The organism is Oceanisphaera litoralis (assembly GCF_016907015.1).
In the GTDB taxonomy this organism is placed as follows: domain Bacteria; phylum Pseudomonadota; class Gammaproteobacteria; order Enterobacterales; family Aeromonadaceae; genus Oceanimonas; species Oceanimonas litoralis.
In genome coordinates this window covers 39,028-96,698 of the sequence record NZ_JAFBBE010000003.1, presented here as the reverse complement: position 1 = coordinate 96,698, position 57,671 = coordinate 39,028, and the positions used below count along the sequence as shown (strand labels likewise).

The 57,671-nt window shown below is 56.2% G+C and carries 50 protein-coding genes, 3 tRNA genes and 1 pseudogene (2 of these 54 only partly in view); 35 read left to right on the top strand and 19 right to left on the bottom strand.

Features of this window, described 5'->3' with window-relative positions:
• A protein-coding gene (locus HNR62_RS02595; protein WP_239552540.1) for a class I SAM-dependent methyltransferase crosses the window boundary here: on the bottom strand, positions 1-465 show its 5' portion. 516 nt of this gene lie to the left of the window's left edge; the window shows 465 of its 981 coding nt (coding positions 1-465); the start codon lies at positions 463-465; its stop codon lies off the left edge, out of view.
• 135 nt (positions 466-600) lie between these two features.
• Between HNR62_RS02595 and HNR62_RS02590 the strand changes: the two genes are divergently transcribed.
• Both HNR62_RS02590 and HNR62_RS02585 read left to right on the top strand, forming a co-directional pair.
• Entirely contained in the window at positions 601-1,110 is a 510-nt protein-coding gene (locus tag HNR62_RS02590; RefSeq protein ID WP_204794613.1) for a phosphatase PAP2 family protein, read from the top strand.
• 18 nt (positions 1,111-1,128) lie between these two features.
• A complete protein-coding gene (locus HNR62_RS02585) occupies positions 1,129-2,205 on the top strand; it encodes an MJ1255/VC2487 family glycosyltransferase (protein WP_204794534.1) in 1,077 nt (358 codons plus the stop codon).
• A 190-nt stretch (positions 2,206-2,395) separates the two neighbouring features.
• Here HNR62_RS02585 and HNR62_RS02580 read toward each other — a convergent pair whose 3' ends face one another.
• On the bottom strand, positions 2,396-3,226 hold the full coding sequence (locus tag HNR62_RS02580) for a PhnD/SsuA/transferrin family substrate-binding protein (RefSeq protein WP_204794533.1): 831 nt from the start codon (positions 3,224-3,226) through the stop codon (positions 2,396-2,398).
• Positions 3,227-3,325: 99 nt separating this feature from the next.
• Positions 3,326-4,603, bottom strand: a complete 1,278-nt coding sequence (locus HNR62_RS02575) for a DEAD/DEAH box helicase (RefSeq protein ID WP_204794532.1) — start codon at positions 4,601-4,603, stop codon at positions 3,326-3,328.
• A gap of 473 nt (positions 4,604-5,076) precedes the next feature.
• On the opposite strand from HNR62_RS02575, the gene HNR62_RS02570 reads away from it, so the two are divergent.
• Positions 5,077-6,567, top strand: a complete 1,491-nt coding sequence (locus tag HNR62_RS02570; protein ID WP_204794531.1) for a diguanylate cyclase domain-containing protein — start codon at positions 5,077-5,079, stop codon at positions 6,565-6,567.
• 159 nt (positions 6,568-6,726) lie between these two features.
• Here the strand turns inward: HNR62_RS02570 and iscB are convergent, their stop codons facing one another.
• Positions 6,727-8,073 carry an RNA-guided endonuclease IscB gene (iscB, locus tag HNR62_RS02565; protein ID WP_275587993.1) on the bottom strand — a complete coding sequence of 449 codons (1,347 nt, stop codon included), beginning with the start codon at positions 8,071-8,073 and terminating at the stop codon, positions 6,727-6,729.
• A gap of 481 nt (positions 8,074-8,554) precedes the next feature.
• On the opposite strand from iscB, the gene HNR62_RS02560 reads away from it, so the two are divergent.
• Positions 8,555-8,758 carry a cold-shock protein gene (locus HNR62_RS02560; protein ID WP_071474100.1) on the top strand — a complete coding sequence of 68 codons (204 nt, stop codon included), beginning with the start codon at positions 8,555-8,557 and terminating at the stop codon, positions 8,756-8,758.
• A 223-nt stretch (positions 8,759-8,981) separates the two neighbouring features.
• Here the strand turns inward: HNR62_RS02560 and HNR62_RS02555 are convergent, their stop codons facing one another.
• Positions 8,982-10,109 carry a hypothetical protein gene (locus HNR62_RS02555; protein ID WP_204794529.1) on the bottom strand — a complete coding sequence of 376 codons (1,128 nt, stop codon included), beginning with the start codon at positions 10,107-10,109 and terminating at the stop codon, positions 8,982-8,984.
• Entirely contained in the window at positions 10,099-11,013 is a 915-nt protein-coding gene (locus tag HNR62_RS02550; protein ID WP_204794528.1) for a LysR family transcriptional regulator, read from the bottom strand. Before HNR62_RS02550 ends, HNR62_RS02555 begins: the two co-directional genes overlap by 11 nt.
• Positions 11,014-11,176: 163 nt before the next feature.
• Here HNR62_RS02550 and HNR62_RS02545 point away from each other — a divergent pair, with 163 nt between their 5' ends.
• The 8 genes from HNR62_RS02545 (at position 11,177) to HNR62_RS02510 (ending at position 25,943) form a co-directional block, all read left to right on the top strand.
• A complete protein-coding gene (locus HNR62_RS02545) occupies positions 11,177-12,187 on the top strand; it encodes a zinc-dependent alcohol dehydrogenase family protein (protein WP_204794527.1) in 1,011 nt (336 codons plus the stop codon).
• A gap of 669 nt (positions 12,188-12,856) precedes the next feature.
• Positions 12,857-16,399, top strand: coding sequence for a helicase-related protein (locus HNR62_RS02540; RefSeq protein ID WP_204794526.1), 3,543 nt, complete (start codon positions 12,857-12,859; stop codon positions 16,397-16,399).
• Positions 16,400-16,449: 50 nt separating this feature from the next.
• Positions 16,450-19,344, top strand: a complete 2,895-nt coding sequence (locus HNR62_RS02535; protein ID WP_204794525.1) for a DUF1156 domain-containing protein — start codon at positions 16,450-16,452, stop codon at positions 19,342-19,344.
• A 9-nt stretch (positions 19,345-19,353) separates the two neighbouring features.
• A complete protein-coding gene (locus HNR62_RS02530) occupies positions 19,354-22,221 on the top strand; it encodes an ATP-binding protein (protein WP_204794524.1) in 2,868 nt (955 codons plus the stop codon).
• Positions 22,222-22,902: a hypothetical protein gene (locus HNR62_RS02525; protein ID WP_204794523.1), complete on the top strand. Its 681-nt coding sequence runs from the start codon at positions 22,222-22,224 to the stop codon at positions 22,900-22,902.
• Between the two features lie 150 nt (positions 22,903-23,052).
• The gene (locus HNR62_RS02520) at positions 23,053-23,907 is read left to right on the top strand and encodes a hypothetical protein (protein ID WP_204794522.1); all 855 of its coding nucleotides are present in this window, start codon (positions 23,053-23,055) and stop codon (positions 23,905-23,907) included.
• A gap of 381 nt (positions 23,908-24,288) precedes the next feature.
• Complete coding sequence (locus HNR62_RS02515) at positions 24,289-25,416, top strand: ISAs1 family transposase (RefSeq protein ID WP_204794521.1); 1,128 nt, start codon at positions 24,289-24,291, stop codon at positions 25,414-25,416.
• A 275-nt stretch (positions 25,417-25,691) separates the two neighbouring features.
• A complete protein-coding gene (locus tag HNR62_RS02510) occupies positions 25,692-25,943 on the top strand; it encodes a hypothetical protein (RefSeq protein WP_204794520.1) in 252 nt (83 codons plus the stop codon).
• A gap of 549 nt (positions 25,944-26,492) precedes the next feature.
• On the opposite strand, the gene HNR62_RS02505 is transcribed toward HNR62_RS02510, so the two are convergent.
• Positions 26,493-27,785 carry a tyrosine-type recombinase/integrase gene (locus HNR62_RS02505; RefSeq protein WP_204794519.1) on the bottom strand — a complete coding sequence of 431 codons (1,293 nt, stop codon included), beginning with the start codon at positions 27,783-27,785 and terminating at the stop codon, positions 26,493-26,495.
• Positions 27,786-27,936: 151 nt separating this feature from the next.
• The gene (locus tag HNR62_RS02500) at positions 27,937-28,407 is read right to left on the bottom strand and encodes a hypothetical protein (RefSeq protein ID WP_204794518.1); all 471 of its coding nucleotides are present in this window, start codon (positions 28,405-28,407) and stop codon (positions 27,937-27,939) included.
• Between the two features lie 310 nt (positions 28,408-28,717).
• On the opposite strand from HNR62_RS02500, the gene ccoN reads away from it, so the two are divergent.
• The 11 genes from ccoN (at position 28,718) to ttcA (ending at position 38,751) form a co-directional block, all read left to right on the top strand.
• Positions 28,718-30,142 carry a cytochrome-c oxidase, cbb3-type subunit I gene (gene ccoN, locus HNR62_RS02495; RefSeq protein ID WP_204794517.1) on the top strand — a complete coding sequence of 475 codons (1,425 nt, stop codon included), beginning with the start codon at positions 28,718-28,720 and terminating at the stop codon, positions 30,140-30,142.
• A gap of 12 nt (positions 30,143-30,154) precedes the next feature.
• Positions 30,155-30,772 (top strand): cytochrome-c oxidase, cbb3-type subunit II, encoded by a 618-nt coding sequence (gene ccoO, locus HNR62_RS02490; RefSeq protein ID WP_204794516.1) that lies wholly within the window; start codon positions 30,155-30,157, stop codon positions 30,770-30,772.
• Between the two features lie 12 nt (positions 30,773-30,784).
• Positions 30,785-31,000 (top strand): cbb3-type cytochrome oxidase subunit 3, encoded by a 216-nt coding sequence (locus tag HNR62_RS02485; protein WP_204794515.1) that lies wholly within the window; start codon positions 30,785-30,787, stop codon positions 30,998-31,000.
• Positions 30,997-31,971, top strand: coding sequence for a cytochrome-c oxidase, cbb3-type subunit III (ccoP, locus tag HNR62_RS02480; protein WP_204794514.1), 975 nt, complete (start codon positions 30,997-30,999; stop codon positions 31,969-31,971). The genes HNR62_RS02485 and ccoP overlap by 4 nt, the downstream gene beginning before the upstream one ends.
• An 87-nt stretch (positions 31,972-32,058) precedes the next feature.
• Positions 32,059-32,544 carry a FixH family protein gene (locus HNR62_RS02475; protein ID WP_204794513.1) on the top strand — a complete coding sequence of 162 codons (486 nt, stop codon included), beginning with the start codon at positions 32,059-32,061 and terminating at the stop codon, positions 32,542-32,544.
• Between the two features lie 2 nt (positions 32,545-32,546).
• Positions 32,547-34,916, top strand: coding sequence for a heavy metal translocating P-type ATPase metal-binding domain-containing protein (locus HNR62_RS02470; RefSeq protein WP_204794512.1), 2,370 nt, complete (start codon positions 32,547-32,549; stop codon positions 34,914-34,916).
• Positions 34,913-35,230, top strand: coding sequence for a cbb3-type cytochrome oxidase assembly protein CcoS (gene ccoS / locus HNR62_RS16425; RefSeq protein ID WP_204794511.1), 318 nt, complete (start codon positions 34,913-34,915; stop codon positions 35,228-35,230). Before HNR62_RS02470 ends, ccoS begins: the two co-directional genes overlap by 4 nt.
• On the top strand, positions 35,214-35,894 hold the full coding sequence (locus HNR62_RS02460) for a sulfite exporter TauE/SafE family protein (protein ID WP_338044066.1): 681 nt from the start codon (positions 35,214-35,216) through the stop codon (positions 35,892-35,894). The genes ccoS and HNR62_RS02460 overlap by 17 nt, the downstream gene beginning before the upstream one ends.
• 65 nt (positions 35,895-35,959) lie before the next feature.
• Positions 35,960-36,706 carry an FNR family transcription factor gene (locus HNR62_RS02455; protein ID WP_204794510.1) on the top strand — a complete coding sequence of 249 codons (747 nt, stop codon included), beginning with the start codon at positions 35,960-35,962 and terminating at the stop codon, positions 36,704-36,706.
• Between the two features lie 33 nt (positions 36,707-36,739).
• The gene (uspE, locus tag HNR62_RS02450; RefSeq protein WP_204794509.1) at positions 36,740-37,651 is read left to right on the top strand and encodes a universal stress protein UspE; all 912 of its coding nucleotides are present in this window, start codon (positions 36,740-36,742) and stop codon (positions 37,649-37,651) included.
• Positions 37,652-37,722: 71 nt separating this feature from the next.
• Positions 37,723-38,751, top strand: coding sequence for a tRNA 2-thiocytidine(32) synthetase TtcA (ttcA, locus tag HNR62_RS02445; protein ID WP_204794508.1), 1,029 nt, complete (start codon positions 37,723-37,725; stop codon positions 38,749-38,751).
• A 258-nt stretch (positions 38,752-39,009) separates the two neighbouring features.
• On the opposite strand, the gene HNR62_RS02440 is transcribed toward ttcA, so the two are convergent.
• Together HNR62_RS02440 and HNR62_RS02435 are read right to left on the bottom strand one after the other, a co-directional pair.
• Positions 39,010-39,609 (bottom strand): DUF2987 domain-containing protein, encoded by a 600-nt coding sequence (locus HNR62_RS02440; protein ID WP_204794507.1) that lies wholly within the window; start codon positions 39,607-39,609, stop codon positions 39,010-39,012.
• The gene (locus HNR62_RS02435) at positions 39,606-40,403 is read right to left on the bottom strand and encodes a DUF2189 domain-containing protein (protein ID WP_204794506.1); all 798 of its coding nucleotides are present in this window, start codon (positions 40,401-40,403) and stop codon (positions 39,606-39,608) included. Before HNR62_RS02435 ends, HNR62_RS02440 begins: the two co-directional genes overlap by 4 nt.
• Positions 40,404-40,525: 122 nt before the next feature.
• On the opposite strand from HNR62_RS02435, the pseudogene HNR62_RS02430 reads away from it, so the two are divergent.
• The 4 genes and pseudogenes from HNR62_RS02430 to HNR62_RS02415 all read left to right on the top strand — a co-directional run.
• A pseudogene (locus HNR62_RS02430) lies at positions 40,526-41,140 on the top strand (TOBE domain-containing protein); the annotation flags it as partial.
• Between the two features lie 55 nt (positions 41,141-41,195).
• Positions 41,196-42,062, top strand: a complete 867-nt coding sequence (potB, locus tag HNR62_RS02425) for a spermidine/putrescine ABC transporter permease PotB (RefSeq protein WP_204794505.1) — start codon at positions 41,196-41,198, stop codon at positions 42,060-42,062.
• A complete protein-coding gene (gene potC / locus HNR62_RS02420; RefSeq protein WP_204794504.1) occupies positions 42,055-42,822 on the top strand; it encodes a spermidine/putrescine ABC transporter permease PotC in 768 nt (255 codons plus the stop codon). The genes potB and potC overlap by 8 nt, the downstream gene beginning before the upstream one ends.
• A 1-nt stretch (position 42,823) precedes the next feature.
• Complete coding sequence (locus HNR62_RS02415) at positions 42,824-43,879, top strand: extracellular solute-binding protein (protein WP_204794503.1); 1,056 nt, start codon at positions 42,824-42,826, stop codon at positions 43,877-43,879.
• Between the two features lie 133 nt (positions 43,880-44,012).
• On the opposite strand, the gene cobB is transcribed toward HNR62_RS02415, so the two are convergent.
• The 8 genes from cobB to thrS form a co-directional block, all read right to left on the bottom strand.
• Complete coding sequence (gene cobB / locus HNR62_RS02410; RefSeq protein ID WP_204794502.1) at positions 44,013-44,729, bottom strand: Sir2 family NAD+-dependent deacetylase; 717 nt, start codon at positions 44,727-44,729, stop codon at positions 44,013-44,015.
• A gap of 163 nt (positions 44,730-44,892) precedes the next feature.
• A complete protein-coding gene (locus tag HNR62_RS02405) occupies positions 44,893-45,198 on the bottom strand; it encodes an integration host factor subunit alpha (protein ID WP_204794501.1) in 306 nt (101 codons plus the stop codon).
• 1 nt (position 45,199) lies between these two features.
• Entirely contained in the window at positions 45,200-47,587 is a 2,388-nt protein-coding gene (gene pheT / locus HNR62_RS02400) for a phenylalanine--tRNA ligase subunit beta (protein ID WP_204794500.1), read from the bottom strand.
• Between the two features lie 15 nt (positions 47,588-47,602).
• Complete coding sequence (pheS, locus tag HNR62_RS02395; RefSeq protein WP_204794499.1) at positions 47,603-48,586, bottom strand: phenylalanine--tRNA ligase subunit alpha; 984 nt, start codon at positions 48,584-48,586, stop codon at positions 47,603-47,605.
• Between the two features lie 155 nt (positions 48,587-48,741).
• Entirely contained in the window at positions 48,742-49,098 is a 357-nt protein-coding gene (rplT, locus tag HNR62_RS02390; RefSeq protein WP_204794498.1) for a 50S ribosomal protein L20, read from the bottom strand.
• A gap of 14 nt (positions 49,099-49,112) precedes the next feature.
• Positions 49,113-49,307, bottom strand: a complete 195-nt coding sequence (gene rpmI / locus HNR62_RS02385; protein WP_204794497.1) for a 50S ribosomal protein L35 — start codon at positions 49,305-49,307, stop codon at positions 49,113-49,115.
• A gap of 75 nt (positions 49,308-49,382) precedes the next feature.
• Complete coding sequence (gene infC, locus HNR62_RS02380; RefSeq protein WP_239552550.1) at positions 49,383-49,880, bottom strand: translation initiation factor IF-3; 498 nt, start codon at positions 49,878-49,880, stop codon at positions 49,383-49,385.
• A gap of 41 nt (positions 49,881-49,921) precedes the next feature.
• The gene (thrS, locus tag HNR62_RS02375; RefSeq protein ID WP_204794496.1) at positions 49,922-51,856 is read right to left on the bottom strand and encodes a threonine--tRNA ligase; all 1,935 of its coding nucleotides are present in this window, start codon (positions 51,854-51,856) and stop codon (positions 49,922-49,924) included.
• A gap of 349 nt (positions 51,857-52,205) precedes the next feature.
• Here thrS and HNR62_RS02370 point away from each other — a divergent pair, with 349 nt between their 5' ends.
• The 3 genes from HNR62_RS02370 to HNR62_RS02360 are packed head-to-tail and all read left to right on the top strand — an operon-like array spanning position 52,206 to position 54,055.
• On the top strand, positions 52,206-53,069 hold the full coding sequence (locus HNR62_RS02370) for a fructosamine kinase family protein (RefSeq protein ID WP_204794495.1): 864 nt from the start codon (positions 52,206-52,208) through the stop codon (positions 53,067-53,069).
• Positions 53,070-53,077: 8 nt separating this feature from the next.
• Positions 53,078-53,824: a pteridine reductase gene (locus tag HNR62_RS02365; RefSeq protein ID WP_204794494.1), complete on the top strand. Its 747-nt coding sequence runs from the start codon at positions 53,078-53,080 to the stop codon at positions 53,822-53,824.
• A gap of 27 nt (positions 53,825-53,851) precedes the next feature.
• A complete protein-coding gene (locus HNR62_RS02360; RefSeq protein ID WP_204794493.1) occupies positions 53,852-54,055 on the top strand; it encodes a CPXCG motif-containing cysteine-rich protein in 204 nt (67 codons plus the stop codon).
• A gap of 34 nt (positions 54,056-54,089) precedes the next feature.
• Here the strand turns inward: HNR62_RS02360 and HNR62_RS02355 are convergent, their stop codons facing one another.
• On the bottom strand, positions 54,090-54,716 hold the full coding sequence (locus HNR62_RS02355) for a riboflavin synthase subunit alpha (protein WP_204794492.1): 627 nt from the start codon (positions 54,714-54,716) through the stop codon (positions 54,090-54,092).
• Positions 54,717-54,879: 163 nt separating this feature from the next.
• Here HNR62_RS02355 and HNR62_RS02350 point away from each other — a divergent pair, with 163 nt between their 5' ends.
• The 5 genes from HNR62_RS02350 to HNR62_RS02330 all read left to right on the top strand — a co-directional run.
• Positions 54,880-56,268 (top strand): MATE family efflux transporter, encoded by a 1,389-nt coding sequence (locus HNR62_RS02350; RefSeq protein ID WP_420827134.1) that lies wholly within the window; start codon positions 54,880-54,882, stop codon positions 56,266-56,268.
• On the top strand, positions 56,213-57,250 hold the full coding sequence (locus tag HNR62_RS02345) for a DUF3080 family protein (RefSeq protein ID WP_204794491.1): 1,038 nt from the start codon (positions 56,213-56,215) through the stop codon (positions 57,248-57,250). The genes HNR62_RS02350 and HNR62_RS02345 overlap by 56 nt, the downstream gene beginning before the upstream one ends.
• 91 nt (positions 57,251-57,341) lie before the next feature.
• Positions 57,342-57,418 (top strand) — tRNA-Val (locus HNR62_RS02340).
• Between the two features lie 59 nt (positions 57,419-57,477).
• Positions 57,478-57,554 (top strand) — tRNA-Val (locus tag HNR62_RS02335).
• A gap of 59 nt (positions 57,555-57,613) precedes the next feature.
• A tRNA-Val gene (locus HNR62_RS02330) sits at positions 57,614-57,671 on the top strand (it continues 119 nt past the right edge of the window).

Here is a 57,671-nt window from a genome sequence, read left to right as displayed (position 1 = left end):
GCGCCGGCCGAGGCGCATGTCGAGAAAGAGCCCGTGGTTCTGGTTGCGACCCAGCTCCAGCTGATAGCGCAGACCCTGTTCCCTTACCTGAGGGCGCGGCTCAAGGGTTCCCCATAATACCTCTACCGGGGCGCCTTCCCGGCTGCGGTGTTGCAGCAAGAGGGCGCGGGCACCACTCTGTTGCCAGATGTCTTGCTCGGTCAGGGTCTGCAGCAGGGCGTTCAGCCCGGCCAGAAACGCGGGCTCAGGTTCCCTGAACAGGGACACCAGCAGTTGACCATCCAGCCAGTCTGCGGTCAATTGCTCCAGCCCCGGCCAGCGGCGCCCACGGCCATGAAACAGCCGCCGGATGTCATCGGGGTGTTCCTTCAGGCCGAGATCCAGAGCCTGATGCAGTTGGTGGTAAAAGACGGGCAGGGCGGAGACATCCATGAGGTTCTCGGGCAGGCGAAACAGGGGCGTCATTTTAGCGAGCCGATGGCGATAAGGCTACCACTGCCCGTTCGATCCGGATATGTCATCAAGCTGTCAATCAGGGATCACGACCCTGACATATGCGACGCTTACTGTTGTCCGAAACAAGGAGGAGTCGCTATGAGTCTGGATAGACTGACCAGATGGGATCACTTGTTGTTTCAGAAGAGCCAGTCCCATGGCTACTGGCGACAATGGGCCTGCATATCCCGCTGGATCTCCCGTACCGGGGACGGGCCGCCCTATGCGATGCTGGGCCTGGTGTTTTGGTTCAGTCATCTGCCCCACCTGCAGCAGTATGTGGGGGACGCGCTGCTGGCCTTCGCCCTCGAACTGCCCTGCTACCTGGCCATCAAGAATACCTGCCGGCGTCGCCGGCCCGCGGCGGCCCTTGCCGGATGTCAGTCCTATATCCAACCTTCCGACACCTTCAGCCTGCCTTCCGGTCATACCGCCGCCGCCTTCCTGATGGCGGTGCTGGCGGTGGGGCACTTGGGGACATGGGGTCTGCTGGCACTGCCCTGGGCGCTGATGGTCGGCCTGTCGCGGGTCTTGCTTGGGGTGCACTTTCCCAGCGATATTCTCGCCGGCGCCCTGCTGGGTGGCGGGGTCGCCGGTATGATTCTCTTGTCCTGAGGCTCACAAGGAGTTCGCATGCGTATTCTCTACGGTGTGCAAGGCACCGGCAATGGTCATATCACCCGCGCCCGGGTCATGGCCGCCGAGCTGGCCAGAAGGGGGGTAAGTGTGGACTTTCTGTTTTCTGGCCGCACTGCCAATGGCTATTTCGACATGGAGCCCTTCGGTCGGTACCAGATCAGGGAAGGCCTGACCTTTGTCTGTCACGGGGGACGGGTGAATGCCGCCAAAACCCTGTGGCGCAGCCGGCCGCTGCAATTGATACGGGACATAAAGGCGCTGCCGGTCACCGATTACGATCTGGTGCTCAATGACTTCGAGCCGGTAACCGCCTGGGCCGCCCGGCGGGCAAGAGTGCCCTGTGTGGGGATAAGCCACCAGGCCGCCTTTAAGAGCGCTATTCCCAAGCAAAACGAAGGTCTGAAAGACAGGCTGCTGATGCGCCACTTTGCCCCCGTGGACGTGGCACTGGGGGTACACTGGCATCACTTCGGTCACTCCCTGCTGCCACCCATCATCGAACACCGGCAGCCGGAGGGCGCCGTCTGTGACAATGTCAGTGAAAACAACGTCTGTGAAAACAAAATTATCGTCTACCTGCCGTTCGAGTCACCGGCAGACATCGAGGCTCTGCTTGCTCCTTTTCCTCAAATCGAATTCTATTGCTACCACCCCGAGGTGCAGGCGGAAGATAGGGGACATATCCATTTCCGGGAGCTGTCGAGAGAGGGATTTCATCGGGATCTGGCCGATGCGGCGGGGGTGATATCCAACGGCGGCTTCGAGCTGGCTTCCGAGGCGCTGAGCCTGGGGAAAAAATTGCTGTTGAAGCCGCTGCATGGCCAGTTCGAGCAGCAGTCCAATGTGCTGACCCTGCACCAGTTGGGCCTGGCGTCGACCATGCACCGGTTGTCGGCCGACGAGCTCGAGACCTGGCTGGCGCTGCCACCGGCGACGGCGGTCACCTATCCTCAGGTGGCGCCCAGGCTGGTCGACTGGCTGCTGACCGGCGACTGGTATGATCACGCCGCACTGTGCCGTGATCTGTGGCAGCATGTGGTGTTCCCGGATTATTGCCGCCTGCCCGGGTGACGTGGCGGGAGTAGGGTCGCCAGCCTGGATCTGGTTCCGCTGCACCTGAGCCGGTTTCGCCTTGAACGGGCCAGCCATCAACAGGCCCTGTGGTTGCAGCAGGTGCTCAACCGGGAAGGAAAAGAACTGGCAACCGCGTTTTCTCTGCTGCCCGATGGTTCGTTAATACTGTGTCGTTAACCCTGTGTTGTTAACATAGTGCCGAGCAGGTCAGCGCCCTGCTGGCCGGTGGGAGCAGGCTGTCGGGAAATGCCGGGGCCAGGCTGGTGATGGCCTGATAGCACTCTATGCCGGTGGTCAGCACCTCACCGATCTTGATTGGGGAGCCGGCTTGTCTGATGGCATGTTGCAGGGCCTCAAGCAGGATCTGTGGGGCGACCGGGCACTGCCTGTGCATCACGAAGGGCGGGGTCGGTGCCTCCGTGCTTCTGCCGATGATGGTGATGCCGCTGCTATCCAGCAAGGGCCAGCTGTGGGCATCGATCGCCGCCAGATCCGCCGCGCCGTTTCTCAGGTACGCCAGGCTGGCGGCATGGGCACCGCTGATCAGCACCTGGTCACAATCAATGCCGCTGGCGCCTGCCCATTCGAACAGGGCGGCACAGCCGGAGCGGGAACTGGCGGAATTGATCACGAAACGGCCCGAGGCGGCAGACTGACGGCCTGTGAACCGACGGCGGTCGGGCTCACGACCGCTGGCGCAAACGATATAACTGAAATACTGGCCCGGAGTACAGTCGAGATCGCCGAACACAGGGCGGGCAATGGGCACCAGTTCCTGCGCCGGTGGGGTGAACAGATCCGGCCCGCAGCACTGGCTGAGCAGCAGACCGGGGTGGGCCCATTGCTCGACCAGCGGGGTGTGGCGATCCAGATTGTCGGGTAATGGCCAGTGCCCGCGGTTGGACGACCGGGACGTGCTTAATCGATGCAGTTCGTGCCTCAACACCGACCAGAAGGCATCCAGCCCCGGCTGCAACGGCGGCAGATCATACCAGGGTAAACTCGCGATCAGACTCACGTCATCGTTTCCTTATGTATCAGGGACAAGGTATTCAACGTCATCATTATCATTCAGCAGTGTGCAGCAGCGTGCAGCAGTGTGCAGCAGCGTGACCCTTCAACGTGACGAGTTGCTTTTGAACTGCTTGATGCTGCGCTTGCCGGCGCTGCGGCGGTTGGCCTGTTTGTCGCGCGGTGGACGCTTGCGCTCGCCGCTGGCAACCCGATCCGTGACCGGGAAGCCTTCCAGCGCGTGCAGCGGCAACTCGGAACCGGTCAGCGTACGTATCGCCGCCAGCGCCTCTGCCTCGGCGTGGCACACCAGGGAAATGGCCAGACCACTGCGACCGGCCCGGGCGGTACGGCCAACCCTGTGTACATAGACAGGTGCGCTGGTGGGCAGGTCCAGGTTGAAGACCACCGGCAGCGCCGTCACATCTATGCCCCGGGCCAGCAAATCGGTGGCCACCAGTACCCGCAAGCGACCGGTTTTAAACTCGTTCAGCGTCTGTTCCCGCACCTGTTGATCCTTGTTGCCGTGCAGGGCGGCGGCATCGATGCCGGCCTTGTTCAGTTTTTTGGCCAGGGCATCGGCGCTGTCCCGCGCATTGATAAACACCAGCACCTGTGACCAGATATCTTGTTTAAGCAAGCCGATCAGCGCCTGGGCCTTGCTGCCCTTGTTGACCAGATAACAACGTTGTTCAACCTCATCTACCAGGCTGTTGCCGGCATGGGCCTCGATACGGCGGGGGTCGATAAGCAACCGGCTGGCAATTTCCTCCAGCTCGGCGGGCAGGGTCGCCGAAAACAGCAGACTTTGCCGCTGCACGGGCAGCCTGGCCAAGATCCGCTGAATGTCGGGCCAGAAGCCCATTTCCAGCAGGCGATCGGCCTCGTCCAGCACCAGATGCGTGATGGTATCCGGGATCAGCAGCTGTTGTTCCAGCAAGTCGAGCAGGCGACCGGGCGTGGCCACCAACAGTTGCGGGCCCGTGGCCAGCGCGGCGATCTGCTTTTCCTGCTCAATCCCGCCACACAGGATGACCAGTTTCAGTGCCATGGCTTGCGCCAACGGCTGCAGCACGGTACTTATCTGTGTGGCCAACTCGCGGGTGGGCACCAGCACCAGCACCAGCGCCTGGGGGGCGGCCTCGTCCTGCTTTGTTTGCTGCAATTTTGCTTGCTGCAATTTTGCTTGCTGCAACTTTATTTGCTGCAACAGAGGCAAACCGAAAGCCAGGGTCTTGCCACTGCCGGTCCGGGCCAGCGCCAGCACATCCTGACCGGTCAGGGCCACCGGAATGGCCAGCTGCTGGATGCGGGTGGGCTGCTGATACTGGCTGGGCAAGGCGGCCAGCAGATCAGGGTGAAGCTTGAGCTCGGCAAAGGTCATGGAAATACCAACAGAATGGAAATACCAACAGAAAGGGGAGCAGAAGTCTAAACAGCCGGAGCAGACAAGTAAACGGCCTTGATTTATGGGCTGAAGGTTCATGGGGTGAAGGTTCATGGCTCGAAGACAGCATAAACGTCTGTTTTTCTTCGTACAGCCCCGGGGAAGTTCGAGACCAGGCAGGATAAAACACTGAAATGGTGTTGTTTTACGCGAATTCAGCGCTTTTCCTGCACGCTGCTGACCTTGTCGGCCATGGTCTGCTGTCTGTCCAGCCCCGCATTGCAATGAAAAATGATTTTCTTTATGTCAAAATGATAATTCTTGTGTGGTGCGTAACAATAATAGCGCCCGGTTCAAGGTAGGATATGCACCGGTAACAGGGTGTGGCAGTGGTCGCGACGCGAACAGCCAGAAAACAATAAGCCAGAAAAACAATAAAACACGAAGCTAAGGTATCGGGAGCAGTGCTAGTGGCTATATTCATATCCAGCCGGGTATCCCCGGTGATGTGCACATTATTGAATATCCTGTCTCGCAGTTCGCAGACGGTGATACCGGCATTTTTATTGTTGCTCGTTACCTCGGCATCCCACGCAGCCCATCGCCCTGTCCATATCTACGCACTGAATCAGCAGTCACTTCCCTTCGAAGCAAACGACAGCTCCCATCAGGTCATCGGCTTCAATATCGAGCTCATTCGCCAAATCGGTGAAGTCATGGGGTTCGATGTGGAATTCCGGGCCATGCCCTGGAAGGAGATACCGGGCCGGCTCAAGACCGGGGAGGTCGATATGGCGACCATGATATCGTCACCGGAGCGACAGTTGTTATACGATTTCGCCGAACCTCATCATGTATCACCTATCGCCATGTTCGTTCGAGCCGACGATACCGAGATCTATTCTCTTGATGATTTACATAACTTACATAACAAGGAAGTCATCACCATAGCGGGCGACTTTTCACGGTATTATTTGCTCAATCTGTCCCCGGAGCTGAAAACGGTAACGGTGGCGGATATCACCGCCGGATTAAGGCGGTTGGCGGCCGGACGGCACGACGCTGTTGTCGGCTTGCAAAGCATAGGGATGTACCAGGTTCAGCAACACAAACTGACGAACCTGGTGCTTGCCGGCTCTATTTCATCGCCTTATTCCTATAGCTTTGCGGTTGGCAAAGGTAACCGGGAGCTGCTGGCGCAAATCAACCAGGGGCTGGCCATCCTGAAACGCAACGGCACCTTTCAGCAACTACATGAAAAATGGCTGGGAGGAGGGCGAAAGGCCGAACAACAGAAACAGGTCCTGATGGGTTTTTTTGCTCTCATCCTGCTTATTGTGCTGATGGGGGGGAGCCTGCTCTGGATGTGGAAGACAGAAGACACCCGCGAGCAACTTGAGCGGGCTTACCATGATGCGCTGACCGCCTTGCCCAGCCGTACTTTGTTGATGGACCGGCTGGAACATGCACTGAGTCACGCAAAACGACATCAGGGCCGGATAGCGGTGCTGTTTATTGACCTGGACGGCTTTAAAGCGGTCAATGACACACTGGGACATGCCGCCGGAGACGTCCTGTTGCAAATGGTGGCCAAGCGGCTGTTATCTTGTGTTCGTGAGATCGATACCGTGGCCCGCCTGGGCGGAGACGAGTTCGTGATAGTGCTGGAGCATATTGGTCATGCCGGAGAGATCGATCTGGTTGCCGACCGTATACTGGATATCCTGCAACAACCCTTTGTCATCGCCAACCAGTCGGTATGCATCAGCGGTAGTCTGGGGAGCAGTCTGTACCCCGAAAATGGCACCGATGCCGCTACCCTGTTAGGGCACGCCGATGACGCCATGTATCAGGCCAAACAACATCCGGATCGACGCTTTGCCTCCAATGTACGGCATCTTGCGGGTGATGCTGCCATCACGCCCGAAGCACAAACAACATCGGGAGCGGATACCCGATAAGGGGCAGTCGGTGATGTACTTTCAGACCGGTGGGGCGACCGGGTAAGCCCTCACCGGCAATCTTGCACTATATTCACCAAAAAATGCATGGGAAGCCCCGTCATTCATGACGGGGAGGGATAATGCACCGTGCGTAAGCACGCTGCACTGTTTCTTTTATCAGCGAACAGCAGGGGTCTGGTGGTAGCCATAGCCATTTCCTCGTTGAATGAGCGCACAGTGTTTCCAGCTAATGCCTTGCACCGGGCCATTTGCTGTTTGAATATTAAAATTGCCAGTTGCCCGGATGGCCACTCGACCTTGATGCACCCCGGCTTTTCGGCCTGTTGGCACGGTCGCTCGCACCATATCACCCGTCTGGAAGCCATGTACTTTTTTGGCGTTCATCAGGTAGCCACGCGGAAAACCGTATTTATTCAGGGTGGTGCGCTGATAACTGCCCCGACCCATGGCCTTGATCACCAGCGTCGGCTTCTGCCAGTCCTTGACCACATCTACCTCACCAACACACACCGCATCCAGGGCATGGGTTTTGGGAATCCCCAGCTGACACCGGTTAAACTTGGTCTGGCCGCCACTGCCGGTGCTGACCGGCAAGCCGGTGGCGCACAAGGCACGGTACAACGCCCAGCGCGTGGCATTGACCGCCGCCGCGTCATGCAGTGGCCGCTTCATCTGCTTCAGCACCCGCTCTAGGCGAGCCGGACCGGACAGCTTATTGGCCTTGAGGCGCCGGGCCAGTGCCTTGCTCGTTGCAAAGAAGATTTCCAGTGACTGCCGATCTTTTTCCTGGTTGCAGGCCTGGCAGGCCATGGTCAGGTTACTCACCCGATTACTGCCCTTCAGCCCTTTTGCCACGATGTGTTCGACCTGGAGCGGAATATCTTTATCGCCACAATAGGCACATTCCCGGCCCCATTTCTCCAGCAAATATTCGCGTATTTCGTAGCCTTGCAGCGTGCCTTGCTGATATTCAATTCCGCTGATCTCGGGGTTGTCCATCAACTGCATATCAAAGCGCACCCGCTCCATGTCCACCGAAGTGATCGACGCCAGTTTGCATATCTTACCCAACCAGGCCAGTTGCGTATCGACCCGGTGCTGCAATGACGGCGGCAACCAGCCCTTGCTCCTGGTGCGGTTATTAAAGCGCGGGGCACGGTGCCGCAGGTTCTGACTCCGGCGACGGCGACGGTGCCCGGCCCGCTGTTGCAATGCCTTCTTGATCTGGGCACCGCGATGCACCAGCTCCATCAACATCAATACCGTCAGGACCTTACGGTTATCCACCGCTTCGCGTACCACCGCGACCCCGGAGGTTTTGCTGCCCGGATCGAACTTGACCCGCAGCGGTTGCCGCTCGCCATCCACCCGGTCTTTCAACCGAATGGCGAACGGTACCTGGCTGACCACCACCGCCCGGCCGCGACTGAGCAACAAGCGGGCCCGCTTTTCGCTACAGGGCATCAACGGCCTTTTTTGTTTATCCAATACGAAAACAGCCATGCTATTTTCTCCCTATTAATGCCCTTACGGGCCTGGTAACGAGGACGTGTGTCCTTCTCCCCTCGGGAATGTTATCCACCGGCTCCTACTATGCAGTAGCGAGAAAGACCTTCGGCGCTTTACCTTTCGCCAGCGTGATCAATCCCTTCCAGAGTCCGGGACTAAGGAAGCATCCCGGAGTGGGTCTTAACGACCTATGGATAACGTAGCTGACCATTAACTAGCCAGCTTACCCTGGTCAACCTGGCTTGTTTTCACAAGCCCCGTCATTCATGGCGGGGTAGTTGACGAACTATATTCACGATAATGTTTGACGCCACCCTCTTGCTTCCGTAGAGTGCACACCAGCAAGAGTTTCAAGTTAGCGCGGCCTTTGTATATTGTTTGTTCCTTACGGTACTGCAGTCACCAAACTTCCCTTCTTTGATATTTGTTGCATTTTCCGAGCATAAGCTCGTCACTAAAATAAAGGTAAGATAAAATGGCTAACGGCACCGTAAAATGGTTTAACGAAGCAAAAGGTTTTGGTTTCATCACTCCGGCTGATGGCGGCAAAGATCTGTTCGCCCACTTCTCCGAAATCGTCGGTGGTGGCTTCAAGACTCTGGCAGAAGGCCAGGCAGTATCCTACACCGCTACCGAAGGTGCCAAGGGTCCTCAGGCTTCACAGATTCAGGCTCTGTAATTACCTTCCGGTAATTCAAGACCCCAAAAAACCCGCTTCGGCGGGTTTTTTAGTATCTGAAGGCCGGTAAAAACAGGACGGCATCAACAGATATAGGTTATGCCAACATACATTAATCTTGAAAATAAATATTCCGCATCACAGCATCACAAAACAAGTCGTTCGGCAATGAGAGCCAGGCCGGAAAAATATAAGGTCCCCGAAGGGACCTTTTTATGAGCGCTTATTGACTACCGCTGTGCCTGACGGCCTCTTTGAGGTTATCAATTATCTGCGCAAGCGGGGTGCGGATACTGATGGTTTCTCCGGGAATCTTCATCGTCGCCTGGTTACCATCGTAATGGGCGACGGTGGCGATCAGTTTACCGTTATAGTTGACCAAACAGGATGTTTTACTGACGTCATCCTCCCGGATCTCTACGCCGTCCATCGCATAGAAGGCCATCACCAACCTTTCTTCCAACGAGGAGAAATCCGAGGGTGGGGTAGAGGATTCGACCCCCTTTATCTTTTCCTTCAGCAGCGCGACAGCGGCTTCAATGGTATCGGTACGCTCGTCTTCCTCGCCCAACTGTATAACCACCATACCGTTCGCTGCGCGCTCACCCACAACACCCAACTGGAGACCTTTGTAAAGCACGGTACAGGACTTGCGCACCGAATCACTGTCGTAGACTACCACCCCATCGATACCCGCCAGGGAGCGGTCCAGGATTTTTGCCACCTCGGTTCTATCGGTATCCGGCGCATCTTCCGGCAGCACCGAGTCTATCTTGGCGACGGCGTAACCCAACACCGCCTCTATGGTCACCTGCTCCATTTCATCCTCGTACTCCAGCTCACGCTTGCCGTAAAGAGCCAGGCCCTTCAGGTAGCGCAAGGCTTCTTCCGAGAGAAGGTGCAGTGAGTCAACCACATAAGAAAACAAGGGACGGCGGACCCCCATGCTCTCCTTCCCGAGTTCGTAGTAACCCATGGTGGCGTCGGGTTCGGTGTGAAGTGACTCCAGTATGCCCAGCACCGTCATCTTGACGATGGCCTTGGGGGGAGGAGAAGTCTTGGTAGCGCTGGTACTCAGGAACACAGCGTAGAGTGCCGCTTCGGTATAGGAGAGATCGCTAGAGGGGGTGGATAGAGAAGCTTCCACAGATTGACTGATTTCGGGGTCGTTAGACATGTTCACTCCGTCTTTTTCAAGCTTCTGGTTACTTTCAAGCGCGAGCTGGTCGATCGCCTCATCATTATCCAGACGGTCGAGGCTAACGCTGCAAGTATCATAGATATTACCGACTGCTGCCATGGAACCCAAGGGCAGGGTGTGATAAAAACCCGGGAAGCAGCTAAGTTTCAATCCAGTTCTGGTAGATGGTAGGGAACTGCTCAACCACCCACTCCGCGAAAGCATGGACTTGAGGGGCCAAGTGGGATCGACTGGGGTATAAGACGGATACCGGTTGGGGACGGGGACGATAGGCCCTGAGCACTTCGACCAAGGAACCGTCAATAAGATGGCGTTCAAGGGTAATGCCCGGTGCCTGAAGAATGCCGAAGCCGGCCACACCGCATTCTACATAGGCGTTGGACTCATTGACGATAATACCGTGCCGGTTGACATAGGTTTGGTCTTTGCTCCCATCAAGAAAATGCCAAGGCAATGGTCGCTTGTTGTGTCCGGACAGGAACCTGACACCGTAGTGCGCATGCAGGTCTTCTAGTGTCTTAGGCTCACCGTAGTCTCGAATGTAGCTGGGGGCTGCACAAGTAACCATGGTCGCTTCACCTATGCGACGGGCTACCAGACTTGAATCGGGTAACTCGCCGATGCGTATGGCACAGTCTACTCCCTCGGCCACCAGATCCACGGTTCTATCCGTGACCCCAAGTGCCAGCTCAATCTCGGGATAGAGAGAGGTGAACTCTCGAAGGTTCTCTATGAGTTTTGGCTGTGCAAATGCCGCAGGAACGTCGATACGTAACTTTCCACGTATGGTGGCGTTGGAACGCCTGAACATGGACGTGGCCTTCGCAACATCCCCAAGGATCTCCCGAGCGCGTTCATAGAACTGTTCACCTTCATCAGTAAGTCGAACTTTTCGGGTTGTACGATGAAAAAGACGCACGCCCAAAGACGTCTCTAACTCCTGGATCGTTCTGGTCACCTGGGGACGCCCTAGCTGCATAGCCTCGGCCGCCTGGGTAAAGCTGCCCAGCTCTGCCAATCGACAAAACACCTGCATTGTCTTGAGTAGCTCCATCGGTTTCTCGCTCGCCACCCGTTTTATTGCCATACAAGGAAACTTGATATTATGAATTGTTACATTATTTAGCAACAGTAATTTTCTTCGCCAGGTATTTATCGGGTCACTCCGATCACAAACAATAGCGCCAGTTTGTTACTCACCCACATGGAAATAGACAATGAAAGCATGGCTTCTAAAAGATTTTGGTCTCGATAATTTGGTACTTGGCGATACAAACACCCCCGAACCCAAGGCGGGAGAGCTGCTGGTGAAAGTCGGTGCCGTCTCACTGAACTTTCGTGATAAAGCCATCGTCGATGGCATTTACGAACCGCACCTGGTGCCGAAGCCGCTGATCCCGGTGAGCGACGCTTCGGGTACTGTCGTCGCGGTCGGCGCAGGCGTCACGCGATTCAAGGTCGGTGACCGTGTCAACTCGCACCTTTATTCACGCTGGCTCGATGGCGAGCCAGGACCGAACGAGCCCGACTACTGCTTCGGCTCGCCGCTACCGGGTGGCCTGGCCGAATACATGATCATCCACGAGGAAAGCGCGGTTCGTGCCCCTGACAACATGTCTGACGAAGAAGCCTCAACCCTGCCGATTGCCGCGCTGACGGCTTGGTATTCGCTGGTGGACTTCGGCCAGATTCAGCCGGGTCAAACCGTACTCGTGCAGGGGACCGGTGGTGTATCAATTTTCGCGGTGCAGCTTGCCACCGCGCTTGGCGCGAAGGTGATCATCACCTCCAGCCGTGACGACAATCTGGAAGCGGTGAAAAAGCTCGGCGCTGTCGCCGGCGTAAACTATCGGACCAACCCACGCTGGGAAGAGGAAGTGCTCAAGCTCACCGATGGTAAAGGCGTAGACCTGCTGCTGGATGTTGCGGGTGGTGAGGGGCTGAATCAGTCTATCGCGGCCACCAAGGCCGCAGGCAAGATCGCTCAGATCGGCTTCCTCACCGGGCAGACCACCACCCTCAGCTTAATGCCACTGATATTCCGACAGACAACCATTCGGGGAATAGCGGTAGCCCCCCGTTCGTCCTTTGATCGCATGAATGAGTTTCTGAACCAGCACGCAATTCGGCCGGTGATCGACCACGTCTATTCGTTTGACGAAGCCCCTCAGGCCTACGAGCACCTGGCCCGCGGTGCATTTGGCAAAGTCGTCATCAAAGTTTCGTAAGTGCTGGGCGCGAAGGATCTAAGGTTGAACACCCGCAGTGGCATCATCACCCGATTAATTCCGAGCGCTAAATCGCGTTCACATTTCGTATATATTCATATCGTCTAATATAAATATCCATTTATGAATAAACGATATATAAATATTGAGTTGTCGGGTGTTTGTTGAGCAGCAAAAACACCCAAATCGAATAGTGAAAATCACTTAACCCCCTCCCTGTATCAATCAATCTAACCATGGCGGCTTAAATGGCCGTCATGGACTCTTCCCGTCATCAACCCAAAGGACATGAGGGAAGTGGTACCTCCTCGGCTGGTCGATTTTAAGCGCCAGCTTCCATCGATATCAGTCCGCAGCCTCACAACCAAAGTCTCATAACAAAAAAAATGCATCTCAATATGAGTCGGATTCGGTTGATTTTTTATACATTAGGGTCAAGAATAGCGTCAAATGAGTGTTTTCTATTCATTCGGCACCCTGATTTAGTCATAAATGAGTCCGCTTTATAGAAACGGCTGAGACTTTGTTTTTGTAAGTTATGGAATGCAAGCAGCGTTGCTGAATATTGGCACCATCATGGCCATGTGCAGCAATTCCCAGTCGATAATAAGAAGAGATCACTGGCTATCTGGAATTTATCGATAGCAAAGTGATTATGGGTAGCACGGAATGCTAAAGCTGGAAGATATAAAAAAAGACGCCCAGATCCGGGGGCTGCTTGCCGAAGGCATTGTCCGGGTGGTGCAGGTGGAGCTGGTGGGTGAGCACGCCCTGACTGTGTACTACAAAGACAGTCAGGGGAGTCTTGCCGAGCAGATGCTGTTTCGCTCCGACGAAGCCCGGCTTTCGTTGGCGACGGCCGGGCTGGCCTGGGCCTTTGATGCCCCCGGTGCCGAGTTCAAACTGGGGCTGGAAGCCTACCGGATAACCCAGGCTGCCCTGTTCGATCCCATGATGGCGGTGCACACCTCCAATGTAGTACCGCTTCCCCATCAAATATCTGCCGTTTACGAGGCCATGTTGCCGCGCCAGCCACTGCGCTTTGTACTGGCCGACGACCCCGGTGCCGGTAAAACCATCATGGCCGGGTTGCTTATCCGTGAATTATTGATGCGTGCCGATGCCAGGCGCATCCTCATCATTTCACCCGGCTCGCTTACCGAACAATGGCAAGACGAGCTGCTGGAAAAATTTGGCGTGCAGTTCGACATCTTCAGTCGGGAAAAGCAGGAGCAATGTGCCTCCGGCAATTACTTTGATGAGGCCAACCAGCTTATCTGCCGCCTGGATCAGCTCTCGCGCAGCGAAGAGTTTCAGGACAAGCTGAAAAATACCGAATGGGATCTGATCATCGTGGACGAAGCGCACAAGCTGTCGGCCAACTATTTCGGTAACAAGGTCAACAAGACCAAGCGTTTTCAGCTGGGCGAACTGCTCGGTGGCATCACCCGTCATTTTTTGCTGATGACGGCGACTCCCCATAATGGCAAGGAAGCCGATTTTCAGATCTGGCTGTCACTGCTGGACAGCGATCGCTTCTACGGTAAATTCCGTGAAGGCGCCCACAAGGTCGATGTATCCGACATGATGCGCCGTATGGTCAAGGAAGAGCTGCTGAAATTCGATGGTACTCCGCTGTTTCCCGAGCGCCGGGCCTATACCGCCAACTATCAGCTGTCGGATCTGGAAGCCAGCCTCTATGAGCAGGTCACCACCTATGTGCGGGAGGAAATGAACCGGGCCGACAAGCTGAGCGGTAATAAAAAGAACACAGTGGGGTTTGCCCTGACCCAGCTGCAACGCCGTCTGGCCTCCAGTCCCGAGGCCATTTACCAGTCGCTCAAGCGACGCCGGAAACGTCTGGAAGCGCGGCTGGAAGAAACCAAATTGCTGGCCCGTGGCCATGCTGCCAGGCAACAACACATCGCCGAGACCCTGGGTGAATACGGCGTAAAGAAAAACATTGATGATCTGATCGATAACCTCGACGAGCTCGATGAAGAGCTGAGCGCCGAAGAATACGAGCGCTTGGCCGAGCAGGTGGTTGATCAGGCCACTGCGGCGGAAACCATTCCCGAGCTGGAAGCCGAAATTACCATTCTGAAAGATCTGGAATACCAGGCGTCGACCGTCGTGCAATCGGGCAACGACAAAAAATGGGAACAACTGTCCAGTCTGTTGCAGGACAAGCCGGAAATGTTCGACCAGGCCGGCAGCCGTCGCAAGCTCATCATCTTTACCGAGCATAAAGACACCCTTAACTACCTCATCGCACGCATCGAAGACATGCTCGGCAACCCCAAGGCCGTGCGCACCATCTATGGCGGTACCAACCGGGATGACAGGCGCAAGATCCAGGAAGAGTTTCGCAATGACCCCGAAGTCGTGGTGCTGATTGCTACCGATGCCGCCGGGGAAGGGGTGAACTTGCAGAATGCCAACCTGATGGTGAATTACGACTTGCCCTGGAACCCCAACCGGCTCGAACAGCGCTTTGGCCGTATTCACCGTATCGGCCAGACCGAGGTCTGCCACCTGTGGAATATCGTGGCCAATGAAACCCGGGAGGGGGAAGTCTTCCAGAAGCTGTTCGAAAAAATCGAAATCGAACGGGCTGCGCTCGGCGGCAAGGTGTTCGATGTGCTGGGCGAGGCCTTCGATAACATTTCCCTGAAAGAGCTGTTAATCGATGCCATTCGCTATGGGGAAGACCCTGGTGTCAAGGCTCGCATGAGTGAAGTGATTGAAGGCGCGCTGGATGCCGACCACCTCACGGATATTCTCAAGCGCAATGCCCTGGTCGAGCAGCACATGGGGCTGGATCAGCTGTATGCGGTCAAGGAAGAAATGGAAAAGGCCGAAGCCAGACGGCTGCAACCCTATTTTATTCGGGCCTTTTTTACCGAAGCCTTTCAGGCACTGGGCGGAGAGCTGCGTGCCCGTGAAACGGGCCGCCATGAAGTGCGTCATGTACCAGCCAGTATTCGGGAGCGGGACAGAGTCATCGGTGAAACCCGCACCCCTGTGTTGCGCAAATACGAGCGTATCTGTTTTGAAAAGCAGCATGTCCGGCTGGCCGGTAAACCCATGGCCGATCTGATCCACCCCATGCACCCCTTGATGCACACCACCACCGATTTGGTATTGGAAGCCCATCGCCCCAAGCTCAAGCAAGGGGCGGTGCTGGTTGACCCCAGTGACGATGGCCAGCAGCCCAGGGTGCTGTTTATGGTGGATCACAGTGTGCGCGAAAGTGCCAACCCAAACGCCGTGGCCTCGCGCCGCGTGCAGTTTGTTGCCATCAACGAACAGGGGCAGGCCAGTCATGCCGGTTGGGCGCCGCACCTGGATTTGGTGCCGATAGCGGAAGACGAGCGCCAGCTGATTGACGACATCCTGTCCGCTCCCTGGTTGGCCTCCAACCTGGATGCCCTGGCGCTGGCTCATGCCTCCCAGCAACTGGTGCCGGAGCATTATCAAGAGGTAAAACACCGGCGCCAGCAGCAGGCCGACAAAATACTGGCGGCGGTCAACGAGCGGCTGGTCAAGGAAATCAACCACTGGTCGGATCGCTACATCAAGCTATCGGACGATGTCAGCGCCGGTAAGCAGCCTCGTATTCAACCCGAAATGGCCCGGCGCCGGGTGGATGAGCTGACCGCTCGTTTGGAGCAGCGCAAGGCCGAGCTGACCGCCATGAAAAACGTGGTGTCCAGTACCCCTGTGGTGGTGGGCGGCGCCCTGGTGATCCCTCAGGGATTGCTGGCGGCCCGCAAGGGGGAAACCCGCTTTGCCATCGATGCAGCCAGTCGCGCCCGCATCGAGCAAGTGGCGATGGCGGCGGTGATCGCCGCCGAACAGGCCTTGGGCCACGAAGTGAAGGACGTTAGCGCCGACAAATGCGGTTGGGATATTACCGCCAGGCCGCCCGTGAATGCCGATGGCTCCATCAGGCCCGATCGTCATATCGAAATAAAGGGCAGGGCAAAGGGCCAAACCACCATTACCGTCAGCCGCAACGAAATCATCTACGGCCTCAACCAGGCGGAGAAGTTCTTTCTGGCCATCGTGGTGGTCGACGGCGATGACCATGAAGGGCCTTTTTACATCAAGAATCCGTTTACGGCCGAGCCGGACTTTGGCGTGGCCAGCATCAACTACGACCTGGACGACCTGCTGTCACGCGCTTTGCCCCCCGAGCACACGATATAAAGAAATAAAAAGAAATAAAAAAGAAATAAACAGGGATAAAAGGGATAAAAATGACAACCATCAAATCACCGAAAAAACTGATCGAAGTGGCCTTGCCACTGGAAGACATCAACCTGGCGGCAGCCCGGGAAAAATCCATCCGCCATGGCCACCCCAGCACATTGCATCTGTGGTGGGCGCGACGGCCGCTGGCGGCGGCGCGGGCGGTGATTTTCGCCCAGATGGTCAACGACCCCGGTTATCAGCAGGGCGAGGGCTTTCGCTACGGAGTCAATAAAAAAGAAGCCGAGCGCAAACGCGAGGAGCTGTTTCAAATCATCCGCGACCTGGTGAAATGGGAAAACACCAACAACGAGGAGGTGCTGGAGCGCGCCCGGGCCGCCATTCGCGATAGCTGGCGGGAAACCTGCCACCTCAATCGCAACCACCCTCAGGCCGCCGAGCTGTTCAACCCAGAGCAACTGCCCGCCTTTCACGATCCCTTTGCCGGTGGTGGGGCCCTGCCGCTGGAAGCCCAGCGCCTGGGGCTGGAAAGTCATGCCTCGGATCTCAACCCGGTGGCGGTGATGATCAACAAGGCGATGATTGAAATTCCGCCCAAGTTTGTCGGGAGCACCCCGGTGGGGCCACTGCCCGCCGGTGAAAAGCAAAGCAAGCTGATGGACGACTGGCCCGGGGCTCGGGGGCTGGCCGAAGATGTACGCCGCTACGGTCACTGGATGCGGGAACAGGCATTCGAGCGTATCGGCCATCTCTATCCCAAAGTCACCATTACTCCCGAGATGGTGGCCGAGCGACCGGATCTGAAACCTTATGAGGGAGAGCAGCTAACGGTCATCGCCTGGCTGTGGGCGCGAACTGTGAAGAGTCCAAGCCCGGCATTTAGCCATGTAGATGTTCCTTTGGTTCGTTCCTTTGTGTTGTCCAGCAAAAAGGGAAAGGAAGCTTGGGTAGAGCCCATAATCGAAAGCAATGGATACCATTTTGAAATCAGATTAGGTAAGCCTACAGACGATGCAATAGAGGGAACTGTTATTCGCAGTGGTGGAACTTGCATACTTTCACAAACGGCCATGCCCTTTAAATATATTCGAAATGAGGCAAAAAACGGGCGGATGGGAAATAAGTTAATGGCGGTTGTTGCCGAGGGTAAGAAAGGTAGAGTTTATTTACCTCCAACCTTGGAGATGGAAAGAATAGCCAACTCTGCGGATGGCGATCGCTTTACTGAAACTGAAATATCTCACTGGCCTGGTAGAACAAATGTGGTTGAGTATGGGATGACCAAGTTTCTTGACCTTTTCACCTCTCGCCAACTTGTCGCCCTGACCACCTTCTCTGATCTGGTGCAGGAAGCCCGGGAACAGGTGATTGTCGATGCCAAAGCGGCCGGCATGGCCGATGATGGCCTGGGGATCGATCAGGGAGGAACGGGAGCAACAGCCTATGGTGATGCGCTGGCGGTTTATTTATCGTTTGCAATTAATAAGCTGGCTGACCGAGGCTCAACAATATGTGGATGGGACTCTTCCAGAAGCAGCACTCGAAATACATTTGCCCGGCAAGCTATCCCCATGACATGGGATTTCGCTGAGGCTAACCCTACCTCAACCTCAACAGGTAATTTTATGGGAGGGGTTGGGTGGGCAATTGATGTATTGAACAACTTGTCACCATCAAATTCGGGGTGTTCGCTGCAACAGGATGCCGCGACTCAATCAATAAGCAATTTTAAAGTGGTTTCAAGTGACCCCCCTTATTACGACAATATCGGCTATGCCGATCTGTCCGATTTCTTCTATGTCTGGCTGCGCCGTTCACTGCGCAATATCTATCCCGGTTTGTTTGGCACCATGGCGGTGCCCAAGGCCGAAGAGCTGGTTGCCACTCCCTATCGGCACGGCAGCAAGGAAAAGGCCGAACAGTTTTTTATGGCAGGCATGACTCAAGCGATTCAGCGGTTGGCTGAGCAGGCGCACCCGGCCTTTCCGGTGACCATTTACTATGCCTTCAAGCAATCGGAAACCAGGGAAGGCAGCACCACCAGCACCGGCTGGGTGACCTTTCTGGAGGCGGTACTCCAGGCCGGATTTTCCATCGACGGCACCTGGCCAATGCGTACCGAAATGGGTAACCGTATGATTGGTTCCGGTACCAATGCCCTGGCGTCATCTATCGTGTTGGTGTGCAAAAAGCTCCAGCCCAGTGCCGAGAGCATCTCCCGCCGCCAGTTTATCCGCGAACTGCGCGAACAGATGCCGGAGGCGCTGGAGGCCATGATTGGCGGCGAAACCGGCGAGGCGCCCATAGCGCCGGTGGATCTGGCCCAGTCCGCCATCGGCCCCGGCATGGCAATTTTTTCCCAATACGAGGTGGTGCTCAACCAGGATGGCTCGCGCATGAGCGTCAAGGATGCGCTGATTTTGATTAACCGCGCCATTACCGACTACCTGAACCCGGACAGCGGCAGTTTTGATGCCGATACCCTGTTCTGTGACGACTGGTTCAGCCAGTACGGCTGGAGCCAGGGTCCCTTTGGCGAGGCCGATACCCTGGCCCGGGCCAAGGGCACCTCGGTAGAAGGCGTGGCCCACGCCGGTGTGATTGCGGCCAGTGGCGGCAAGGTGCGGCTGCTGAAATGGACCGAATACCCCGAAGACTGGGACCCTGCCTATGATATCCGCACCCCGGTGTGGGAAGCCTGTCATCAGATAATCCGCGCCCTCAACCGGCTGGGTGAAACCGGTGCAGGAGCCTTGCTGGCCAGAATGCCCGAGCTGGGCGAGGCCATCCGCCAGCTGGCCTACCACCTCTATACCCTGTGCGAACGCAAGAAATGGGCGGAAGACGCCCGTGCCTATAACGAATTAATCGGCGCCTGGCCTGCCATCGTCGCCGCGTCACACGACGCCGGCCATTCCGGAAGCCAGACCGAGCTGTTTTAAGGAGTCACCATGAGTTTAAGACCCTGGCGCGAGATAGCGCGCCCCCATAAAGACGTATTGGAAGGCACCTTCAAGCAGTCGGAATTTGCCGCCGATATCACCCAGGTCGCCACCGGCAAGGCCCCGGAGGAATATCAGGATGCGGAGAAGTTCTTTGCCCGTACCTTTATTACCGAAGGCATGCGCCTGCTGCTGATTTCCGTGGCCCAGCGCCTGGCCGGCATGGGCGGTGATCCGGTTATCCAGCTGCAAACCGCCTTTGGGGGCGGTAAAACCCACACCATGTTAACGGTATATCACCTGGCCGCACGCCAGGTCAGCACCGACAAACTGCAAGGTATACCGCCCATCCTGGATGAAGCCCGGATCAGCGACTTGCCCAATGCCCATATTGCGGTGCTGGACGGCATCAATCTGTCGGTCAGTGAAGGCAAGCCCCATGGCAGCATTACCGCCAATACCCTGTGGGGAGAAATGGCCTGGCAGTTACTGGGGGAGGAGGGCCATCAGATCGTCGCTGCCAGCGATAGAGACGGTACCGCACCGGGCAAGGATACCCTGATAACACTGCTGAACAAGGCTGCACCCTGTGTGATCTTGATCGATGAGTTGCAAAAATTCTTCAGCGATCTCACCCCGGGCAAGCAGCTTAATGCGGGCAGCTACGAGAGTAACCTAAAGTTTATTCAGGCCCTGACCGAAGCGCTGAAAGCGGTACCCAATGCCATCCTGCTGGCGTCGTTGCCGGAGTCGGAAACCGAAGCAGGGGATTCCTTCGGCCAAAAAACCCTGGTAGCGCTGGAAAAGCATTTTGGCCGGGTCGAATCGGTATGGAAACCGGTAGCCACCGAAGAAGCCTTTGAAATAGTGCGCCGTCGGCTGTTTGAATATGCCGGTGAGCAGGCGCTGATTGAAGGCACCTGCCGCCAGTTTGCCGATTTTTATCGTCAGCAGGCCAGCGCCTTTCCGCTGGAAACCCAGTCCAACCAGTATTTCGAGCGGATGTGCAGCTCTTATCCCATTCATCCGGAAATTTTCGATCGTCTGTACGAGGACTGGTCCACCCTGGACAAGTTTCAACGCACCCGTGGCGTGCTTCAGTATATGGCGGTGATTATCCACCGGCTGTGGAATGACAATAATCAGGATGCCCTGATCATGCCGGGCTCGATTCCGCTCGATGACAGCGTGGTGCGTAATAAAAGTATCCATTACCTGTCCCAGGGCTGGGAGCCGGTGATGGAGCGGGAAGTGGACGGCGACCGTTCCGAGCCACACCGTATTGACGGTGACGATACCCGTTTTGGCGGGGTACAGGCGGCGCAACGGGTGATGCGTACCGTATTTCTGGGCAGCGCTCCTTCGGGCAAGGACCAGGTCATCAAGGGCATAGATCTGGAGCGAATTCTGCTGGGTACCGTCCACCCCGGTCAGACCATCGGCGTATTCGAAGACGTGCTCAAGCGGCTGCGGGACAGGCTGCATTACCTTTATTCGGATCAGGAGCGGTTCTGGCTGGACACCAAACCGAACCTGCGTCGGGAAATGGAAAGCCGCAAGCTGAATATCGACAAGGCGGACTTGCAAGATGAGCTGAAACGCCGGGTAACGGGGCTCTTTGGCCGGAGCCATATCTTTGGCGGTATCCATGTCTTTACCCTGTCTGCCGATGTGCCCGATGAATACGGCAACGGACCACGGTTGGTGGTATTGCCGCCGACCGATGCCTATAGCCGCGCCGATACCGGTTCGGCGGTGAATGCGGCCGAGAAAATACTTCAGCACCGTGGCGAGCAGCCCCGCCAAAAACGCAATCGCCTGATCTTCCTGGCGCCCGATGCCGATGTGGTGAGCAGGTTGCGGGAGGCAGGTAAATCCTATCTGGCCTGGCGGGAAATCGTCAAGGACATCGACGAAGGCAAGCTCAACCTGGATCTGTTTCAGGCCAACCTGGCCAGAAAAAACAGCAGTGGTGCCGAGCGCAGCCTGCAACAGGTGGTGCGTGAAGCCTACAAGTGGCTGCTGTGCCCTCAGCAGTTCCGTGCCACCGACCAGAAGCTGGACTGGGAAGCTGTGGTGTTATCCACCAATGCCAGCAATCTGGTGCAGGAAATAGAAAACAAGCTTCGGGAAGAAGAATGGGTGGTATTTGAATGGTCGCCCATTCACCTGCGCAACCTGCTGAATCAGTGGTATTTCAAGGATGGCGCCTTGGATGTTAATGCACTCAGGGTCTACCAGGATAGCTGCCATTATCTGTATTTACCGCGCCTGGTTAACGACACCGTGTTCCGTGACGCCCTGTTGCATGGACTGGATAGCCAGGACTTCTTCGGGTTTGCCGCTGGTCGAGATGGGGATCGCTACCTCGGTTTCCGTTTTGGCAATGGCGGCCCGATTACCCTGGATAACGATAGTGTGCTGATTGCGCGGGATGAAGCCGAAAGCTACATCGAACGAACAAAGCCTGCACCTCAGCCGGTAGTAATAACGGCAGGGGAAGGGGAAGCACATCAGTCTGCGCCGACAGGATCTGTGGTGGGCGAGGCGGGGAATCATGCCTCTACTGCGGTAGAGACAAGAGCCGTCTCCTCAAATGGAAATACGGCGCAGGTGACACTGGAGCAGGTGCAAACCGCAGCCAAAAAGCAGTTCTATGGCACCATCAACCTTGATCCGGTGAAAGCCAAAATGGAATTCGCCAACATCGTCGATGAAATCGTGCAGCAGTTCACCGCCAAACTGGGCGTTGATGTCTCGATCTCCGTTGAAATACAGGCATCTGTCTCCGATGGCTTCGATGAGTCTTTGCAGCGCACCATCAAGGAAAACTGTAGCGTGCTGAAGTTTTCAAACTCCGAGTTTGAAGGCGGGTAAATGAATAAACAGTATGGCCGAGCTGAATTTTCATCGGCCATACTTTTTCAGCAGATCAAATTAATGAATGATGAGGGAAGCATCATGATACGAAAAATTGCCATGGCGTCTATTGCACTGATTTTTTCTATGTCCGTCTACTCGTCAACCGAATATGATACGAAAATAGAAACGTTTCTAGACCAGAGAGGTGTTGCAATTTATTCGAAACTCAAGCCAGTAGGAGAATATCTATCTGCCGATGAAAAGCCGATAAAATTCACCACCATCAACTCCAATCAGGTTGGTAGCCTTGAAGGGGCAGATGGAGTCCAAGTGTCAATTCACAGATCAAAGCATAGTGATATCGCATTAGGAAGTTACATTGACAAAGATGAGTTACCCGGCTTGATATCCAATCTTCGTAAAATATGGAATCACACATCATCAATATCTGAAGGTGAATATAGCACATTAACTTTACAAACAAGGTCTGGGGTATCTTTTATATTATTTGAATTATCCGAGGATCAGACTAAAGAGATCGATGTAAAGCGATTTATGTTTGTTGCAACGGCAGAAGCAGCCGATGAGTTCGAAAAGCTTACCGATCCTAGCAAATTCGATGATATTGATGGGCTTGCTATATTACCCATGGAAGGACTTAAAGATATCATTTCCATTCTAGAAAAAGCATCTTAGTAATATTATCAATGGTTTACCTAGGTATACTAGCGTGTGCCTAACACATGAACAAGGAGGCTCCTATGAGCGGCTCAATTAGATTACCCCACACCTGTCCTAAATGTGAAAAGACCGTGGCTAAAACTCATCAGGAGCTAGAGGCCTTGTTTGGCTTTCGAACACTTCCTAGTGGAATCAGTAACCAAAGCTGGTGCAAAAAATGTAGATCACAATGAAATAAGCCATAATAACAATGGGGATATTGATATGTCTGGTTCATTCCGTGTATACAAACATATGTGGATCGAAAGAAAATTATCTGACTTTGAACTTCAGGGATTATGCGGTGCTCTGGTTCATGACACACCTTTTGATCATTCTCTTAAACCTGGCCAGTTCGTCAAGCCCTTGCCTGAAAAACGATTCAAACTGAATCGCGCTCCACAGGAGCCAGTGGTTAAACTCGGCAAGAAAGAACATATTGACAAGTTCTTCCTGACCGGAAAACTGCAACTGGGGTCATTTGCTTACTACAATGATTTTGACCACCCAGAGATAGGTGATGTGGAAGAGGGGGCGGTTACATTGGTGGCCAAGACACCTTTTGGTGTTATGGCAGGAAAATATGGCTCAGGCTATAACCATCGTATGTTCTGTACCTATGTCGGACACCTTGACCAGACAACCATGAAGAAATTCGGCTACGACAGCGGGTTTATCGTCACAGATCCCGCAGGGTTTGCCCAAGCCATTGCAAGCGCAATCAGCGCCTCAACTTTCACATATGGGCAGTGCCTGTATCATCCTCACAAAGCCGTTCTCGGTTTTCCTGGGCATGATGTGGACCGACATCAGTTATCCCATAGAACAGGGCAGATGGTGAAGGCGGGCAAACACTTCATCAAACCGATGCGCTATTCACACCAAAGAGAGTTCAGATTTCTCTGGGAGATGCCTCAGGACGTGTCGGGCGCTGAAATCGTTGATTGCAGTGCAGCCAGGCAGTACTGCAATCAGCTTTAGGATGACGAGCATGCGAGCCATCTTTATCGCCGTACTATTCGTTATCTTATCCGGCTGTGTTTCAACTCATATGAAGCAGTATATAGGCAGAGATATTCGGGAGGTAATCCTCGATGATGGCCCGCCCGTTAACGCAATGGATATGGGCAATGGAGTCAGAGCCTTCCAGTTCAGAATAGGCGGGGGCACATACCGCCTTCCAAGCACCACCACAACAAGTGGCACGCTTACTGGCTATGGCAATAGCAGGGCTGACGCATGATCACTTTTCGAACAACCTGATCAAGCATCGATCAGTCCAACAGCAAGATGAGCGGTTAGGCTTGTCTCCTTCGCCACAAGAGAGTAAATAGTGGCGATCTTGACCAACCGTGCTTCATTATGGCCCAAAAACCTTTGCTCGATTACCTCGAAACGCTCCCAGATCCGCGCCTACCGGCGAAGTGCTCGCATGTTTTATCAGAGGTCGTGTTCATGGCCACCTGCGCCATGATGTGCGGCTTCGATACCTGGAGTGAGATCACCCTGTTTGCCAAGGAGCGGGAGCAATGGTTCCGACGATGGCTGTCACTGCCTGGCGGCGTCCCTTCGCACGACACCTTCAACCGGGTCTTTGCTCTCCTGCCGCCAGATAGCCTGAAATCCCTTTTCCAGGAGTGGGTTAGCGACATTCTGGAGAACGAAACGCTATCAGGGCAGCTCGCCATTGATGGCAAGGCCCTGCGTGCCACCGCCAAGGGCAAAGGGGCCAAGCCGGTGCACATGGTCAACGCCTGGTCAACCGAGCTGGGCCTGTGTATCGGCCAGCAAAAGGTGGCTCAGAAGTCGAACGAAATCACCGCCATCCCGGCCCTGCTCCAAGCGCTTGAACTCGAAGGCTGCCTGGTCAGTATCGATGCGGCCGGTACTCAAGTGAACATTGCGGACACCATCATCAAAAAGGGAGCCGATTACCTGCTGGCGGTAAAAGACAATCAACCCACGCTCAGCGCCGAGGTTCAGGCCCGGTTTCAAGCCTACTGGGACACGACCGCCGTGGATATTCCTGGCCCTGAATTCAGTGAGCAGTTCGATGCGCAACATGGCCGTAAAGAACATCGCCGATGCTGGGCGATTGCCGTCGATGAACACGTGCCGATATGCCAAACGTGGAAAGCCAAGACCCTGATTGCCGTGCAAGCCGAGCGCATAGAGAATGGAAAAGGCCATGATTTTGTTCGCTTTTATATCAGCAGCCGAGCACTGGATGCCAGCGCGGCACTGAAGGCCACTCGCTCGCATTGGTCGGTGGAAAACCTGCTGCACTGGACGCTGGATATCGCCTTTAACGAAGACCAACTTCAAGCCAGAGCTGGCCACGCAGGTGAAAACCTGGCGGTGATCAGACAATGGATCCTGAACATGTTGAAACGTAACACGTCACGTAAACTGAGCATGGCGAACAAACGAAAACTCTGTTGTTTGAATGACGATTATTTATTCGAATCAATGAGCATGTTCAAATTATGAACGCTGATGCGTCAGCCCTGATGGCAATAGCGCTTGGTTGAATGCGACTTCAATCACAACGGGTGGTGGTACTTACCATAGCGAAGGCTGCCTGGTGAGTTACATGACAACATGGAATCAATCTCGTCAAACATGGATTGTGAATGGTATTCGATACCCCAAAGGACTGGTTTGCTAACTGCTGCCAGTGAACCCAAGGGCAGGGGATTGATAAAAATACAAGACTTGGTCTCGGCTGTGTTGGTATCCATCAAATGGCGATACAGGTGTTTCTCTTGGAGCAAGACTGCGGCCAAGAGAGAGTTTATGGTAAATACAAACTCTGTAATGTGTGCTATCACCAGCCAGGGCAACGCTCAATAGCTGACTTGCTGTGCATAACAATAATGTTGAAAGCGGTTAATAAAAAGAAATCCGAGATGGCGCTTTCAGCTCCATTTACCATGATGGTGCAAGCCAGCGCTCAGATGAGCAAGACCTTTGGCGCAATGACCGCTCAGGTGACGCGCCATCTAGAGGCAGGTTAATCATCGGTGTCTCGGTAAGTGAATGCATGGCAGACATACCGGCTGCATAGACCCGGAAGATGTTGCCAGCCGAAACAGACAGACCAGTACAACAGGCCTAGCTCTGAACGCGCTTGATGGTTAACGGTAGCGGATGGCGCCAGTGCAAATCGCAACAGACTGATCTGAATCTCAGACTGAGCGCCATCGCCCAGGAGCAAACCAGACAGTGAGCCGTGCCGGTCGAGCATCAGCATGGCCGGATGCTGTCAGTCACACGGTGCTGACATGAACCAGGGAGCGCAGGCGATGGCGGTTAAGGCATGAAACAACCATGCGCGCACGTCGCCATGTCGGGACGGTACAGAAAACCGAAATGCCTGGAGGAAATTGTTAAAAACCGCTGTAAATTTATTAGTCTTTTCATATAAGCATCTGAAAATTAAGAGTTTCACGGTGGTGGAAAAATCCCATTTGAAACTGGAACTCACACACAGGCGGGTAGCAATCCTGAAACTCATAAACTGTATTTAACATAATATACATTATGCGAAGTCATGTATCTTGCCTTCAGCCTCTGGTATCAAGCCGGTCCAGTCGTTTACCGGCGGCGCTTTCATGGCGTTCGACCTTGCCGGTGTGCAGATACTGCGAGGTGGTGTCTATGCTGTCGTGGCCGGCGTCGGCCTGCACATGAGACAGCGGCCGGCCGTTGTAATTGATGTCGTGGGTAATGCCGGTGTGACGAATGCTGTGCACGGTCAGGCTCTGCATCTCGCTGGCATCCTGTTCGAAACCGTCCCGGGCGGCGGCATCGGCCGCGGCGGCCATCAGTTCGTTGAGCAGGTCACGCAGTTGGCGTATGCCGAGGTTGGCATTAAGCAGGCCCTGATCCCGCCCCCGGCCGGCGGCCTTGTGGCGCACAAACAACGGCGTGGCGTCGTTGGGTGCCGGCAAGGGTGACAGCTTGAGGTAATGGCGATAACGCTGTAATGCTTCGAGCAGTTCGCGGGACACGGCCACGGCGCGCTTTTTGCCACCTTTGCTGACCGGAATATGAAAGCTCCAGATGCCGGTGTGACCGTCGCGGCGAAACTGGCTCATCACCGGTGAAAAACCGGGTCGGGCTGCGACTTCCGAGATGCGCAGGTAGCAGCCGTACATCAGGGAGATCAAAAACAGGGTACGTTGGTGTCGTTCGGGCTCTTTTTCTGCCAGAAGACGGGCGGTCTTCATCACATAGGACCATTGCAAGTCGCTGAATACCCGTACTTCGTCTTCTTCGCCGAGACCGGCAACCACCACGGGACTGGAGCCAAAACGGCTGTGGCGCATCCACATGACCGCCGGGTTGCGCTCGGTCACTTCTTCGTTGATCAGATAACCATAGAAGGAAGACAGTATGGCCATCTTGGTTTTCAGCGCCTTGTCGCTCAGCCGGTATGGCTGTTCGATACCCTCGATTTTCTTGCCCAGAAACGGGCGCCATTGCGGGTTGGGCTGACGTTCGCCCCAGTCCTTGTTCAGTACAAACTGGGCGACGTTACGGTAGGCAATCAATGCCTTCGGTGGTGCCAGGCAATACTCTACGTAACGGTTGATGCCGCGGCGGTTCAACGCTATGGGTGACACCTGCTCGGCATCGAAACACCAGTGCAGAAAGGTGGTGAGCTCGCTGCGGTAAGTCTTGTAATTGTTCTCGTTGAACCGGCTTTCGAGCAGCCAGTCCATGGCATGTTCATAGAGAAAGGCGGCATCGGGTACCGCGTTAAGCGTGACATCGGCAATATGCTGGTTAACGACGCTGTTACCCTCTTCCAGGTACTGGGGAGCATCAAACAGCGGTAATACGGGGGTGATCATAGGGCTGCTTTTTTCTGACATTAACTGTATGAATAAACAGTGTAACCTATTCATAAACACTAATGCCGATAAATACGATTATCGGCATTATCCGGTGCTGAAATGCTCAATTAATCACTGTTCTTCCTCACTACTTCACTACTTCACTACTTCACTGCTTTACTTCAAACAAAAACTTCAGCTGCTGTGGTTCGCCGTTGTGTTCTATGTCCAGTACCCAGGCCCACACCATGCTGCGCTCGGTACAGGCGCCTACCAATGCCTGCCCCTGCCAGTGGCCCGGCGTACTTTCGCTGATCAGGGCCGGCAGCGTGCCCATGTACATGGTTTCTCCCTCCAGCCGGCTGCGGATGACTTTTACCGCGGGATCGGAAAACGTCAGTGTCAGCTGAAACGGTGACTCCGGCTGCAGCCTGTCGGCCTGCAATCGCGCTTCGGCCCACCACTCCCCCCGCTGTACCCGACATTTCTTGTGAGATATGTCGCAAAATACGGTGTTTTCTTGCTCCAATGCCGTGTCCTCACTGACGTCGATATAGGTTCGGAGCCAGAAAGCGGTCGATAAAATCCCCAGTACCAGCATAATTTGCACCAGTTTGGGGCCGGTCAGTCGATCTCTCATGTCAATTTATTTCCTGTATTTCATGCCATTCACTCCCCTGCTCAATCTTGAACAAGCGAGTTTCTTATGCCTAATTTGGGGGGGTAAGTGGTAATCATATTACTGTTTATACTGTTATTTTTGCAGCCACTCATTTATCATCACCGCGGTGACTTCAGCGTTACTCGATCTTCTTTGTTAACATAGAGTTAACAAAGCCGTTCGGGTACCTGATAGCAGCAACGAAAAACGGTGTCTTCAATCCTTCCGACGTGAGCACCCCTGTGTGAGCGCAAACCTGAATAACAGCAGTGGAAGCGGAACTATAACGATGAGTCAAACTAATAATCAACCAAACTACAACTATACTGTAGTTCGCCAGTTTACGGTCATGACCGTAGTCTGGGGTATTGTCGGTATGTCGTTGGGTGTGCTGATCGCAGCACAGCTTATCTGGCCTGCCCTCAACTTCGAAACGCCCTGGTTAACCTATAGCCGATTGCGTCCCTTGCACACCAACGCGGTTATTTTTGCGTTTGGATGTAGCGCCCTGATGGCGACCTCCTTCTATGTGGTGCAGCGTACCTGTCAGGTTCGCCTCTTTGGCGGTCCGCTGGCAGCGTTCGTGTTCTGGGGCTGGCAAGCCATTATTCTGGCGGCGATCATCACCCTGCCCCAGGGGTATACCTCCTCCAAGGAATATGCCGAGCTGGAATGGCCGATCGATGTCGCCATTGCCATCGTATGGATATCTTACGCTGTGGTGTTCTTTGGAACTCTGTACAAGCGTACCACCTCCCATATCTACGTGGCGAACTGGTTCTACGGTGCCTTTATTCTGACCATTGCCATACTGCATATCGTCAACAGCATGGCGGTACCGCTGACCGGCATGAAGTCCTACTCCATGTATGCCGGTGCGGCCGATGCCATGATCCAGTGGTGGTATGGTCATAACGCGGTAGGCTTCCTGCTGACGGCCGGCTTCCTGGGCATGATGTACTACTTCGTGCCCAAGCAGGCGGGCCGTCCTGTGTATTCCTACCGTTTGTCCATCGTGCACTTCTGGGCGCTGATCACCCTGTATATCTGGGCCGGCTCGCACCACCTGCACTATACCGCCCTGCCCGACTGGGCCCAGTCGCTGGGGATGGTGATGTCACTGATCCTGTTCGTGCCCTCCTGGGGCGGCATGATCAACGGTATCATGACCCTGTCCGGTGCCTGGCACAAACTGCGTTATGACCCCATACTGCGCTTCCTGATCGTGTCCCTGTCGTTCTACGGCATGTCCACCTTCGAAGGCCCCATGATGGCGATCAAGACCGTCAACGCCCTGTCCCACTACACCGACTGGACCGTGGGTCACGTGCACTCCGGCGCCCTGGGCTGGGTTGCCATGATCTCTATCGGTGCCGTGTATCATTTGATCCCCAATCTGTTCGGTCAGCAGCGTATGTACAGCATGAAGCTGATCAACACGCATTTCTGGCTGGCGACCATAGGTACCGTGCTTTACATCGTGGCCATGTGGATCAGCGGTGTGATGCAGGGCCTGATGTGGCGTGCAGTGAACGACGACGGCACCCTGACTTACAGCTTTGTTGAAAGTCTGCAGGCCTCGTACCCGTTCTACTTCGTGCGTTTCATCGGCGGCTGCTTCTTCCTGACCGGCATGTTGCTGATGGCTTACAACGCCTATCGCACCATTCAGGCGCCGAAAGGCTCCCTGCAAGCCATTCCCCAACCGGCATAAGGAGACGTGTGAATGAAGAACCCAAAAAATCGTCACGAGTTGGTTGAAACCAAGACTACCTGGTTGGTGGTGCTCACCGTGATCGCCATCAGCTTCGGTGGTCTGGTCGAAATAGTGCCGCTGTTTTTCCAGCAGCAGACCAATGAGCCGGTTGAAGGCCTGCGTCCTTATACCGCGCTGGAAATGGAAGGTCGTGATATCTATATCCGCGACGGATGTCATGTGTGTCACAGCCAGATGATCCGCCCCTTCCGTGCCGAGACCGAACGCTACGGTAACTATTCCGTTGCCGGTGAAAGTGTATGGGAGCACCCTTTCCTGTGGGGCTCCAAGCGTACCGGCCCCGATCTGGCGCGCGTGGGTGGTCGTTACTCCGACGAGTGGCACCGGGTGCACCTGATCAACCCGCGTGATGTGGTGCCCGAGTCGAACATGCCTGCCTTCCCCTGGTTGGAAACCAACGTACTGGATGGCAAGCATACGGCGGCCAAGTTGAGCCTGTTCCGGGATAGCTTCGGCGTTCCCTATACCGACGCCGACATTGCCGGTGCCGAGGCTGCCGTTAAGGGTAAAACCGAAATGGATGCCATCATCGCCTATCTGCAGTCTTTGGGCCACGCCCTTAAATAACCGGAGTCGATTATGGATTTCAGTACCCTGGAAGCGCTCAAGCCAACACTGATCAGTTATCAGACGCTGTTGTTACTGGTGATGTTTATCGGTCTGGTCCGGTGGGCCTACGGTAAAAGACGCAAAGACAAGTTCGATGCGATAGCCAACTCGATTTTTGATGAAGACGAGGCGAACGGAACCTCCCGGGGTACTGAGCAGGATCGCGCAGGAGCTAATAAAAAATGAGTACTTTTCTAAGTGTTTTTGTAACCGTGATCAGCCTGGGGACCATTTTTGGTTGTCTGGCCCTGCTGATCTGGTGTTCCCGGGACAAAATGGGGATGGAAGAAGGCGCGCCCACCGGTCATACCTACGATGGTATTACCGAACTGAACAACCCGCTGCCCAAGTGGTGGAGCTACCTGTTTGTGTTCATGGTGGTGTTCTCGCTCTTCTATCTGGCGCTGTATCCGGGTCTGGGTAACTTCAAGGGCCTGCTGGGTTGGCAGAGTTCCAACCAGAATGTGCGTTCGCTGGAGGAATATCATGCCGCGTCGGCCGACGCGCGTGAGCAGGGCAAGCTGGTGCAGTACGAGCGGGAAATGGTCAAGGCCGATGAAGTCTTCGGTGCCAAGTTCCGTGAGCTGACCTACGAGGCCGATGGCCAGAGCTATCGCGCCATTGCCGACCTTGCGCTCGACGAAAACGCCACCAAGGTGGGTCAGCGGCTGTTTCTGCAGAACTGTGCCCAGTGTCATGGTTCCGATGCCCGTGGTGCCCGCGGCTTCCCCAACCTGACCGATGCCGACTGGCTGTACGGTGGCACACCCGAGCAAATCAAGGCCAGCATCATGCACGGTCGCACCGGTGCCATGCCGGCCTGGGGAGACAGCCTCGGTGAGGACGGCGTGCGAGAAGTGACCTCCTATGTGCTGAGCCTGTCCGGCCGTAAGGTCGATGCGGTAGAAGCCCAGAAGGGGCAGGCCCGCTTCGCCGTATGTGCCGCCTGTCATGGTATGGACGCCAAGGGTAACCCGGCCTTGGGTGCGCCCAACCTGACCGACGGCATCTGGCTCTATGGCGGTTCTCGTGCCGCGGTGGAAGACAGCATCCGCAACGGTCGTGCCGGCGTTATGCCGGCCTGGCAAGACATTCTGGGTGAAGACAAGGTACATCTGCTCGCCTCTTATGTTTACAGCCTGAACAACAGTAAATAAGGCCCACCGGGCTTTGGTGAAAAAGCCCCGCTGGTCGGGGCTTTTTTTGTTATATTAGACGCCGCTTTTTTGTCGTAGGAATTGGTTATGCAACGTCCCTGGTATCAGCAGTTCTGGCCCTGGTTTCTTATCGTGTTGCCCTTGTGTGCGGTCGCGGCCAGCCTTTATACCTTTCACCTGGCCAGCTCCGGGGCCGACAGCATGGTGGTCGATGACTACTACAAAAAAGGCCGGGCCATCAACCAGGATCTCAGCGAGCTGAAAACCGCCGCCGAGCTGGGGCTGGTCGCCGAGCTGCGCTATCAGGACGATCAAATCGTACTCGAGATAGCAGGCCGACATAATAATGGTGAAGCGGTACGGCTGTACTTCACCCACCCTACGCTCGCCAAGCAGGATCAACAGATGCTGATGACCAGCGACGCCGGCGGTGTGTATCGCGAGCGGCTGGAACAACCCCTGATGAAGGGCCAGTGGAACCTGCAGATTGAGGCCTTCGATGGCCATTGGCGCATGCAAAAACGCATCAGCCTGCCGATAGCCGATCGGCTGATTATTCGCGCCGGCAGCTGATCGTGGCTGGCTGTTTTCATTGCGGTGAAGCCCTCCCCACCGGCAGCACACATCAATTGAAGTTGGAGGGCGTTATTCAGCCCTTCTGCTGCCCCGGCTGTCTGGCGGTGGCCGAGACCATTATCGACTGCGGCCTGGGCAGCTACTATCAACATCGCTCCGCGCCGGCCCCCAAGGCCGATGCGGTGCCCGACGAACTGAAGCAGTTGCAACATTACGATCTGGCCGAGATACAGCAGGACTTCGTCAGTGATAAAGACAACCTTAAAGAAGTACAGCTCTCCATTTCCGGCCTGAGTTGTGCCGCCTGTGCCTGGCTGATCGAGCGCCATCTGGCGCGGGTGCCGGGGGTGTCACTGATCCAGGTCAATACCACCACGGAGCGGGCCCGGCTGCGCTGGCAGGACGAACAGGTGCCCCTGAGCCGTCTGCTGGCCGCCTTTGCCGACATCGGCTATCAGGCACGACCCTTTCAGCCCCACCGGCAGGAGCAGGCCTACAATCGGGAAGTGAAGTCCTATCTGCTGCGCATGGGCGTGGCGGGCATCGCCAGCATGCAGGTAATGATGGTGGCCCTGGCCCTGTATGAAGATTTGTTTCCGGGCACCGATGCGGATCTGGTCGAATACTTTCGCTGGATCAGCCTCTGGCTGTCGATCCCTGTGATGAGCTACTCTGCCCTGCCCTTCTATCGAAATGCCTGGCGTGGCCTTAAAAACCGGGCGCTGAACATGGACCTGCCGGTGTCGCTGGCGATGGTGTTTGCCTTTGTCGCCTCCGTCTATGCCACCGTTACCGGGACCGGTGATGTCTATTACGAATGCGTGTCCATGTTCGCCTTTCTGCTGTTGACCGGTCGTTTCCTGGAAATGCGGGCCAAGCGGCGGGCCTCGGAAACCACCGCCAACCTGACCTTGCTGGTGCCCATGCTGGCCCGGGTGGAAACCGAAGCCGGCGAGCAGGACATGGCCGCCAAAACCCTGCAACCGGGTCACATCGTGCTGGTGTCCCCGGGCAGCCAGATCCCGGCCGATGCACAGATACTCGACGGCAGCACCAGCGTGGATGAGTCGATGCTGACCGGTGAGCACCTGCCGGTCACCCGGCATCGGGGCGATACCGTCTTTGCCGGTACCACCAACGTGGAATCGCCGTTGCGGTTGCGGGTGCTGCGCCCCCTGTCCGATGCCCGGGTATCGGAAATTCTGCGCGCCCAGGACGATGCCCTGGCGGAAAAACCCAGGGTGGCCATTCTGGCCGATCAGCTGTCCCGCTACTTTGTGGCGGCGCTGCTGCTGGTGACCCTGGCCACCTATCTGGTATGGCTGCAGCTCGATGCCGACAAGGCGTTCTGGGTCATGCTGTCGGTGCTGGTGGCCACCTGCCCCTGTGCCCTGTCGCTGGCGACCCCCACGGCGCTGACCGTGGCCACCTCGCGCCTGAGTCGCTCCGGCATACTGGTGCGCCGGGCCCATGTGCTGGATACCCTGCCCAGGGTCAACCGCATCGTGTTCGATAAAACCGGTACCCTGACCCGGGGTGAGGTGGCCGTCACCGCCGTGACCCTGCTGGCCGAATGGAGCGAGCCGCAGGTATTGGCCATGGCCGCCGCGCTGGAAGCCCGGTCGGAACACCCCATTGCCCGTGCTTTCCGACCTTATCAGGACGCGCGGTTGCAGGTATCCGAACGAGAAAATCGGGTCGGTCGCGGCGTCAGTGGCCTGCTTGACGGCACCCGCTGGCATCTGGGCAGCGGGGCCTGGCTGGCACCGGATCATCAGGATGCCAGGCTCTGTGTCTATCTGGCCAATGAGCAAGGCCTGGTCGCACGTTTCGAACTGACCGATCCGCTGCGTGAAGAAGCCGACGCCTTGATTCGTGACTGCCGGGATCTGGGTATTGCCACCACCATTCTTACCGGCGACAGCTCCGGTCAGGCCGAGCAGGTTGCCGAGCGGCTTGGTGTCGACACCCTGATCAAGCACGCCAGCCCCGATGACAAACTGGCCTACCTGCGCCGCTGCGATCAGAGCGGTGACATCTGCCTGATGGTCGGCGATGGCATCAACGATGCGCCTGTGCTGGCCGGGGCGCATGTGTCCTTTGCCATGGCCGGCGGCACCGATATCGCCAAGAGCAGTGCCGACGCCATCCTGCTGGCCGATGATCTGCGGCATATTCTGACCGCTCGCCATCTCTCCGCCCGCTGCCGCCGGGTGATCAAACAGAACTTTGGCTGGGCGCTGGGTTATAACCTGGTGATACTGCCGCTGGCGGCCATGGGCCAGGTTTCTCCCTGGTTTGCCATGGTCGGCATGTCGGTCAGCTCCCTGATTGTGATGACCAATTCACTGAGGCTTTCCCGACGATGAACGATGTCGAAATCTGGTACCTGATGATCCCCATCGCCATGGTGTTTGCCGCCATCGCCATCGTCGTTTTCTTCTGGTCGGTAAAAAGCGACCAGTTTGAAGACCTGGATCGACATGGCAGCAATATTCTGTTTGATGACGACGAGGTGGCTCATCAACAGGCGCAACGCCAGGTTCCACAGGACCGGCCGAAGCAAGGCCAAGAGAAGCAGGACGACGACTCACAAGGCGATGCCTCACAAGACAATGCCGCACAAGGCGACTCCTCACAAGATAACGCCAAACAGCAGGACCGCCGTGACCACTCAGCTTGATGCCTGGGCGGCGCTGCTGATTGGCTTCCTGGGGGCCGGTCACTGCATTGCCATGTGCGGCGGTGTGGCGGCGGCCTTTTCCATGGCCATTCCCACGACCCAGCGCCGCTGGCAATGGTGGTATCTGCTCAGTTACAACGCCGGGCGCATTGTCAGTTACAGCCTGGCCGGTGCCCTGGTCGGCGGCGTTTTCGCCAGTCTGGCGGACATCAGCCTGGGCAAACAGGGGCTGGTCTTTTTACGGCTGCTGGCCGGGGTCATGACCATATTGCTCGGGCTCTATCTGGCGCGCTGGTGGTTTCTGTTGTTGCGGCTGGAAAAGCTGGGCAACGGTCTCTGGCGGCACCTCAAACCGCTGGCCGCTCGCTTTGTGCCGTTCCGGCATCCCGTGGCGGCCCTGCCCTTCGGCATGATATGGGGCTGGTTGCCTTGCGGCCTGGTATATTCGGCGCTGACCTGGAGTGCGGTGTCGGGCGGCGCCATGGAAGGTGCCCGGGTGATGGCCTTGTTCGGGCTGGGCACCCTGCCTACCCTGCTGGCTCTGGGCGGACTGGCCGGCCAGCTCAGGCATTGGCTCAATCATCCGGGGTTTCGTCAAAGTTCGGGCATCTTGTTGATTTGTTATGGTTTATTCACGCTCTATCAGGCTTTTTCGCTGCTTTAACACGCTATTCAGCCTCTGGCATCGGTGCTATGATTGTGCTGTGATCTCACGGAAGCAATCGAGTTATGGGAAATATTATAAAAGCCACGAAAACCGCCGCGAGCAGTTCTGCCATTCACTGCCAGGATTGCAGCATCAGCCAGTTATGTATTCCGCTCGGGCTTAACACCGACGAGCTGGACGAGCTGGACAACATCATAGAGCGCAAAAAGCCGATTCAGAAAGGTCAGGAATTGTTCAAGGCCGGCGAAGAGCTAAAGGCGCTGTACGCCATCCGCTCCGGCTCTATCAAGTCTTATACCATTAGCGAGCAGGGCGACGAACAGATCACCGCCTTTCATCTGGCCGGCGATCTCATCGGCTTCGACGCCATCAATAACGGTCACCATCCCTCCTTTGCCCAGGCGCTGGAAACCGCCATGGTCTGCGAGATCCCCTATGAGGTGCTGGACGACTTGTCTGGCAAGCTGCCCCGGTTGCGGCAGCAGATCATGCGCTTGATGAGCAACGAGATCAATGGCGACCAGCAGATGATACTGTTGCTGTCCAGGAAAACCGCGGAAGAGCGACTGGCCTCTTTTCTGCACGGCCTGTCGAACCGTTTTTCCATGCGCGGCTTTTCGGCCCGCGAGTTTCGCCTGACCATGACCCGGGGTGATATCGGCAACTATCTGGGATTGACCGTCGAAACCGTCAGCCGCCTGCTGGGCCGTTTTCAGAAAAACCATCTGATCGAGGTGGATGGCAAGTACATTCGCATCGTGGATCTGCCTGCGCTGGCCCTGTTGGCCGGCACGCCGCCAGCGGTCTGACCAGCATCATTACTTTCATGAAAGGGACGCTTTATGATCAAGTATCAACATATTCTGGTGGTAATGGACCCGGTGGCGGAAACCCAACCGGCCCTGCACCGTGCCGTGTCTGTCGCCGCCCTGCAGGAGCAGGCCGACATTACCCTGTTTCTGCCTATCTATGACTTTTCTTATGAAATGACCTCCATGTTGTCCAGCACCGAGCGGGACGAAATGCGTGAGGGGGTGGTTCAGGGGCGGGAAGAGTGGCTGAAAACCCTGCTGACTCCCTATGAAGACAGCAAGATTAACTTTAATATCAAAGTGGTATGGCACAGCCGTCCGTTCGAAGCCATTATTCAGCAGGTGCAGGATGGCCAGCACGATCTGGTGGTCAAAAGCACCCACAAGCATTCCATGATCCAGTCCTTTATCTTTACCCCCACCGACTGGCATCTGCTGCGCAAGTGCCCCTGCCCGGTGTTACTGATCAAGGAGCGGGACTGGCCCATGGGTGGCAATGTACTGGCGGCCGTCAACTGCTGCAGCGACGACAAGGACCAGGACGCGCTGAATAACAAGGTTATCGCCGAAAGTGCGGAGGTAGCGCGACTGCTGTCGGCCAGCCTGCATCTGGTGAACGCCTATCCCATTACCCCGACCAACATGGCGCTGGAATTGCCCGACTTCGACCCTCATGTCTACAATGCCGCGGTGAAGAAACACCATGAGCGCGCCATGTATGAATATGCGGTGCGTTTCGATCTGGAGTCCAGGGCGCTGCATCTGGAGGAAGGACTGGCAGAAGAGGTGATCCCCCGCTGTGCCGACGACATCAATGCCAGCCTGGTGATCCTGGGCTCGGTCGGCCGTACCGGTCTGTCCGCCGCCCTGCTCGGCAATACCGCCGAGCATGTGATCGACAAGCTCAGCTGTGACGTACTGGTGCTGCGGTCAGACCGGTGATCCCGCCACTGGCGCCTTGCCCTCGGGGCGCCAGTCACTATAATAACCCCAGTTTTTTTGCCGGGGTTACCATGACCGAACACGCCATTTCCGAACACGCCATTGCCAAACAAGCGATTGCCGAACAAGCGATTGCCGAACAAGCGATTGCCGAACAAGCGATTGCCGAACAAGTTAAGTCTGCTCCATCAGTCAAGCAGGCATACAACTTTAACAAGCTGCACAAGCGACTGCGTCGTCATGTGGGTGAAGCCATTGCCGACTTCAACATGATTGAAGACGGCGATAAGGTCATGGTGTGCCTGTCCGGCGGCAAGGACAGTTATGCCATGCTCGATATTCTGCTCAACATGAAAGCCCATGCCCCGATCCATTTCGACATCATAGCGGTGAACCTGGATCAGAAACAGCCGGGCTTTCCCGAGCATGTGCTGCCCGCCTACCTGGATGAGCTGGGGGTGGAATACCGGATAGTGGAAGAAGACACCTATTCCATCGTGATGGACAAGGTGCCGGAAGGAAAAACCACCTGCTCGCTGTGTTCCCGCCTGCGCCGGGGTATTCTGTATCGTACCGCCACCGAGCTGGGCGCGACCAAGATTGCCCTGGGCCACCACAGAGACGACATTCTCGAAACGCTGCTGCTGAACATGTTCTATGGCGGCACCATGAAGTCGATGCCGCCCAAGCTGGTCAGCGATAACGGCAAGCATGTGGTGATCCGTCCGCTGGCGTACTGTAAAGAAAAAGACCTGGTGCGCTTTGCCGAAGCCCGCGAGTTTCCGATCATCCCCTGCAACCTGTGCGGCTCGCAGGAAAACCTGCAGCGTCAGGCGATCAAGAACATGCTGCAAGACTGGGACAAACGCTTTCCCGGCCGCATCGAAAGCATGTTCCGCTCGCTGCAGAACCTGGTGCCGTCTCACCTGCTGGATCATCAGCAGTTCGACTTCAAGAGCATCAACAGCGACTCGGGCGTGATCGACGGCGGCGACATCGGTTTCGACAAGCCGGAGGTGGCGCCACGCTTTATCGATAAAGACGAGGACGATACCGCGCCGGCACCGGGCGAACGGCTCGACATCATCGAAGTGAAGTAACCATCGAATGAAATAACAAAAAAAGGCGCCGAGGCGCCTTTTTTGTTGATCACTTTGTACTGATGGATCTGGCCGCGTTTTATCCTGTCTGGTATCGGTAATTACCGGGTCGGCATTTCATTGATAAGATTTTTGTGCTGCATTTTTGTGAAATGATTCATTTATATTTTGATAGAAGAAGCTGGCTTGCTCATATTGCCGGCCGACTGCCAGGGTCTTCTATCGTCATTCCCGCGAAGGCGGGAATCCAGTGTCTTCTTAAAACCAGGGCGTGATCCGCACTGCCGGCAATGACAGGCTGTGCTCGCCCGCCAGCTCGGCATCGCTCAGCGTTTGTTGTTCCATACCGTTCAGGCGTTGGCCCGGCTCGGCCGGATGCAGCTTTATCCCCTTCAGTTCCGGTACAAAGTATCTCCCGGGCCAGCCGGCCATCTTCTGTAACAGGCGATACATTTCGTCTTCTACCTGGCGCAGTTGCGCCATGGAGACATGGCCGGCGGCCAGATTGGCCTGGATCTGAATGGAGATATCACATTGCCCGGCATCGGTCACCTCGAGTTCGACCAGGGCCTTGTCCAGATGCAATTGTTTATCGTAGGGCAACACAAACTGGCCGTGGGGCAGCACCCTGACGACTCCCTTGAGGCTGTCATCCACCCGAATGATGCCGGATTCTATGTTACAGAGCCCCTGGCCGTCGGTGCGGCTCAGATAAAAGCCGAGCTCGGTGTGCTCGACCCCGGCTTTTTCTACCTTGGCCATGTATTTGTAAAAGCCGCTGTAGCCCAGGTTGAAGGGGATCGCCTGCGCGGTGGCGGCGGTCAGGGCCAGCATGGCAATGATGAAAGAGAGCTTCATGCGTCGAAACGATCCTTGGGACTATTGTCTTTGGAGTTATTTGGGGAGCCATTTAGGGGGCCATTGACAGCAGGGGCTTGCTGATCTTCCGGCATGCCTTCAACGCCGCAGGCTTCTCGGTAGAGAATACCCTTCACCACTATATAAAGGGGGGCGACCCAGACCAGGCCGATGCCGAAGGTCAATACCGCGCCCATGAACAGCAGCATCAGCATCAGATGGATAGACAGCAGCATCAGCCACTGGCGGGCAAAGAGACGCAACGAGGTAATAATGGCCTGTACCGGGCTCAGGCCCTTTTCCAGGATCAACGGAAAGGTGAACATCAAGGCCACGCTCAGGATCAGCGTCGGCAGCATCGACACCATGGGCGGCAGTCCCAGGCTTTGGCCCAGGGGCAGAAACAGGCTGCTGATGATGCCCATGAGCATGCTGGCCAGCGCCAGGGGGAGCAGATAGCGGAAGTAGTCGAAAATCTGATTGGGGCGTATGGGTCTGTCTACGGATCTGTGTACGCCCATCATGTCCAGGCCACCGCTCATCGGGGCCATGATCATGGAAATCAGCAAGCCCAGCAGGCTCAGATTCCATGACGCCTCCTCGCCTTCACCACCGACCGTCATCAATAACTGGTTCAGCAGCAGCCAGCAGCCGACCACACCAACGGTGGCCAGCAATATCGGCATTTTGGCGCCCTGAATACGCTGCCAGGCCTCCTGAAAAATAGCCTTGGGAGTCAGTGTAAAGCCCTGCTCCAGCGACTGTTGCAGCCGGGCAAATCGTGGTTCGTTCATAATACGCTCTCTTACTGGAAGTGGTGCCATTATAACGGAGGAAGAGGCCTGAGGCAGTAGCGCTAAGCCATTATAAAAACAAGGGAATTAAAAAAGGTGAACACCGTGTTCAGCTCAAGCAGCTGCAGCGCAGGCTCGGCATTACCTTCGTGTTCGTGACCCACGATCAGGAGGAAGCCCTGTCCATGTCCGACAGGATAGTGGTGATGCACGGCGGCAAGATAGTGCAGGACGGTACCCCGAGGGAGATTTACGAGTCGCCGGCCAACCTGTTTGTGGCCCGCTTTATCGGTGAGATCAACATCATGGACGGCGAGCTGCTGGCGCGGGCCGAGCCGACCGGCGCCTGGCATGCCCGGGTAGAAGGTCGGGACTGCGTGGTGCACAGCCGGCATCCGTTCAGTACCGGTGACAAGGTGTGCGTGCTGTTGCGTCCGGAAGACGTGCGCATGGCGGTGAGTATCCCCGAAGTCAGCGACACTCACTCCGGCGACACATGCCCCAGCGATACACACTCTCTTGATTCGAATAAAAAAGGCGTGCCGGGCCGCATTGTCGAACGGTTGTACAAGGGCGCGACCCTGGAGTCGCGGGTGGCGCTGCCGTCGGGCCGGCAGATCCTGATCTCCGAGTTTTTCGACGAGGATGATCCGGACTTCGATTATCGTCTGGGACAGCAGGTCAGCGTCAGCTGGGTCGATGGCTGGGAGGTGGTGTTGCCCTATGAACAGCACTGACGGTTTGCGCGAAAAAGGGGCTCCAGACGGGGCGTCGCAAGCCAGGGGGAGCGGTATGCATGGTTTTCGAGCCAATGGTTTCAGGAATGTGGCGGTCACGCTTATCGTCGGCTGGCTATCGCTGTTTGTATTTCTGCCCAACCTGATGATCATTGCCACCAGTTTCATGACCCGGGATCACGCCAGTCTGATCAGCCTGGTGTTCAGCCTGGACAGCTACGGCCGCCTGCTGGATCCGCTCTATGTGAAGGTGCTCGGGCATTCATTATTGATGGCCGGGTTCGCCACCCTGCTCTGTCTGCTGCTGGGCTATCCGTTCGCCTTTATCATCGCCCGGCTGCCGCCCCGCATTCGGCCCCTGATGCTGTTTCTGGTGATAGTGCCGTTCTGGACCAACTCGCTGATCCGTACCTATGCGCTCAAGGTGGTGCTGGGTACCAAGGGGCTGCTCAATACGGTATTGCTGAGCCTGGGGCTGATCGAACAGCCGCTGCGCATCATGTTTACCGAGGTGGCGGTGATCATCGGCCTGGTGTACATACTGCTGCCCTTTATGGTACTGCCCCTGTACTCCGCCATCGACAAGCTTGACGGCCAACTGCTGGAAGCGGCGCGGGATCTGGGGGCCGGTGCCGTGGCACGTTTTTGCCGCATCATACTGCCGCTGACCCTGCCGGGTATCGTGGCCGGTTGTCTGCTGGTGTTTCTGCCGGCGCTGGGCATGTTTTATATTTCGGACTTGTTAGGCGGGGCCAAGAACCTGCTGATTGGCAACATCATCAAGACCCAGTTCCTCAACATCCGGGACTGGCCCTTCGGTGCCGCCACCAGCGTGACCCTGACGGTGCTGATGGCGGGCATGATGTATCTGTATTACCGGGCGGCGAAAATGCTGAACAGGAAGGTGTCGATCGATGATTAACTGGCTCAAGGGCAGCGTTTTGCTGCTGGTATTCGCCTATCTGTATATTCCGATAGGGGTCTTGATCGTCAATTCCTTCAATTGTTCCCGTTACGGCATCCGCTGGGACGGCTTTACCCTCGACTGGTACGAGCGACTGGCCAACAACGCCGGCCTGATGGAAGCCGCCCGTCATTCGGTGACCGTCGCTCTGGTGTCGGCCACAGGGGCGGCATTGATCGGCACCCTGGCGGCGGTGGCCCTGTATCGCTACCGTTTTCGCGGCAAGGGTTTCGTCGGCGGCATGCTGTTTGTGGTGATGATGTCGCCGGACATAGTGATGGCCATTTCGTTGCTGGCGCTGTTTGTGGTGCTGGGTATTTCGCTCGGCTTTTGGTCACTGCTGTTTGCCCATATCACCTTCTGCCTGCCCTTCGTGGTGATCACCGTCTATTCGCGACTCAAGGGCTTTGATGTGCGCATGCTGGAAGCGGCCCGGGATCTGGGGGCCGGCGAGGCGGTTGTCTTTCGCAAGATAATACTGCCGCTGGCCGCGCCCGCCATTGCCGCCGGCTGGCTGCTGAGTTTTACCCTGTCGCTGGACGATGTGATCGTCAGCTCTTTTGTCACCGGCCCCAGTTACGAAATTCTGCCGCTGAAAATCTACTCCATGGTCAAGGTGGGCGTTTCGCCCGAGGTGAATGCCCTGGCCACCATCATGCTGGCGGTGTCGCTGGCGCTGGTGGTGATATCTCAACTCTTGTTAAGGAATAAACGCTGATATGAAATTCTGGTTCCGTCCTCTGGCCCTGGTGGTGGCCGCCAGTCTGCCGATGCTGGCGCAGGCGCAGGCGCAGGATCGCCTGTCTGTCTATGCCTGGGCCGAGTATCTGCCCGAAGATGTACTGCAGGCCTTTACCGAGGAAACCGGCGTCAAGGTGGATTACGCCAGCTTCGATTCCAACGAGGCACTGTATGCCAAGCTCAAGCTGTTGCAAACCAGCAAGGCGCGCGAAAGTTACGATCTGGTTTTTCCGTCCAGCTACATGCTGAGCAAGATGGCGCGTGAAGGCATGCTGCAGCCGCTCGACAAGAGCAAGCTGCCCCACTTCAGCCAGCTTGACGACAGCATGTTGAACAAGGACTTCGACCCGGGCAACCGCTACAGCATGCCCTATTCGTTCGGCAGCACCGGCATTGCGGTGAACCGGGATGAACTGGCCGATGCCGACATCCATTCCTGGCAGGACTTGTGGGACAGCCGGTGGCAAGGTCAGCTGATGCTGACCGACGATATTCGCGAGAATTTTCAGATGGCGCTGCTGACCCTGGGCTATTCCGCCAACAGCCGGGAGCCGGCCGAGATAGAGGCGGCCTACGAAAAGCTGCTATTGCTGCAGGACAACGTGCTGCTGTACAACTCCGACAACCCGCGCATGCCCTATGTGACCGGCGAAGTCTCGCTGGGGCTGTTGTGGAGCGATCAGGCCTACAAAACCCGGCAGGACGGCATCGCCCTGGAATATGTGTATCCGGAAGAAGGCGCCATCTTCTGGGTGGACAGTGCCGCCATTCCTGCCAATGCCAAATCGGTGGATGCCGCCCACCAATTGCTGGACTTTCTGATGCGCCCGGATATTGCCGCACAGATCATTCAGGAACTGGGGCTGGCGGTACCGAACAAGGGGGCCAAACCCTTGTTGCCGGACGAGGTTGCTGAAAATCCGGTGCTGTTCCCCTCCCCCGAGATCGTCGGCAAGGGGCACTTCCAGGATGATCTGGGTGACGAAACCCTGGCCCTCTACGAAGACTGCTGGGTCAAGCTGCGCTCCCGGTAATCATAAAAAGCCCGGCTGACAGCGGGCTTTTTCATATGGCCAATTCATTGTGATCATTTCCATCAAGGTGAGAACCCTGTGCCCTACGCCATGCATATCCGCTTTGGTGGAGACGACTCATCAGGAACCTCGGTTATCTGCGGCTGACGAGCAGTTCGTTTACATAGTCGACCACTTTCAGGGTGGCGGGGCCATAACGGTGCTCGTTGAAATGGTTGTTGACCAGGCTCGGCTCCAGGTTGATTTCGACGGTGTGGGCGTTATGCATCGCCGCTTCGTGCACCAGACCGGCGGCGGGATAGACGTTGCCGGAAGTACCGATGGCGATAAACAGACTGGCTTCGCTCAGGGCCTGATAGATGTGATCCAGCAGCAGCGGCATTTCACCGAACCAGACCACGTGGGGCCGCAGCGGTTCGGGAAACTGACAGCAATGGCACAAATCTGCGGTGTGCAGCGGGCCCGTCCAGTCGATGGTCTGGTTGGAGTGCGGACAACGGGCCTTGAGCAGCTCGCCATGCATGTGCAGCACATGCTGGCTGCCTGCGCGTTCGTGCAGGTCGTCGATATTCTGGGTGACCAGGGTGACCTGATCCGGCCACTCGGCTTCCAGCCGGGCCAGAGCCTGGTGGGCGGCATTCGGTTCGACGGTCTGCAGTAATGCTCTGCGATCATTGTAGAAACGCTGCACCAGCTCCGGGTTACGCCGATAGCCTTCCGGGGTGGCGACATCCTCGATATGATGCTGCTCCCACAGGCCGTCACTGGCCCTGAAGGTTCTGATACCCGACTCGGCCGAGATACCGGCACCGGTGAGAATAACGATATTTCCTTTGTGCACTGTCCGCATCCCTTCGCTTGATGATCCAGAACCTAGGCTAACAGCATCGCTCCCCCGCAGACAATGCACCCTTAGTCTTAATGCATGATGAGGGGTAAGGAGTGAGGAGTGAGGAAAAAGATAACGACTTGCTCAGGTGTAAAAAAGCCAGGCTCTGGGCCTGGCTCTGGTCTTATTCTGAATCGTCGAGCTGTGGTACGTTTTCTACCCGGGCCTTCAGTTTCTGGCCGGGCCGAAAGGTCACTACCCGCCGGGCCGAGATGGGAATGTCTTCCCCGGTTTTGGGGTTGCGCCCCGGGCGTTCGCCCTTGTTGCGCAACTCGAAATTACCGAAACCTGAAATCTTGACCTGTTCACCGAGCTCCAGTGAGGAACGAATTTCTTCGAAAAACGCCTCCACCATGTCTTTGGCATCACGCTTGCTCATGCCCAGTTCGGTAAACAGGTGCTCTGCTATGTCGGCCTTGGTTAACGCCATATCAATCCCTCAAGGAAGCACTAAACTCGTCAGAAAGTGCCGAGACAATACGCGCCACGGTGTCGGCAATTTCTTTTTCTTCCAAAGTCCTGTGGGTATCCTGCAACACCAAGCCGAGCGCCAGGCTCTTCTTGTCGTCGGCAATGCCCTGTCCTTGGTATACATCGAACAAGTTTAATCCAACCAATTGATCTCCGCCAACTTTCCTAGCTAAATCAAGGATATCGCCGGCGGCGACCGACTGATCGACCACCAGCGCCAAATCACGGCGGTTGGCCGGGAAGCGAGACACGTCGGCCGCTTCCGGCACCCGGCGTTCGGTCAGGGCTGCCAGCTCGATTTCAAACACATAAGCCTGAGACTTGAGCCCCTGCTTGCGCAGCAGACTCGGATGTACGGCGCCGAGCAGGCCGACCTGTCGGCCCTGTTGCAGCAAGGCCGCCGACTGACCCGGGTGCAGGGCGCCGAGGTCGGTCCGGGCAAAGGAGAAGCTTAATTCGTTGGCGCTCAGGGCCAGCAGACTTTCCACATCGCCCTTGATGTCGAAGAAGTCCACCCCCTTGTCGGTCATGTCCCAGTGCTCGTCCACCACAGGACCCAGCAAGAGACCGGCCAGTACCGGAGTCTGACGCACGCCGTTTTCGGCCGCGTCGTCCGGTACAAAGGTCAGCCCCTGTTCAAACAGACGCAGCCGCGATTGCTGGCGGTTCTGGTTGTAGACCGCGGCCTGGATCAGTCCCGGCCACAGAGACACCCGCATCTCGGACATGTCGGCGGCGATGGGGTTGGGCAGCACCATGGTGTCGACGCCCGGGAACAGCCGCTGTTGCTGAGCGGGATCCACAAAGCTGTAGGTAATGGCTTCCTGATATCCCAGATCCACCAGCGCATCCTTTAGCCGGTTCAGGGGCAATCTGGCTTCCTGATGGCGAGACATGGTCAGGCCGGCCACCGGGGCCACATCGGGAATATTGTTGTAGCCGTAGATACGGGCCACTTCTTCCACCAGATCTTCTTCGATGGCGATGTCGAAACGATAGCTCGGCACCGTCACCTGCCAACCGTCGGCGGTAGTGGTCACATCCAGCCCCAGACGAGTCAGCATGTCGGTCACCTGGGCGGCGTCGATGTCGATGCCAATCAGACGATTCAGTTTGGCATGACGCAGGGTCACGGTATTGGCACGGGGCAGTTCGGATTCTGCCAACGCTTCCACTACCGGGCCGGCTTCACCGCCGCAGATGTCCAGCAACAGGGCGGTTGCCCGCTCCATCACCTTGTGCTGCAGCCGATAGTCGACACCACGTTCGAAACGGTGGGAAGAGTCGGTATGCAGGCCGTAGTTGCGGGCGCGACCGGTAATGGCCAGCGGACTGAAGAAGGCACATTCCAGCAATACGTCACGGGTATGTTCGGTTACACCGGTGGCTTCACCACCGAAGATGCCGGCCATGGCCACGGCCCGGCTTTCGTCGGCAATCACCAGGGTATCGGCGTTCAGGCTGATCTCATTACCGTCGAGCAGGATCAGTTTCTCGTCCTGTTCGGCCATGCGCACGTTAATGCCGCCGTTCAGGGTCGCCAGATCGAAGGCGTGCATTGGCTGGCCCCACTCCAGCAGCACGAAGTTGGTGATATCCACCACCGGATCTATGCTGCGGATGCCGCTGCGGCGCAGTTTTTCCTGCATCCACAACGGAGTGGTCGCCTTGACGTCGATATTTTTGACCACCCGGCCGAGATAACGCGGACACGCAGCCGGGGCTGAAAGCCGGATGCTGACCTGGTCGTCTATGCCGGCGGTCACCGCCGGAATGTCGGGCCAGTTCACATCCTGCCGGTTCAGTACCCCCACTTCCCGGGCCAGACCGGCCATGCTCAGGCAGTCGGCGCGGTTGGGAGTCAGGTCCACGTCGATGATAACGTCGTTCAGGGCCAGGTACTCACGTACCGGAGTGCCGATGGGGGCATCGGCGGGTAGCTCGATGATACCGCTGGAGTCCAGTTCGATACCCAGCTCGCCGTAGGAGCACAGCATGCCGTGCGACGGCTGGCCGCGCAGCTTGGCTTTCTTGATCTTGAAATCACCGGGTAGCACGGCGCCGACCACGGCTACGGCCACTTTCAGGCCCTGGCGGCAATTGGGCGCGCCACAGACGATGTCCAGCAGCTCGTCGCCGCCAACGTTGATCTTGGTCACGCGCAGCTTGTCCGCATCCGGGTGCTGACCACATTCGACCACTTCACCCACTATTACCTGGCTGAAGTCGCCGGCGACCGGCTCTATACCGTCCACTTCCAGCCCGGCCATGGTGATTTGCTCGGCAAGAGCCTCGGCGCCGAGGCCGGTGTTGACCCATTCATCCAGCCATGATTTTGAAAATTTCATTATTGCTCCTGCCGCTTACCGGAATTGCTTGAGAAAACGCAGATCATTTTCGAAGAAGGCGCGCAAGTCGTTCACGCCGTAACGCAGCATGGTGAGACGCTCGACCCCCATGCCGAAGGCAAAACCGCTGTAACGCTCGGGATCGATACCGACCGAGCGCAGCACATTGGGATGCACCATGCCACAGCCCAGCACTTCCAGCCATTTGCCGTTCTTGCCCATCACATCCACTTCGGCACTGGGCTCGGTGAAGGGGAAATAGGACGGCCGGAAGCGAATTTGCAGGTCTTCTTCGAAAAAGTTGTGCAGAAAATCGTGCAGCACCCCTTTCAGCTGGGTAAAGCTGACGTTTTCGTCGACCAGCAGACCTTCCACCTGATGGAACATGGGGGTGTGGGTCTGATCGTAGTCGTTACGATAGACACGGCCCGGTGAAATGATGCGGATCGGCGGCTGTTGCTGTTCCATGGTACGGATCTGCACGCCGGAGGTCTGGGTGCGCAGCATCAGCTTGGGGTTGAAGTAGAAGGTATCGTGATCGGCCCGGGCCGGGTGATGGGCCGGAATGTTCAGGGCATCGAAATTATGGAAATCGTCCTCGATTTCCGGCCCTTCGGCCACCTGAAAGCCCAACTCGCCGAAAAACGACTCGATCCGTTTGATGGTGCGGCTGACCGGATGCAGACCACCCGCAGACTGACGGCGGCCCGGCAGGCTAATGTCCAGGGTTTCACTGGCCAGCTTCTGGTTCAGCTCGGCCAGCTGCAGCGCTTCGCGCTTGCTGTTGATGGCATCGCTGACCGCCTGTTTGGCCTTGTTGATAATCTGGCCGGCGGCGGGCCGCTCTTCGGCGGACAGCTTGCCCAGGGCCTTGGACTGTTCGGTAAAGAAGCCTTTTTTGCCCAGATAGTGTACCCGGATGTCATCCAGTTCGGCGGCGTTGGCGGCAGCCTGGATCTCCGCCTGTGCTTTGACGATCACGTCTTCCAGCTGATCCATGTATTCCTCGTTACTTGCCCGCTTGATGCAGACACTTAATAATTTGAAAGGTCTTGATAATAAAGGATATCCCTCGTTCCCGCCAGCACTGAGCCCGGCAGGGAGCAACAAAAAAGGAGGCCGGAGCCTCCTTCTTCATTTATCGTCTTGACGACTTAAGCCAGGGCTTCTTTTGCTTTGGTAACCAAAGCGCTGAAGGTGGTCTTGTCGTGTACGGCGATATCAGCCAGGATCTTGCGATCGATTTCAACAGAGGCTTTTTTCAGGCCATTGATGAAGCGGCTGTATGACAGACCGTTCTGACGGCTTGCCGCGTTGATACGCGCAATCCACAGTTGACGGAACTGACGTTTTTTAGCGCGACGGTCACGATATGCATATTGACCGGCTTTGGTTACTGCCTGTACCGCTACGCGATAGACGCGTGAACGGGCACCGTAATAACCTTTGGCTTGCTTTAATATTTTCTTGTGACGAGCGCGAGCGGTCACACCACGTTTAACTCTTGGCATTGTTCACTATCCTCTTAAGCAGTCGGCAACATGGATTTGATCTGGGCAACATCAGCAGCTGCTACCAGACACTTACCGCGCAGCTGACGCTTACGCTTGGTGCTTTTCTTGGTGAGGATGTGACGCAGGTGGGATTGCTTGCGCTTAAAACCACTCGCCGTTTTCTTAAAGCGCTTTGCAGCACCTTTGTTTGACTTCATCTTCGGCATAACAACTCCGCATTGTTAATAACAACAAACAGACAAGGCGAGCCGGATAACCATTACCCGGCTACTTGTAAAACCTTACTGTTTTTTCTTCGGGGCAAGCACCATGACAGCCTGACGCCCTTCCAGCTTGGGAAAGGCCTCGACCACGGCCAATTCGTCCAAATCCGCTTTGATACGGTTGAGCAAATCGAAACCGAGCTCTTGGTGCGCCATTTCACGACCGCGAAAACGCAGCGTGACCTTGGCTTTGTTGCCCTCTTCCAAAAAGCGAACCAGGTTGCGTAGTTTTACCTGGTAGTCGCCATCATCTGTACCGGGTCGGAATTTGATTTCCTTGACCTGGATTTGCTTGTGCTTTTTCTTCTGTTCCTTGGTCGCCTTGCTCTTCTCATAGATGAACTTGCCGTAATCCATAAGACGGCAGACGGGCGGCTCGGCATTGGGACTGATTTCCACCAGGTCTACACCTGCGCCGGCAGCCGCTTCGAGAGCCTCGGCAATAGAGACGACCCCGATGGGCTCGCCTTCCAGGCCGACCAAGCGAACTTCTGGCAGTCGGATTTCTTCATTCAGTCGATTGCGTGGAGCTGGTTTGCTCCCTCTTTTAGCGCCTTTTATAACCTATCCTCCACTGTTTTCTTACCGCGAGTAAGGATCTCCTGCTGTATCAGCGAGGTCAGCTCTTCTACATTGAAGACGCCTAGATCCTGTCCTTTCCGGGTACGAACCGCTACTTTGCCGGCTTCGACTTCTTTGTCGCCGCAAACCAGCATGAAAGGTACCCGCTTCAGAGTATGCTCGCGGATTTTAAAGCCTATCTTCTCATTTCTCAAGTCCGCTTTGGCCCGAATGCCAACATTATTCAGGCTGTTAGCCAGATTGAGCGCGTAATCGGCTTGATTATCGGTAATGTTGAGCACCACGACCTGATTCGGGGCCAGCCAGGTCGGAAACAGACCGGCGTACTCTTCAATCAGGATACCGATAAAACGCTCGATTGACCCTAGGATAGCACGGTGAATCATGACCGGCACGTGACGTTCGTTGTCTTCACCCACATAGCTGGCACCCAGGCGTCCCGGCAGCGCGAAGTCGAGCTGAACGGTGCCACATTGCCAGGCCCGGTTCAGACAGTCGTACAGGGTAAATTCGATTTTGGGGCCATAGAAGGCACCCTCGCCCGGCTGCAGATCATATTCGATACCGGCGGCCTTGAGTGCCTGCTCCAGGGCCAGCTCGGCCTGATCCCAGGCTTCGTCACTGCCGATGCGCTGCTCGGGACGGGTCGAGAGTTTGACCGCGATGTTGCTGAAACCGAAGGTTTCGTAAGTGTCATACACCATCTGGATACAGGCGGACACTTCTTGCTGGATCTGATCTTCGGTACAGAAGATATGGGCATCGTCCTGGGTAAAGCCCCGGACCCGCATCAGGCCGTGCAGGGCGCCGCTTGGCTCGTTACGATGACAGCAACCGAATTCTGCCATGCGCAGCGGCAGATCCCGGTAGGACTTCAGGCCCTGGTTGAAGATCTGCACGTGACCCGGGCAGTTCATCGGCTTGATGGCGTAGTCCCGGTTTTCGGAATGGGTGGTAAACATGTTTTCAGCATATTTATCCCAATGGCCGGATTTTTCCCACAGCACCCGGTCCATCATGAAGGGACCCTTCACTTCCTCGTACTGATATTCGCGCAGCTTGTCGCGCACGAACTGCTCCAGCTCGCGGAAGATGGTCCAGCCATCGTTGTGCCAGAATACCATGCCCGGCGCTTCTTCCTGCATGTGATAGAGATCGAGCTGCTTGCCGATTTTGCGGTGATCCCGCTTGGCGGCTTCTTCCAGCTGCAGCAGGTAGCCCTTGAGCGCCTTCTTGTCGGCCCAGGCGGTACCGTAGATACGCTGCAGCATCTTGTTTTTGGCATCGCCACGCCAGTAGGCACCGGAGACTTTCTGCAGCTTGAAGTGCTGGCAGAACTTCATGTTGGGCACATGCGGGCCACGACACATGTCGACATATTCTTCGTGGTGATAGAGGCCCGGTCTGTCGTCCTGGCTGACGTTCTGATCCAGAATTTCTATCTTGTAAGGTTCATGCCGTCTGGCAAAGGTATCCCGCGCTTCCTGCCAGCTGACCTTTTTCTTGATGACCGGGTACTCGGTCTTGGCCAGTTGCAGCATGCGGGCTTCGAGCTTCTCGATGTCTTCTTCGGTCAATACATGGTCGAGATCGATGTCGTAATAGAAACCGTTGTCGATCACCGGCCCTATCGCCATCTTGGTCTGGGGCCACAGCTGCTTGATGGCATGACCCAAGAGGTGAGCACAGGAATGGCGCAGTATTTCCAGACCGTCCTGATCCTTGGCGGTGATGATCGCCAGTTTGGCGTCTGTATTTATCAGTTCACAGGCATCGACCAGTTGACCATCAATGCGGCCAGCGATACAGGCCTTGGCCAGACCGGGGCCTATGTCTTGCGCCACGTCCAGCACGGAAACGGCCTGTTCAAAATGGCGTTGGCTACCATCGGGAAGAGTAATTGTCGGCATGAAATGTCCTTAACAGTGGTGCACCCTACCAAAGCGCACATGTAGTGTATGAAGATGAATCTATATAATGAAAGCTTCATGGCGGTATCAACCATCTGGCGTACCTTGCCAGTCTGGCGCGCCTTGGGGTTGCTAATGCTGCCCGGCGGCACAGGTTGAGAGCCACCGACTCTACCAGAATTGCGCTTTTTCTTCCATTACTGCACGCCACTTACCTCTGACACGGTATCGACGGCAGAGCCTGCTTTTAACCGTCCCCTGGACTGGCTTCGATTTTTATCTCGATGGGCTTTGGTCGTGACGTCCTGACCTATACTGTGGGCAAACCCAGTTCCAGCGGAGGCATTATATGTGGCAGGTGATTGCCCACCAGATCTCGGAAGCAACCGGCAGCGAATTTACCATTAAAGAGAAAAAGCCGCTGACCGGTGGTGATATCCATCAGGCGTTCCGGATTTCGGACGGCCGACGCCGCTATTTTGTCAAGCTGAATGACAAAGAACGGGTGGATATGTTTCGCGCTGAATGGACCAGCCTGGATCACCTGCGGCGTAGCCAGTCGGTGACCATTCCCATGCCCATCTGCAGCGGCACGACCGCGACCAGCAGCTTTCTGGTACTGGAATACCTGCCTTTCGGTGATGCGGATGAAGAGGACTGGCATATGCTCGGTCGCCAGCTGGCTCATCTGCATCAAAGCCAGCATCAGCCGATGTACGGCTGGGATGAAGACAATTTTCTCGGCTTGTCGGTACAACCCAATAGCTGGCACAAGAAATGGGCCACCTTTTTTTCCGAACAGCGTATCGGTTGGCAGCTTAAGTTACTGGAAGAAAAAGATATTCGCCTGGGGGATATTGAAGAAATCATCGGGGGTATCAAATTACACCTGATCCATCACCAGCCTCGTGCCTCCCTGTTGCATGGTGACCTTTGGCGGGGCAATGTCGGTTTTTACGAACACATGGGAGTGGTGTTTGATCCTGCGAGTTATTTTGGTGATCGAGAGACCGATATCGCCATGACCGAGCTGTTTGGCCAGTTCCCTCAGGTCTTTTATCAAGGTTACAATAGAGTCTGGCCGCTGGAAGCGGGTTACAGGGAACGGCGAGAGATTTACAACCTCTACCATTTACTCAATCATGTTAACCATTTCGGCGAGCCTTATCTCGCTCAGGCCAAAGACAGCCTGTATCGTATTATTGCCAGTTAGGAGACGTTATGCCGCAACCCGTGGTGTTGATTACCGGTGCCGCCAAACGCATAGGTGCCGAAATGAGCCGCCATTTGCATCATCAGGGATATCGACTGGTGCTGCATTACCATCGCAGTAAAGACGTGGCTACGGCCCTGATGCAGGAACTGAACGCCATACGACCAGACAGCGTTTGTCTGCTATGCCAGGATTTGACCCGACTCGATGAATTAAGCGCCCTGGCCGACAAGGCCCTGGGCTGCTTCGGTCGTCTCGATGGTCTGATCAACAATGCCTCCAGCTTTTATCCCACTCCTTTCGGTGAGGGTACACCGGCGCAATGGCAGGATCTGGCCGCCACCAATGCCGCCGCTCCTTATTTCCTGATTCAGGCGCTGGCACCGGCGTTAAGAGACAGCCAGGGTTCCGTCATCAATATGGTGGATATTCACGCAGAGAAAGGGCTGAAACATCACCTGCTGTACACCATGGCTAAAAATGCCCTGGCCACCCTAACCCGGGGGCTGGCGGAAGAGCTGGCCCCGGCGATTCGTGTCAACGGCATCGCACCCGGTGCCATTATCTGGCCGGCTCATGCCTTGACCGAGCAGCAGAAACAGCAGGTGCTGGGATCCATTCCCATGGCCCGCCTGGGTCAGCCCGGGGAAATCGCCGAGACGGCCGCTTTTCTGCTGACAGGTCCCCGCTACCTGACAGGGCAGATTATTGCCCTCGATGGCGGCCGCTCCAGCCGTGGGCTACCCGAAGCCTGAGTCGAAACCAATATAGGGAAAAATCCGATGCGAGACTATTTTGAGCAAAATATCGAGTGCCCTCACTGTGGTCATCATACTCGCATCGTGGTGGATGCCTCCGAAGGGGATCAGGACTATTACGAAGACTGCATGGCCTGCTGCAATGCCATGCACATAGTGGTCAAGCGTAATGAACTAAGCGACGCGGTTGAACTGAGCGTCGATGCGGATGATGAGCAGTATTTCTGACCCGGATTCTTTTGAGTGAACATTGAATGAACACCTAGTATGTTGGCATAACATTGTTGTGTGTCGCCATCACCCGCTCTACCGTATCGACGATGGCCTGGGTTTGGGGATCAATTTCGATGTTGACCGGGTAACCTGGCTCAATATGACCCAGGTTGGTGCGCGACAGGGTTTCCGGAATCAGATGCACCGCAAAGCGGTCTGCCCCTACTTCTCCCAGGGTCAGGCTGATACCATCGATGCCGATATACCCCTTGGTAAAGACATATTTGGCAAGGCCGGCCGGTAGCGCAAACCAGAGTGTGGTATTGGTTTGTGTCACCTGCCGTTCCAGCAGTTCGCTCTGGGCCATGATATGGCCGGACATGGCATGACCGCCTATCTCGTCGCCAAAGCGCGCCGCCCGTTCCAGGTTGACGCTGTCACCCACCGCTAACCGCCCCAGATTGGTTACCCGCAGGGTTTCCTGCATCAAGTCAAAACCGACTCGGTCGCCTTCGATGGCGGTGACCGTCAAACAACAGCCGTTGTGGGCCACCGAAGCGCCGAGTTCCAGCCCCGGCAGCATGGCCTGAGGTAGTTGCACCAGGTGAGTGCGAAAGTCCTGTTTATCGATGATGTCGAGCAGGGTGCCCTGCCCCTGTACTATTCCGGTGAACATGAGTCTTTTCCCGCTAAAAATTCAGTTGAAGATAGTGGGAATATGCCTTCATCAAGGCTATATTCCCACACATTGACGATACTCCGTGTATTTTCCACTTCTTATCGGTTACCGAACCCTGCTTTCGACAACCTGACCTCATTTTACTGCAAGCGAGAACAACATGGCCTTGAAGCCTTATATTGCCGAACTTCCCCGTTTGTTACGGCTGTGCGGCCCCATCATGGTGGCGCAAGTCGCGCAAACCACCATGAGCTTTGTAGATACCGTCATGGCCGGTCAGGTCAGTGCCACCGATCTGGCGGCGGTGGCGGTGGCCACCAGTTTCTGGCTGCCGTTGATCCTGTTGGTGCAGGGCGTCATCATGGCGTTGACACCCATTATATCGCAATTAAATGGCGCTCGTCGCCATGGCGATGTCGCCGCCGCCGTGCATCAGGGGGTCTGGCTGACCATTCTGGTTACCGTGCCCGTCATGCTGGCACTCTATTACTCGCCGCAGGCCTTGCACTGGATGGAGGTGGAGCCGTTGCTGGTCGAAAAAACCACCGGTTACCTGCACGGCATTCTATGGGGCATGCCCGCCTATGCGCTTTATCAGGTCTTGCGCAACTTCAGCGAGGGGCTGTCTCATACCTTGCCCACCATGGTCATCGGCTTTATCGGCCTGGCAGTCAACATTCCCGCCAACTATATCCTGATCCACGGCAAACTGGGGATGCCGGCTCTGGGCGGGGTGGGCTGTGGTTATGCCTCGGCCCTGGTGTTCTGGGCCATGCTGGTGGCCATGATCGTCTACACTCGTCGTTCTCCCCTGTTGCAATCGTTTGCTCTTTTTACCCGCTTGCACGCCCCCGACTGGCCACGGATTGGTCGCCTCTTTCGCCTGGGCTTTCCCATTGCCATGGCCATCTTCTGCGAGGTGACACTGTTTACCGTAGTAGCGCTGTTGCTGTCCCCCCTGGGTTCGGAAGTGGTGGCCGGCCATCAGGTTGCCATCAACTTCTCCAGCATGATTTTCATGATCCCCCTGAGTCTGGGGATGGCCATGACCATCCGCGTGGGCCATAGCCTGGGCGAGAACCGGGCTGAACAGGCCAGAATCATCAGCATCGCCGGCATCGTATTCGGCGCTCTGCTGGCGGTACTGACCGCCCTGGCGACCATTCTGGGACGTCACTGGATCACCGCTCTCTATACCGACAACGGCGCCGTGCAGCAACTGGCCGCCAGCCTGCTGCTGCTGGCGGCTTTTTATCAGATTTTCGACTCGGCTCAGGTTATTTCCGCTGCCGCCCTGCGCGGCTATAAAGATACCCAGGTCATCTTTTATATTACCTTCGTGGCCTACTGGCTGTTCGGCCTGCCGGCCGGCATGGTATTGGGCCTGACCGACTGGTTGGTACCCGCCATGGGGCCACACGGCTTCTGGATTGGTTTTCTGATAGGCTTGTCGGTAGCGGCACTGATGTTGATATGGCGGTTACGGATTATCTATGTACGGGTCGAACATCGTAATCGGGCTGGCTTGCCTCTGGTTGACGGCCTGTAGCCCCCCCAATGAACTCGAAGACCATTTTCAGACCTATCTGAAACGGGTTGCTCATGTACTGGAGGTGGCGGAGCCCACCTTGAGCCGGGCGTCAGCCCTGCCGCCGTTACCGCCTCAGCGAGCATTACAACAGCAGCAGCCCAGAGTCAGCACCGGGCTGCTTGACGCCCTCAAGCTGGGCCGGTGCGGCCTGCTGGACATGGTCGGGGAACATAACAGTCCTATCGGCAAGAGCCGGACCGCCGCCGCCCAGCTACTTTATCATCTGACATTTCAGCAGGGGCTGCAACGCTGTCTGGCCAACACCGAGGATGCGGAATTAACCGGCTGGCTGCACGATATTGCCGCCCAAAAGGCGCCGCTGTTGCCCGGTTATCACTGGAACATGATGGTGGCGGAGCCGGATATTCGTGCCGCCCTCACCCCTCGCCAGCGCACCCTGGCTTTCGCACAGCAAGATGGCTACCAGGAAACGGTCAATGCGTTCATCCTGTTCGAACGGCTGCAGGCCGAGGCTCGAGGCAAGAAGCCCGGCGTGAGACTGCTGACCCAGAAGGAGTTGAACCAGGCGCTGAGCGGCCTCTACCGCAATGAATATCTCGGCCGCCTGTTTTATTCCCTGCACAGCGCCGCCCACTACCTCGACCAGAGCCTGGCTTTTCTGCAACAACTGGAACACTTTGATTGCCACCGAGGCGGCAGGATACGGGCCGAGCGACTGCGCAATGCCATGCGGCGCTATTATATCGACGGCATTCAAGGTTATTTCGGCCGGATCGACCGACAGTTTGTCGAGTTGGCGCCCTTGCTGCAAAGTACGCTGAACCCGCCTCCGGCAAGGCAGGAGCAGATGAGGGTTTATCGGAACCATGTTGGCGCAGGACTGCACAGTGAAATCTATCGTCGCTACCGCTCCCTGACCCTGGCACACGCCCGACTGTGGCAACGCTTTCTGCAACGGTGTGATATTTCACCGACTTGAACAATAGTTCTTCATCCGTTTGTTTCGGCAGAAAAAACGCTTGCCCCTCTTCGAGCCCTTGGCTAGTATACGGCTCGCTTCAAGGCGACATGCGTCCTTAGCTCAGCTGGTTAGAGCACTACCTTGACATGGTAGGGGTCGGTGGTTCGAATCCACTAGGACGCACCATTTTGTCTGGCCAAGGCCTGCAAAAGCAACCTGAGATCACAGGCTAACATCAACAACATGCGTCCTTAGCTCAGCTGGTTAGAGCACTACCTTGACATGGTAGGGGTCGGTGGTTCGAATCCACTAGGACGCACCATATTTGTCTGGCCAAGGCCTGCAAAGCAACCTGAGATCACAGGCTAACATCAACAACATGCGTCCTTAGCTCAGCTGGTTAGAGCACTACCTTGACATGGTAGGGGTCGGTGGTTCG

Excerpts from the sequence above, each read along its gene's own strand:
- HNR62_RS02585 (WP_204794534.1), top strand. The coding sequence starts at position 1,129 with ATGCGTATTCTCTACGGTGTGCAAGGCACCGGCAATGGTCATATCACC.
- HNR62_RS02575 (WP_204794532.1), bottom strand. The coding sequence starts at position 4,603 with ATGACCTTTGCCGAGCTCAAGCTTCACCCTGATCTGCTGGCCGCCTTG.
- iscB (WP_275587993.1), bottom strand. The coding sequence starts at position 8,073 with ATGGCTGTTTTCGTATTGGATAAACAAAAAAGGCCGTTGATGCCCTGT.
- HNR62_RS02560 (WP_071474100.1), top strand. The coding sequence starts at position 8,555 with ATGGCTAACGGCACCGTAAAATGGTTTAACGAAGCAAAAGGTTTTGGT.
- HNR62_RS02550 (WP_204794528.1), bottom strand. The coding sequence starts at position 11,013 with ATGGAGCTACTCAAGACAATGCAGGTGTTTTGTCGATTGGCAGAGCTG.
- HNR62_RS02545 (WP_204794527.1), top strand. The coding sequence starts at position 11,177 with ATGAAAGCATGGCTTCTAAAAGATTTTGGTCTCGATAATTTGGTACTT.
- HNR62_RS02540 (WP_204794526.1), top strand. The coding sequence starts at position 12,857 with ATGCTAAAGCTGGAAGATATAAAAAAAGACGCCCAGATCCGGGGGCTG.
- HNR62_RS02535 (WP_204794525.1), top strand. The coding sequence starts at position 16,450 with ATGACAACCATCAAATCACCGAAAAAACTGATCGAAGTGGCCTTGCCA.
- HNR62_RS02530 (WP_204794524.1), top strand. The coding sequence starts at position 19,354 with ATGAGTTTAAGACCCTGGCGCGAGATAGCGCGCCCCCATAAAGACGTA.
- HNR62_RS02525 (WP_204794523.1), top strand. The coding sequence starts at position 22,222 with ATGAATAAACAGTATGGCCGAGCTGAATTTTCATCGGCCATACTTTTT.
- HNR62_RS02515 (WP_204794521.1), top strand. The coding sequence starts at position 24,289 with ATGGCCCAAAAACCTTTGCTCGATTACCTCGAAACGCTCCCAGATCCG.
- HNR62_RS02505 (WP_204794519.1), bottom strand. The coding sequence starts at position 27,785 with ATGATCACCCCCGTATTACCGCTGTTTGATGCTCCCCAGTACCTGGAA.
- HNR62_RS02500 (WP_204794518.1), bottom strand. The coding sequence starts at position 28,407 with ATGAGAGATCGACTGACCGGCCCCAAACTGGTGCAAATTATGCTGGTA.
- ccoN (WP_204794517.1), top strand. The coding sequence starts at position 28,718 with ATGAGTCAAACTAATAATCAACCAAACTACAACTATACTGTAGTTCGC.
- ccoO (WP_204794516.1), top strand. The coding sequence starts at position 30,155 with ATGAAGAACCCAAAAAATCGTCACGAGTTGGTTGAAACCAAGACTACC.
- HNR62_RS02485 (WP_204794515.1), top strand. The coding sequence starts at position 30,785 with ATGGATTTCAGTACCCTGGAAGCGCTCAAGCCAACACTGATCAGTTAT.
- ccoP (WP_204794514.1), top strand. The coding sequence starts at position 30,997 with ATGAGTACTTTTCTAAGTGTTTTTGTAACCGTGATCAGCCTGGGGACC.
- HNR62_RS02475 (WP_204794513.1), top strand. The coding sequence starts at position 32,059 with ATGCAACGTCCCTGGTATCAGCAGTTCTGGCCCTGGTTTCTTATCGTG.
- ccoS (WP_204794511.1), top strand. The coding sequence starts at position 34,913 with ATGAACGATGTCGAAATCTGGTACCTGATGATCCCCATCGCCATGGTG.
- HNR62_RS02455 (WP_204794510.1), top strand. The coding sequence starts at position 35,960 with ATGGGAAATATTATAAAAGCCACGAAAACCGCCGCGAGCAGTTCTGCC.
- uspE (WP_204794509.1), top strand. The coding sequence starts at position 36,740 with ATGATCAAGTATCAACATATTCTGGTGGTAATGGACCCGGTGGCGGAA.
- ttcA (WP_204794508.1), top strand. The coding sequence starts at position 37,723 with ATGACCGAACACGCCATTTCCGAACACGCCATTGCCAAACAAGCGATT.
- HNR62_RS02440 (WP_204794507.1), bottom strand. The coding sequence starts at position 39,609 with ATGAAGCTCTCTTTCATCATTGCCATGCTGGCCCTGACCGCCGCCACC.
- HNR62_RS02435 (WP_204794506.1), bottom strand. The coding sequence starts at position 40,403 with ATGAACGAACCACGATTTGCCCGGCTGCAACAGTCGCTGGAGCAGGGC.
- potB (WP_204794505.1), top strand. The coding sequence starts at position 41,196 with ATGCATGGTTTTCGAGCCAATGGTTTCAGGAATGTGGCGGTCACGCTT.
- potC (WP_204794504.1), top strand. The coding sequence starts at position 42,055 with ATGATTAACTGGCTCAAGGGCAGCGTTTTGCTGCTGGTATTCGCCTAT.
- HNR62_RS02415 (WP_204794503.1), top strand. The coding sequence starts at position 42,824 with ATGAAATTCTGGTTCCGTCCTCTGGCCCTGGTGGTGGCCGCCAGTCTG.
- cobB (WP_204794502.1), bottom strand. The coding sequence starts at position 44,729 with ATGCGGACAGTGCACAAAGGAAATATCGTTATTCTCACCGGTGCCGGT.
- HNR62_RS02405 (WP_204794501.1), bottom strand. The coding sequence starts at position 45,198 with ATGGCGTTAACCAAGGCCGACATAGCAGAGCACCTGTTTACCGAACTG.
- pheT (WP_204794500.1), bottom strand. The coding sequence starts at position 47,587 with ATGAAATTTTCAAAATCATGGCTGGATGAATGGGTCAACACCGGCCTC.
- pheS (WP_204794499.1), bottom strand. The coding sequence starts at position 48,586 with ATGGATCAGCTGGAAGACGTGATCGTCAAAGCACAGGCGGAGATCCAG.
- rplT (WP_204794498.1), bottom strand. The coding sequence starts at position 49,098 with ATGCCAAGAGTTAAACGTGGTGTGACCGCTCGCGCTCGTCACAAGAAA.
- rpmI (WP_204794497.1), bottom strand. The coding sequence starts at position 49,307 with ATGCCGAAGATGAAGTCAAACAAAGGTGCTGCAAAGCGCTTTAAGAAA.
- thrS (WP_204794496.1), bottom strand. The coding sequence starts at position 51,856 with ATGCCGACAATTACTCTTCCCGATGGTAGCCAACGCCATTTTGAACAG.
- HNR62_RS02370 (WP_204794495.1), top strand. The coding sequence starts at position 52,206 with ATGTGGCAGGTGATTGCCCACCAGATCTCGGAAGCAACCGGCAGCGAA.
- HNR62_RS02365 (WP_204794494.1), top strand. The coding sequence starts at position 53,078 with ATGCCGCAACCCGTGGTGTTGATTACCGGTGCCGCCAAACGCATAGGT.
- HNR62_RS02360 (WP_204794493.1), top strand. The coding sequence starts at position 53,852 with ATGCGAGACTATTTTGAGCAAAATATCGAGTGCCCTCACTGTGGTCAT.
- HNR62_RS02355 (WP_204794492.1), bottom strand. The coding sequence starts at position 54,716 with ATGTTCACCGGAATAGTACAGGGGCAGGGCACCCTGCTCGACATCATC.
- HNR62_RS02350 (WP_420827134.1), top strand. The coding sequence starts at position 54,880 with ATGGCCTTGAAGCCTTATATTGCCGAACTTCCCCGTTTGTTACGGCTG.
- HNR62_RS02345 (WP_204794491.1), top strand. The coding sequence starts at position 56,213 with ATGTACGGGTCGAACATCGTAATCGGGCTGGCTTGCCTCTGGTTGACG.